Source organism: Streptomyces sp. NPDC039609 (genome assembly GCF_055596705.1).
Window position 1 is genome coordinate 526,955 of record NZ_JBVIUJ010000003.1, and the last position, 56,130, is coordinate 583,084.

53 protein-coding genes (2 of these 53 only partly in view) are annotated in these 56,130 nt (G+C 71.9%); 21 read left to right on the plus strand and 32 right to left on the minus strand.

All coding sequences use genetic code 11. From position 1 onward, the window contains the following. Window positions 1-79, plus strand: partial view of an FAD-dependent oxidoreductase gene (locus ACZ561_RS11405; RefSeq protein ID WP_470992508.1) — the 3' end only. 1,577 nt of this gene lie to the left of the window's left edge; only the last 79 of its 1,656 coding nucleotides appear in the window; its start codon lies beyond the left edge, outside the window; it ends in the stop codon at window positions 77-79. Window positions 80-95: 16 nt separating this feature from the next. Here the strand turns inward: ACZ561_RS11405 and ACZ561_RS11410 are convergent, their stop codons facing one another. The 3 genes from ACZ561_RS11410 to ACZ561_RS11420 form a co-directional block, all read right to left on the minus strand. After that, complete coding sequence (locus tag ACZ561_RS11410) at window positions 96-722, minus strand: DUF4232 domain-containing protein (RefSeq protein WP_470992510.1); 627 nt, start codon at window positions 720-722, stop codon at window positions 96-98. A 28-nt stretch (window positions 723-750) separates the two neighbouring features. Further along, window positions 751-1,371, minus strand: a complete 621-nt coding sequence (locus ACZ561_RS11415) for an L-threonylcarbamoyladenylate synthase (protein ID WP_376432251.1) — start codon at window positions 1,369-1,371, stop codon at window positions 751-753. A gap of 76 nt (window positions 1,372-1,447) precedes the next feature. Then, entirely contained in the window at window positions 1,448-2,026 is a 579-nt protein-coding gene (locus ACZ561_RS11420) for a Type-2Aa cytolytic delta-endotoxin (RefSeq protein ID WP_470992514.1), read from the minus strand. Between the two features lie 104 nt (window positions 2,027-2,130). Here ACZ561_RS11420 and ACZ561_RS11425 point away from each other — a divergent pair, with 104 nt between their 5' ends. Next, window positions 2,131-3,357, plus strand: coding sequence for a Tm-1-like ATP-binding domain-containing protein (locus ACZ561_RS11425; RefSeq protein WP_470992517.1), 1,227 nt, complete (start codon window positions 2,131-2,133; stop codon window positions 3,355-3,357). Window positions 3,358-3,363: 6 nt separating this feature from the next. Here ACZ561_RS11425 and ACZ561_RS11430 read toward each other — a convergent pair whose 3' ends face one another. Further along, a complete protein-coding gene (locus ACZ561_RS11430) occupies window positions 3,364-6,075 on the minus strand; it encodes an FAD/NAD(P)-binding protein (protein ID WP_470992520.1) in 2,712 nt (903 codons plus the stop codon). A 136-nt stretch (window positions 6,076-6,211) separates the two neighbouring features. On the opposite strand from ACZ561_RS11430, the gene ACZ561_RS11435 reads away from it, so the two are divergent. Continuing rightward, window positions 6,212-6,673, plus strand: a complete 462-nt coding sequence (locus ACZ561_RS11435; protein ID WP_329112882.1) for an RrF2 family transcriptional regulator — start codon at window positions 6,212-6,214, stop codon at window positions 6,671-6,673. Between the two features lie 50 nt (window positions 6,674-6,723). Here the strand turns inward: ACZ561_RS11435 and ACZ561_RS11440 are convergent, their stop codons facing one another. Both ACZ561_RS11440 and ACZ561_RS11445 read right to left on the minus strand, forming a co-directional pair. Continuing rightward, entirely contained in the window at window positions 6,724-7,020 is a 297-nt protein-coding gene (locus ACZ561_RS11440; RefSeq protein WP_376432241.1) for an antibiotic biosynthesis monooxygenase family protein, read from the minus strand. Between the two features lie 105 nt (window positions 7,021-7,125). Next, a complete protein-coding gene (locus tag ACZ561_RS11445; protein WP_470992525.1) occupies window positions 7,126-8,184 on the minus strand; it encodes a M28 family peptidase in 1,059 nt (352 codons plus the stop codon). A 127-nt stretch (window positions 8,185-8,311) separates the two neighbouring features. On the opposite strand from ACZ561_RS11445, the gene ACZ561_RS11450 reads away from it, so the two are divergent. After that, window positions 8,312-8,857, plus strand: a complete 546-nt coding sequence (locus ACZ561_RS11450) for an EF-hand domain-containing protein (RefSeq protein ID WP_376432237.1) — start codon at window positions 8,312-8,314, stop codon at window positions 8,855-8,857. Window positions 8,858-9,074: 217 nt separating this feature from the next. Here ACZ561_RS11450 and ACZ561_RS11455 read toward each other — a convergent pair whose 3' ends face one another. Continuing rightward, window positions 9,075-10,292, minus strand: coding sequence for an NAD(P)/FAD-dependent oxidoreductase (locus ACZ561_RS11455; RefSeq protein ID WP_470992528.1), 1,218 nt, complete (start codon window positions 10,290-10,292; stop codon window positions 9,075-9,077). Next, window positions 10,289-10,609 (minus strand): bifunctional 3-phenylpropionate/cinnamic acid dioxygenase ferredoxin subunit, encoded by a 321-nt coding sequence (locus ACZ561_RS11460; protein ID WP_470992531.1) that lies wholly within the window; start codon window positions 10,607-10,609, stop codon window positions 10,289-10,291. Before ACZ561_RS11460 ends, ACZ561_RS11455 begins: the two co-directional genes overlap by 4 nt. Before the next feature lie 169 nt (window positions 10,610-10,778). On the opposite strand from ACZ561_RS11460, the gene ACZ561_RS11465 reads away from it, so the two are divergent. From ACZ561_RS11465 to ACZ561_RS11500, 8 genes are all read left to right on the plus strand, one after another. Further along, a complete protein-coding gene (locus ACZ561_RS11465) occupies window positions 10,779-11,618 on the plus strand; it encodes an IclR family transcriptional regulator (RefSeq protein ID WP_470992534.1) in 840 nt (279 codons plus the stop codon). A gap of 203 nt (window positions 11,619-11,821) precedes the next feature. Then, window positions 11,822-12,907, plus strand: coding sequence for an S-(hydroxymethyl)mycothiol dehydrogenase (locus ACZ561_RS11470; RefSeq protein WP_470992537.1), 1,086 nt, complete (start codon window positions 11,822-11,824; stop codon window positions 12,905-12,907). Beyond that, window positions 12,904-15,384 carry a GcvT family protein gene (locus ACZ561_RS11475; protein ID WP_470992540.1) on the plus strand — a complete coding sequence of 827 codons (2,481 nt, stop codon included), beginning with the start codon at window positions 12,904-12,906 and terminating at the stop codon, window positions 15,382-15,384. Before ACZ561_RS11470 ends, ACZ561_RS11475 begins: the two co-directional genes overlap by 4 nt. Before the next feature lie 13 nt (window positions 15,385-15,397). After that, window positions 15,398-16,552, plus strand: coding sequence for an N-methyl-L-tryptophan oxidase (gene solA / locus ACZ561_RS11480; protein ID WP_470992543.1), 1,155 nt, complete (start codon window positions 15,398-15,400; stop codon window positions 16,550-16,552). A 10-nt stretch (window positions 16,553-16,562) separates the two neighbouring features. Beyond that, window positions 16,563-17,702 carry an aromatic ring-hydroxylating oxygenase subunit alpha gene (locus ACZ561_RS11485; protein WP_470992546.1) on the plus strand — a complete coding sequence of 380 codons (1,140 nt, stop codon included), beginning with the start codon at window positions 16,563-16,565 and terminating at the stop codon, window positions 17,700-17,702. Between the two features lie 95 nt (window positions 17,703-17,797). Next, complete coding sequence (locus tag ACZ561_RS11490) at window positions 17,798-19,270, plus strand: aldehyde dehydrogenase family protein (RefSeq protein WP_470992549.1); 1,473 nt, start codon at window positions 17,798-17,800, stop codon at window positions 19,268-19,270. A gap of 29 nt (window positions 19,271-19,299) precedes the next feature. After that, on the plus strand, window positions 19,300-20,856 hold the full coding sequence (locus ACZ561_RS11495; RefSeq protein ID WP_470992552.1) for an APC family permease: 1,557 nt from the start codon (window positions 19,300-19,302) through the stop codon (window positions 20,854-20,856). After that, the gene (locus ACZ561_RS11500) at window positions 20,853-22,415 is read left to right on the plus strand and encodes a GMC family oxidoreductase (protein ID WP_470992556.1); all 1,563 of its coding nucleotides are present in this window, start codon (window positions 20,853-20,855) and stop codon (window positions 22,413-22,415) included. Before ACZ561_RS11495 ends, ACZ561_RS11500 begins: the two co-directional genes overlap by 4 nt. Before the next feature lie 45 nt (window positions 22,416-22,460). Here the strand turns inward: ACZ561_RS11500 and ACZ561_RS11505 are convergent, their stop codons facing one another. Then, the gene (locus ACZ561_RS11505) at window positions 22,461-24,260 is read right to left on the minus strand and encodes a S8 family peptidase (protein WP_470992559.1); all 1,800 of its coding nucleotides are present in this window, start codon (window positions 24,258-24,260) and stop codon (window positions 22,461-22,463) included. A 951-nt stretch (window positions 24,261-25,211) separates the two neighbouring features. Then, entirely contained in the window at window positions 25,212-25,490 is a 279-nt protein-coding gene (locus ACZ561_RS11510; protein ID WP_470992562.1) for a hypothetical protein, read from the minus strand. A gap of 178 nt (window positions 25,491-25,668) precedes the next feature. Between ACZ561_RS11510 and ACZ561_RS11515 the strand changes: the two genes are divergently transcribed. Next, on the plus strand, window positions 25,669-25,860 hold the full coding sequence (locus tag ACZ561_RS11515) for a hypothetical protein (RefSeq protein WP_470992565.1): 192 nt from the start codon (window positions 25,669-25,671) through the stop codon (window positions 25,858-25,860). Between the two features lie 42 nt (window positions 25,861-25,902). Here the strand turns inward: ACZ561_RS11515 and ACZ561_RS11520 are convergent, their stop codons facing one another. Continuing rightward, window positions 25,903-27,126 (minus strand): FUSC family protein, encoded by a 1,224-nt coding sequence (locus tag ACZ561_RS11520; protein ID WP_376440785.1) that lies wholly within the window; start codon window positions 27,124-27,126, stop codon window positions 25,903-25,905. 178 nt (window positions 27,127-27,304) lie between these two features. Here ACZ561_RS11520 and ACZ561_RS11525 point away from each other — a divergent pair, with 178 nt between their 5' ends. After that, a complete protein-coding gene (locus ACZ561_RS11525; protein ID WP_470992568.1) occupies window positions 27,305-28,033 on the plus strand; it encodes a VOC family protein in 729 nt (242 codons plus the stop codon). 24 nt (window positions 28,034-28,057) lie between these two features. On the opposite strand, the gene ACZ561_RS11530 is transcribed toward ACZ561_RS11525, so the two are convergent. Then, window positions 28,058-28,675 (minus strand): DUF6197 family protein, encoded by a 618-nt coding sequence (locus ACZ561_RS11530; protein ID WP_470992572.1) that lies wholly within the window; start codon window positions 28,673-28,675, stop codon window positions 28,058-28,060. A gap of 160 nt (window positions 28,676-28,835) precedes the next feature. Between ACZ561_RS11530 and ACZ561_RS11535 the strand changes: the two genes are divergently transcribed. After that, entirely contained in the window at window positions 28,836-30,413 is a 1,578-nt protein-coding gene (locus ACZ561_RS11535) for a GMC oxidoreductase (protein WP_470992575.1), read from the plus strand. A 2-nt stretch (window positions 30,414-30,415) separates the two neighbouring features. On the opposite strand, the gene ACZ561_RS11540 is transcribed toward ACZ561_RS11535, so the two are convergent. Both ACZ561_RS11540 and ACZ561_RS11545 read right to left on the minus strand, forming a co-directional pair. Next, entirely contained in the window at window positions 30,416-30,895 is a 480-nt protein-coding gene (locus ACZ561_RS11540) for a carboxymuconolactone decarboxylase family protein (protein WP_470992578.1), read from the minus strand. Next, window positions 30,892-31,971 (minus strand): NAD(P)H-dependent amine dehydrogenase family protein, encoded by a 1,080-nt coding sequence (locus tag ACZ561_RS11545; protein WP_376440771.1) that lies wholly within the window; start codon window positions 31,969-31,971, stop codon window positions 30,892-30,894. Before ACZ561_RS11545 ends, ACZ561_RS11540 begins: the two co-directional genes overlap by 4 nt. 130 nt (window positions 31,972-32,101) lie before the next feature. Here ACZ561_RS11545 and ACZ561_RS11550 point away from each other — a divergent pair, with 130 nt between their 5' ends. The 3 genes from ACZ561_RS11550 (at window position 32,102) to ACZ561_RS11560 (ending at window position 34,657) form a co-directional block, all read left to right on the plus strand. Continuing rightward, window positions 32,102-32,461: a DUF779 domain-containing protein gene (locus ACZ561_RS11550; protein WP_470992581.1), complete on the plus strand. Its 360-nt coding sequence runs from the start codon at window positions 32,102-32,104 to the stop codon at window positions 32,459-32,461. A 103-nt stretch (window positions 32,462-32,564) separates the two neighbouring features. Next, window positions 32,565-33,752, plus strand: coding sequence for a phosphodiester glycosidase family protein (locus ACZ561_RS11555; RefSeq protein WP_470992584.1), 1,188 nt, complete (start codon window positions 32,565-32,567; stop codon window positions 33,750-33,752). Between the two features lie 104 nt (window positions 33,753-33,856). Continuing rightward, window positions 33,857-34,657 (plus strand): VOC family protein, encoded by an 801-nt coding sequence (locus tag ACZ561_RS11560; protein WP_376440763.1) that lies wholly within the window; start codon window positions 33,857-33,859, stop codon window positions 34,655-34,657. Between the two features lie 52 nt (window positions 34,658-34,709). On the opposite strand, the gene ACZ561_RS11565 is transcribed toward ACZ561_RS11560, so the two are convergent. The 14 genes from ACZ561_RS11565 to ACZ561_RS11630 all read right to left on the minus strand — a co-directional run bounded on the left by ACZ561_RS11565 (window position 34,710) and on the right by ACZ561_RS11630 (window position 50,562). Next, window positions 34,710-36,293: a hypothetical protein gene (locus tag ACZ561_RS11565; RefSeq protein WP_470992587.1), complete on the minus strand. Its 1,584-nt coding sequence runs from the start codon at window positions 36,291-36,293 to the stop codon at window positions 34,710-34,712. 131 nt (window positions 36,294-36,424) lie between these two features. Continuing rightward, a complete protein-coding gene (locus ACZ561_RS11570; protein ID WP_329112937.1) occupies window positions 36,425-36,619 on the minus strand; it encodes a hypothetical protein in 195 nt (64 codons plus the stop codon). A 142-nt stretch (window positions 36,620-36,761) separates the two neighbouring features. Next, on the minus strand, window positions 36,762-38,144 hold the full coding sequence (locus ACZ561_RS11575; RefSeq protein WP_470992590.1) for an extracellular solute-binding protein: 1,383 nt from the start codon (window positions 38,142-38,144) through the stop codon (window positions 36,762-36,764). Further along, entirely contained in the window at window positions 38,141-40,684 is a 2,544-nt protein-coding gene (locus tag ACZ561_RS11580; RefSeq protein WP_470992593.1) for a substrate-binding domain-containing protein, read from the minus strand. The genes ACZ561_RS11575 and ACZ561_RS11580 overlap by 4 nt, the downstream gene beginning before the upstream one ends. A gap of 4 nt (window positions 40,685-40,688) precedes the next feature. Then, window positions 40,689-41,030: a hypothetical protein gene (locus ACZ561_RS11585; RefSeq protein ID WP_470992596.1), complete on the minus strand. Its 342-nt coding sequence runs from the start codon at window positions 41,028-41,030 to the stop codon at window positions 40,689-40,691. Between the two features lie 79 nt (window positions 41,031-41,109). Beyond that, a complete protein-coding gene (locus ACZ561_RS11590; protein ID WP_470992599.1) occupies window positions 41,110-41,769 on the minus strand; it encodes an ABC transporter ATP-binding protein in 660 nt (219 codons plus the stop codon). 326 nt (window positions 41,770-42,095) lie between these two features. After that, a complete protein-coding gene (locus ACZ561_RS11595) occupies window positions 42,096-42,998 on the minus strand; it encodes an ABC transporter ATP-binding protein (protein WP_470992998.1) in 903 nt (300 codons plus the stop codon). A gap of 116 nt (window positions 42,999-43,114) precedes the next feature. Then, window positions 43,115-43,951: an ABC transporter permease gene (locus tag ACZ561_RS11600; RefSeq protein ID WP_470992602.1), complete on the minus strand. Its 837-nt coding sequence runs from the start codon at window positions 43,949-43,951 to the stop codon at window positions 43,115-43,117. Beyond that, the gene (locus ACZ561_RS11605) at window positions 43,944-44,909 is read right to left on the minus strand and encodes an ABC transporter permease (protein ID WP_470993001.1); all 966 of its coding nucleotides are present in this window, start codon (window positions 44,907-44,909) and stop codon (window positions 43,944-43,946) included. The genes ACZ561_RS11600 and ACZ561_RS11605 overlap by 8 nt, the downstream gene beginning before the upstream one ends. A gap of 23 nt (window positions 44,910-44,932) precedes the next feature. Further along, window positions 44,933-46,540: an ABC transporter substrate-binding protein gene (locus ACZ561_RS11610; RefSeq protein WP_470992605.1), complete on the minus strand. Its 1,608-nt coding sequence runs from the start codon at window positions 46,538-46,540 to the stop codon at window positions 44,933-44,935. 99 nt (window positions 46,541-46,639) lie between these two features. After that, window positions 46,640-47,716: an acyl-CoA dehydrogenase family protein gene (locus ACZ561_RS11615; RefSeq protein WP_470992608.1), complete on the minus strand. Its 1,077-nt coding sequence runs from the start codon at window positions 47,714-47,716 to the stop codon at window positions 46,640-46,642. Further along, on the minus strand, window positions 47,713-48,903 hold the full coding sequence (locus ACZ561_RS11620; protein WP_470992611.1) for an acyl-CoA dehydrogenase family protein: 1,191 nt from the start codon (window positions 48,901-48,903) through the stop codon (window positions 47,713-47,715). The genes ACZ561_RS11615 and ACZ561_RS11620 overlap by 4 nt, the downstream gene beginning before the upstream one ends. Continuing rightward, complete coding sequence (locus tag ACZ561_RS11625; protein ID WP_470992614.1) at window positions 48,900-49,868, minus strand: NADPH:quinone oxidoreductase family protein; 969 nt, start codon at window positions 49,866-49,868, stop codon at window positions 48,900-48,902. The genes ACZ561_RS11620 and ACZ561_RS11625 overlap by 4 nt, the downstream gene beginning before the upstream one ends. Window positions 49,869-49,977: 109 nt before the next feature. Further along, window positions 49,978-50,562: a helix-turn-helix domain-containing protein gene (locus ACZ561_RS11630; RefSeq protein WP_470992617.1), complete on the minus strand. Its 585-nt coding sequence runs from the start codon at window positions 50,560-50,562 to the stop codon at window positions 49,978-49,980. Window positions 50,563-50,579: 17 nt separating this feature from the next. Here ACZ561_RS11630 and ACZ561_RS11635 point away from each other — a divergent pair, with 17 nt between their 5' ends. The 3 genes from ACZ561_RS11635 (at window position 50,580) to ACZ561_RS11645 (ending at window position 53,460) form a co-directional block, all read left to right on the plus strand. Beyond that, window positions 50,580-51,584, plus strand: a complete 1,005-nt coding sequence (locus ACZ561_RS11635; RefSeq protein ID WP_470992620.1) for an NAD(P)/FAD-dependent oxidoreductase — start codon at window positions 50,580-50,582, stop codon at window positions 51,582-51,584. A 41-nt stretch (window positions 51,585-51,625) separates the two neighbouring features. Then, window positions 51,626-52,525: an SDR family oxidoreductase gene (locus ACZ561_RS11640; protein WP_470992623.1), complete on the plus strand. Its 900-nt coding sequence runs from the start codon at window positions 51,626-51,628 to the stop codon at window positions 52,523-52,525. A gap of 155 nt (window positions 52,526-52,680) precedes the next feature. Beyond that, window positions 52,681-53,460 carry a VOC family protein gene (locus ACZ561_RS11645; RefSeq protein WP_470992627.1) on the plus strand — a complete coding sequence of 260 codons (780 nt, stop codon included), beginning with the start codon at window positions 52,681-52,683 and terminating at the stop codon, window positions 53,458-53,460. 1 nt (window position 53,461) lies between these two features. On the opposite strand, the gene ACZ561_RS11650 is transcribed toward ACZ561_RS11645, so the two are convergent. The 4 genes from ACZ561_RS11650 to ACZ561_RS11665 all read right to left on the minus strand — a co-directional run. After that, window positions 53,462-54,295 carry an enoyl-CoA hydratase/isomerase family protein gene (locus ACZ561_RS11650; RefSeq protein WP_470992630.1) on the minus strand — a complete coding sequence of 278 codons (834 nt, stop codon included), beginning with the start codon at window positions 54,293-54,295 and terminating at the stop codon, window positions 53,462-53,464. Between the two features lie 81 nt (window positions 54,296-54,376). Beyond that, complete coding sequence (locus tag ACZ561_RS11655) at window positions 54,377-55,129, minus strand: PIG-L deacetylase family protein (RefSeq protein WP_470992632.1); 753 nt, start codon at window positions 55,127-55,129, stop codon at window positions 54,377-54,379. A 17-nt stretch (window positions 55,130-55,146) separates the two neighbouring features. Then, window positions 55,147-56,046, minus strand: coding sequence for an SIS domain-containing protein (locus ACZ561_RS11660; protein ID WP_470992635.1), 900 nt, complete (start codon window positions 56,044-56,046; stop codon window positions 55,147-55,149). Between the two features lie 70 nt (window positions 56,047-56,116). Further along, window positions 56,117-56,130 carry the 3' portion of a GntR family transcriptional regulator gene (locus tag ACZ561_RS11665; RefSeq protein ID WP_470992638.1) on the minus strand. It continues 1,138 nt past the right edge of the window, so the window shows 14 of its 1,152 coding nt (coding positions 1,139-1,152); its start codon lies beyond the right edge, outside the window; its stop codon occupies window positions 56,117-56,119.

Genomic DNA, 56,130 nt, shown 5'->3' on the forward strand with positions numbered 1-56,130 from the left:
GCGTCCCCGGGTCAAACTCGGCACCGTGCCCGAGCTGGTGGCGGCGGCGAAGCGAGGCCGTCTGCGGCTCGTCCGGTGACGGTACGCGACGAACCTCAGTCCACGACCTTCTCCCACGCCGTCGTGCCGAGCATGCCCGTCTCGCCGATGTCGAGGCCGCCCTCCGGCTCCACCGTCTGCCTGGCCACCCCGGCGACGGGGCCGATCTCCACGTACACGCCGCTCCCCCGTTGAGTCGCCGCGTCGACGGCCGAGTAGCGCCAGACGAAGACGCTGCGTGCGGACTCCCCTGGCTTCAGTGTCACCGGGTGCGCGCCCGGGTCGTCGAGCGTGGTGATCGGTCCCGCGCCCTTGAGGACCGTGACGTCCATGCGCTCGCGGTTCACGTCTCGCACCCGCACGTCCGGATAGCCGTTCAACCGCTGCTCGTCCGCTCCGCAGTTGGTGAGCGTGACCGGCATGGAACGCAGGCCCATGGCGGCGTTGACCATGCCGGTCCACACCTTGACGCCGGTGGCCGGGCAGCCCTCCGTGGGCGTGGGACGGGGCGATTCGGCCGGCGGGGCGAGGGGCACGCCGGGCTCCGACGGCTCGGGGGCCGCCTGGGTGGCGGTCCGCCCGGGGTCGGCCTCGCGGTCGAGCTCGGCAGCCAGGCCGCACCCGGTGGTCAGGACGGCCACCGCGGCCAGAATCAGCCCGTGCCGAACAGGTATGACGGTCATGCCGCGATCATCACATGCCGCCCCCGCGCTACTCGAACCGCGTGGTGTCGCCCGCCCCTCGGCGCACGATCTCCGGCTCGCCGCTCGAGAAGTCGATGACGGTCGTCGGATCCGTGCCGCAGTCACCGGAGTCGAGGACGGCGTCCACCGCGTGGTCGAGCCGCTCCTTGATCTCCCAGCCCTGGGTCATCGGTTCGTCCTCGCCGGGCATGAGCAGAGTGCTGGAGAGCAGCGGCTCGCCGAGTTCCTCCAGAAGCGCCTGGGTGACGACGTGGTCGGGGATCCGGACGCCGACGGTCTTCTTCTTGGGGTGCAGCAGCTGGCGCGGGACTTCCTTCGTCGCCGGCAGGATGAAGGTGTAACTGCCGGGCGTCGCCGCCTTGACGGCGCGGAACACGTCGTTGTCGACGTGCACGAACTGGCCGAGCTGCGCGAAGTTCTGGCACACCAGGGTGAAGTGGTGGCGGTCGTCGAGCTCGCGGATCGAGCGGATGCGGCCGATGCCGTCTCGGCTGCCGATCCGGCATCCCAGCGCGTAGCAGGAATCCGTCGGATACGCGACGAGCGCGCCTGCGCGGATGCTGTCGGCCACGCTGCTGATGGTGCGCCGCTGGGGGTTCTCGGGGTGCACGTCGAAGTACTTCGCCATGCGGGCAGTCTAGGTTCCCCGCGGGGTCGGCCCGGGACGGCGGGCCGGTGCGGGTCACCGCACGTTCGGGCGACCGTCAGGCCGCCAGGCGAAGCTCCTGGCGCAGGACGATCGCGTTGAGCCGGATCGTGTACGGCGCGATGTCCATGATCTCCAGGGCGGCGGCCTTCTCCTTCTCCAGTCCGACGGTCACGTCGATGCAGAACGCGATCGCGTACATGTGGTCACCGGTCTCCTCGTCCTGAAGGGCGAAGAACAGGTCCCGGTAGTAGCTGGTGCGGTCCGCCTCCTCCGCGTAGTACGAGAGTCCCGGCTCGCCCTCCTGTGCGGCGAGGCCGGTGAACGCGTGGGCCAGCTCCCGCTCCACGGTGTCCCAGAAGGAGGCGTCGGCGAACTCGCCGGGCAGTGCCTGGCGCACGGCCTCCTTGAGGGAGAGCACCATGACCATGACCGGGGCGTGCTCCTGAAGTCCCCAGCCACGGACCATCTTGACGACGGCGCTGTCGGGTATGGCGTCGGCGGCCTGGCGGATGTTGTCGAAGTCGAAGTTGACGGTCGCCGGGGCGATCGCGTCCTGGAACGTCCGGTCGATGGCCCGGGCCTGGTCGAGATGGCCCTCCCCCACCTCGATGACGGTCTTGAAACTGGCGCTCATGACTCCTCCTGATGCGTTGTGGTGATCAAGGGGGGTCAGTATGCCGTCTGGCGTCGGGCAGCCACACTCTTGTCGCTCTGTCGACTTCGCCGGACAGTACGGGGATGGCGATCGTTGTACTGGTGGGCACGCTGGACACCAAGGGTCTCGAGTACGGATGGCTGCGCGAACGGCTGCTGAGTCGCGGGGTCGAGGTCATCGTGGTCGACGCGGGCGTGATCGGAGCGGCGCGGACAACGTCGGACGTCCCGCGCACCGAGGTGGCCCGGGCGGCGGGTACGGATCTGGAGCGGTTACGGAGCGAGGGGGACCGCGGCGCGGCCGTCACGGCGATGGCGCGCGGTGCGGCGGAGGTCGTGCGGCGGCTGTACGAGCGGGGCAGGCTGCACGGGGTGCTCGCCCTCGGCGGCAGCGGGGGCACGTCGATCGCGACGCGGGCGATGCGGGAACTGCCGCTCGGGGTGCCGAAGGTGATGGTCTCCTCGATGGCCTCGGGCGATGTCGCGCCCTATGTCGGCTCCACGGACATCACGATGATGTACAGCGTGGTCGACATCGCCGGGGTCAACAGGGTGTCGGCCCCGATACTGGCGAACGCGGTCGACGCCGTCGCCGGGATGGCACGGGGGTTCGCGGCCGTGCGGCCGCCGGCGGTCGATGACGGCCGGCCGCTGATCGCGGCGAGCATGGCGGGGGTGACGACACCGGGCGTCGACGCGGCGCGCGAGCGGCTGACCGAGCTGGGCTACGAGGTGCTGGTCTTCCATGCCAGCGGAGCAGGCGGGCGGACGCTCGAATCGCTGGCGGAGCAGCGGCTCTTCGCGGGCGTCCTGGATCTGACGCTCTGCGAACTCGCGGACGACCTCTTCGGGGGCATCCTGACGGCGGGACCCGACCGGTTGCTCGCCGCAGGGCGTGCGGGCCTTCCGCAGGTGGTGAGCCCCGGAGCGCTGGACCTGGTGAAGTTCGGGCCGCTCGACACGGTCCCCGAGCGCGTCCTGGACCGCGACGTGCGAGTGCACAACCCGTCGATATCGGTCGTGCGGACGACGGCCGAGGAGTGCGCGGAGCTCGGTGCGCGCGTCGCGGCGAAGCTGCGGTCCGCGACAGGCCCGACGACCCTCTTCCTGCCGCTGCGCGGTCTCTCCACCCTCGGGGCGCCGGGCGGGCCGTACCACGACCCGGCGGTGGACGAGGCGCTGTTCACCGCCGTCCGGGACGGGCTGCGCGGCAGCGCGGTCGATGTCGTGGAGGTCGACACCCACCTCAACGACCCGTCGTTCGGACGCGCCGCCGCGAACCTGCTGCACCGTCTGATCGAGAGGGATTGAGGCCCCTCACCCGGGCAGGTCGGCCAGGCGTCGGCGGTCGAGCGGGGAGGCGCGGCGGTCGAGGCGCTGTTCCAGGAGATGGCGGGCCGCGTCGCTGTGGCCCGCCTCCATCAGCGCGTACAGCAGGGTCTCCTCGACGACCTCGCGCTGCGCGGCGCTGCCGCCCACCCGACGGAGGGTGGGCAGCAGACCGCGCAGCCCCTCCACGGCGGTGGTCCACTGCTCCTCCAGGACGGCCTCGAGGGCACGGCACAGGGGTGCGATGACCTCACGCTGCACGGCGTCCGCGCCGGCGGCGTGGGTCCGCAGCCGGCGGAGCGCGGGCAGATCGCCGGCGGCGGTCAGGGCGACGGCGCTGTGCAGGGCGGTGAACGCGGTCGCGGGCCGTTCGACCAGATCGCGGGCGACCGCGTCGAGGACCCCGCCGACGGGGACGGGGCCCGTCCAGTTCCGCGACATCCGGGCGCGCCACAGCAGCGAGCCGGAGTCGACGAGGGCCCGGACGCCGTTCACCTGGCGGGGTGCGAGCTGGGCGAACCAGCGGCGGCGTACGGCCACGGCGTCGTCCAGGGCGAGTTCGTGCAGCGCCACGTGCCAGGAGAAGTGGGCCCGGTGCACCGCGCCCCGGCCCTGGCCGCCGATCCAGCGGTCGAGCCAGTCGCGGCCGGCCCGGTGCTCGCCGGACTCGTAGTGGACATGGGCGAGGGCGTGCACGGCGTGCCCGGAGGCGGGCTCGGCCGCCAGGGCGACCCGGGCGAGGGCGCCCGCCTCGTCGATGCGCCCCTGTTCCTGGCGGAGGAAGGCGAGGAGCGAGGTGTGGAACCAGTGGCCGTCGTAGGCGGGCGCCGTGCGCTCCACGAGCCGCTGGGCCAGCGTGCCGTCGAGGTCGCCGACCCCGGAGAAGGCGATGGTGGGGACGGCGGTGGAGAGGGCGAAGGCGTCGCCGGGGAAGCGGTCGAGGTGGTCGACGAGCGCCCGGTCGCCGTCCTCACCACCGTTGCCGTCGTGGGAGCGGACCCGGCGGGTGACGACGTCGACGAAGGAGCGTTCGCGCTCGTCGCCGCGTTCGGCCGCGCTGCGCTGGGCGTCGGCGAGTTCCCGGTCCACATCGACGTCCGCGCCGCACTCGTGGCCGAGCAGGGCGAGCGCGGCGTGGGCGAGGGCGAAGCCGGGGTCGAGCTCGGTGGCCCGGGCGAACGCCTCGGCCGCCTTCGCCCGTACGGTGACGACCCGGGCGAGTCCACTGCGGAAGGAGGCCGCGGCGGCGGCGTGGGTCGACAGCGGCAGGCCGAACTGGTCGGTGGGCCGGCGGCGGGTGGTCTGCAAGGTGCGGGTGAGCGGGGCGAGCACGGCCTCGGCGATGTCCTTGGCCTGGGCCCTGATCTCGGGGATGGCGGTGGTCTCCCACAGCTCGCCGCGGCGCGGGCTGCCGAGGGTGAACAGGGGCCGCTCGCTGCGGCCATGGGTGTCGCGCAGCCTGCCGGCGTCGGTGGCGACGCCGATGCCGAGCGGTCCGGGCGCCGCGAGGCCGTCGGCGAGCAGCCCGCCCCACAGCGGGTCGCCCGAGGCGTCCATCCGGAGCCCGGGCCCGGTGCAGTCCACCACCCAGGCCACCGTCAGTTCCCGTCCGTCGGCGAGCGCGACGGCGAGCCGGCCGTCCTCCCGGGGCGAGGCCGAGACGATCCGTCCGGCGTGGATCCGCAGGCGGCGGGCGGCGCGGGCGCGGGCGATGCTCTCGGCGGTGGTCGGGGCCATCCGGTGCCGGTGAACGTTCCACCGGGTGGCGTCGCGGTCGAGGAACTCGGCCCGCTCCTCGTCGGTGAGGCCCTGCCAGAGCGCCACGATGCCGGGGCGCAGCCCGTCGAGGGCGGGCCGCCAGTCGCCGTGGTCGCGCATCGAGGCGGTCAGATGGCGCCGGAGTTCGGTGCGCAGGTGGTGCAGTGGCAGGGCCGCGAGTCCCGGCGGCGGCGGTACGGGCGGGAGCGGGGCGACGGCGTGGGGTTGGGGCAACAGGCCGCTGCGGGACAGGGCGTGGACGGTGCGGCCCTGCCGGTCGAGGACGAGCGCGAGGTCGACGGCGGTCAGCCCGGTGCCGACCAGCAGCACGTCGTCGTGCGCACCGACCTCGTCGAGCGCGCCGGGTGCCCAGGGGCGGGCGATGAACCGGTCGGAGTCGCGCAGTTCGTCCGTGGCCCAGCCGGCGGTGCCCGCGGCGGGCCCGGTGGCCAGGACGACGGTGTCGGCGGTCACGGTCCCGCCGTCGGCGAGCCGGAGCTCCAGGCGCCCGTCGGCGGTGTCGGCACAGCGCGTCGCCCTCGCCCGCAGGCGGCGTACGGAGACCGTGCCGTGGGCGGTGATGATGGCGCGGCCCAGGGTGTCGGCGAGGTACGAGCCGAAGCGGTAGCGGGACGCGAAGTCGGTGGCGGCGACGGCGGATTCGCCATGGCGGCAGAGCCAGCGCAGGAAGTGGCCGGGGTCGTCCGGGTAGCAGCTCATCCCGCCGACCGGGACGTTGAGCCGGTGTTCGGCGACCTCGGTGGCGTACGCCGTTCCGCGGCCCGCCTCCGCCGCCGGGTCGATCAGGACCAGGTCGAGGGGCGTGCGCCGACGCGCCGCGGCCTCGCACAGCTGGACGGCGACGAGCGCCCCGGCCGCGCCCGCGCCGACGACGGCCACGGTGGAGCGCGGACGAGTGGACCTCAAGGACACCACGGACACGACCGAACCTCCGAGCCAGGCGGGCGCTGCACAGTGAAGTGCACTATGTCGATGAACAATGTGCACTGACAAGCCCTGCCACGTCCTCGCGACCCGCGCCGGATCGCATTCGCGCCAACCGTGAGACATTGAGGCGGTGAGGATCTCAGCAAGAACGGACTACGCGGTCCGGGCCATGGCGGAGCTGGCCTGCTCCCCCGACCGGCCCCTGAAGGCAGAGGACATCGCGGGCCGTCAGGACATCCCCGTCCGCTTCCTCTTCGTCGTCCTCAGCGAGTTGCGTCAGGCCCGGCTGGTCCGGAGCGTGCGCGGCCCGGACGGCGGGTACACCCTCGCGAGACCCCCCGCGGAGATCACCCTCGCCGATGTCGTCCGCGCGATGGACGGGCCCCTCGTGAGCGTGCGCGACCTGAAGCTGACCGGTCTGGAGTACCAGGGCGCCGCCGCGCCCATGCCGGACGTGTGGCGGGCCGTGCGCACGAGTCTGCGCCAGGTCCTGGAGGGCACGACCCTCGCGGACCTGGCGTCGGGAACGCTGCCCGCGCTCGTGCGGGAGCGGGCCCGGGAGTACAACGACGACGTACGCACCTATCCGTAGTCGCGGTGTACGGACCTATCCGTAGTCGCGGCGTACGGACCCGTTGGTCGTCACCGTGCGGGCAGAGTCAGTTCGCCGCCCCGGTAGAAGCCTTCGGTCTCCTGGACGACGTACGGCGCCATGACCTCGCGCCGCTCCCGCTCGGCGTCGGAGGAGCGCCAGGCGTCGCAGGCCTCCTGCGAGTCCCAGAAGGAGACTCCGGTGATCTCCTGCCCGTCCTCGGACCAGTAGGCCAGGGCTCGGCGCAGTCCGTCGGGGGAGAAGCCGGGGCGCCAGGCCCGCTCGAACTCCTCCAGGGTGCCCGGCTTGATGCGGCGCGTGGTCACCCAGACAAAGTGCCGCTCCATCGCAGCCTCCTCGGAAACGGGGATCGGCTTGATCGCGCTCCTCACCACGGTAGGTCGACGGTGCCGTTTCCGCCTCCGAGGGGGATCCGGGAGGGACCTGGGCCCCTAGGGCCTCCAGCACACGGCGGTGACGGCGGTGGCGACGGCCACGGCCGTCAGACGGTCGTAGTCGAGGGTGTCGGGGGTGTCCGTCGGCCGGTGGTAGCGAGGGTTCCGGAAGTTCGCCGTGCCGGTGAGCATGACGGCCGGAATCCGCGCATTCCAGAACGCGGCGTGGTCGCTGCGGCCGAGGTGGTTCGCCGGGGGCAGTACGAGACCCGCGAGGGTTCCCAGCGGGCCGTCCGGACGCGGGTCGCGCAGGGTGACGACGGGCAGCGGTGGCTCGCCGGCCCGTGCCGCCCGGCGCCAGAGGGCGGCGGCCGCGTCCGACGAGCGGCGATGGACCACGAGGGTGAAGTCGCCCCGCCGCCCGGCCGCGCGCACGGAGGCGGCCACGCGGGGGAAGACCGCGCCGAACCCCGGCGGCAGCGCCTGGGTTCCCGTCCCTGTCGCGAAGCAGCCGACCGACTCCAGACAGATCATGCCGCCGACACGACGCCCACGGCGCAGTGCCCGCGCCATGACCCGGGCGCCGATGAACCCCAGCTCCTCCATGTCGAAACAGGCGAGGGTGACCGCAGGTGGCCGCGGCAGCCCGCCGAGCAGCCGGGCGATCTCGAGGAGCGCGGCGACTCCGGAGGCGTTGTCGTCGGCACCGGGGCTTCCCTCGACGGTGTCGAGGTGCGCTCCGACGAGGACGGTGGGACGGTCTCCGTTCACCGTCGGCCCCGGCAGCGTGGCCAGCAGGTTCGCGCCGGTGAGCCGTCGGTGCAGCCGGAACCGGAGCGGTGCCGTCGCACTGCCGGGGCGATCGGTGCAGCCGGGACGCCACCGGACGTCGAAAGGCTGCCGTTCGGTCCGCCAGCCGGCCCGGTCCAGCTCCTCCGCCACACGCGTCTCGGCCCGGACCATGGCCTCGGGCGCGTGGATCCGCCCGCGCGGGCGATCGGCGAGGAACTCCACATCGCGCCGCAGGCGTCGCGGGTCGGCCCGCCGGGTCAGTTCCGCGACGAGCTCCGGCACGTCGGGGAGCGCGTCGTCGCCCACCTCATGGCCGGGTTCCATGACCCGATGGTGACGCACGCCACGCCCTCGCGCGCCCCGCGGACGGGTGTTGCGCCGTGCCCCGGTCCGTACGGGCGACGACACTGGGACGGCGAAACCCACGTCACTACCGGAAGGAAGCGGAAGAATGGCGACGTTCGATCCGATCACCCGTAGGCTTCTGCGACTCTTCGCGGTGCTGGACACCGACGGGAACGGGTTCGTCACCTGGTCCGACCACCGGCGGATCGTGGAGGCGTACGCCGACGCCTACGGCCTTGCGGAGGACGATCCCCGGATCCAGGCACTGGGCCGGGCGTACTGGTCCCAGTGGCTCGGGCTGCTCACCCAGGCGGTGCCCGGGCAGGACCGGCTGAACCAGGAGGAGTTCGTCGCCGCGCACCGCGCGGTGGGCTACGACACGGACCGCCCCGAGCTGCTCGAGAATCTCGCGGAGGCGATCTTCCGCATCATGGACACGACGGGCGACAAGCGGGTCAGCAAGGAGGAGTTCGCCGCCTATCTCGCCGTCTGGGGTGTGTCGGGCGACGAGGGCCCGGCGGTCTTCGAGCGGCTCGATCTGGACCGCGACGCATATGTCTCCCAGCGGGAGATCAACCGGTCGCTGCGCGCGTTCCACCTCAACAACGACGACCTGAACACACCGGGCGCCATCTTCCTCGGCATCCACTGAACGGGGCTGCCGGCAGGAGGTGGGTGATGCGGGGCGGGCCGTGGTGTGGTCGGATCGGCGTCATGGACCTCACAGAGGAGAACGACGGTTCGCCGGGGCAGGATCCCGGAGAGCGCCGCCGTGCCGCCCGTCGGGTCGTCGCGAGCCGGACGACCGACCGGGCCGAGCTCGCGGAGTTCCTCGACATACTGGACCTCAGGCCCGAGGTCGATCACCTCTACCCCGGCTCGACGACCGGGGCCAAGGACTCCGCCCGCACGGGACGGAAGGGCAGGGGCAGGTCGGGCGACTGAGCGGAGCTCAGCTCCCGCCGGGCCCGCATGAAGGGGCGGGGGCGGTCGACGGCCAGGACGGCGGTCGTGCGGCCCTCCCGCTCGTAGAGGCAGAGGAAGCCGCCCTCGGCAGTGGACCCTTCGACGACCCGTACGTCGTCCCCTTCGCGGCGGCGCCCCGCGAACTGGATGCGCGCGCCGTACTGGTCCGACCAGAAGGAGGGCAGCGGGCGCGCGCTGTCCACGGTCCGTCCGGCCAGCAGATTGCGTACGGCGACGGCGGGTTGCTCGGTCGCGCTGGTCCAGTGCTCGGCGCGCAGCCCGCCGACGCGGGCGACGTCACCCACGGCCACGACCTGCGGGAGGGCGGTGACGCAGCCGTCGTCGCAGAGGACGCCGTCGCTCAGCGTAAGGGCGGAGCCGGCGAGCCACCCGGTGTTGGGTACGGCTCCGATGCCGACGACGACCAGGTCGGCGGGGAGTGTCCGGCCGCCGGCCAGCTCGACTTCGGTGACGGACTCCTGGCCGTTCAGCCGGGCCACGCCGGTGCCGGTGATCAGTTCGGTGCCGCCGCGCCGGTGCAGCGCGGCGCACACCGCGGCCATCTCGGGGCCGAGTTGCGGCAGCAGCGGGAGCGGGGCGGCCTCCACCACGGTGACCTCGTGGCCGAGCGAGGCACAGGAGGAGGCGGTCTCGGCGCCGATGAAGCCGCCACCGATGACGACGACCCGCAGGCAGCCGCCGCCCAGGGCGGCCCGCAGGGCGCGCGCGTCGTCGAGGGTGCGCAGGGTGTGGACACCGGCGAGTCCGTCGGTCCCGGGCAGCCGGCGGGCGGAGGCTCCGGTGGCGATCACGAGCCCGTCGGTGACGAGGGTGCGGCCGTTCTCCAGAAGGAGAGTGCGGCCGCGGGCGTCGAGGCCCCGGGCGCGGGTGCCGAGCAGCCACTCCGCGTCGAGTTCGGCCTCCTCCTCCGGATCGGAGAGGGCCAGTTGCTCCTCGTCGACCCGCCCGGTGAGGAAGTCCTTGGAGAGCGGCGGCCGGTCGTAGGGCGGGTGGGGTTCCTCGCCCACGATCACGAGCCGCCCGTCGAATCCCTGGGCGCGCAGCTCGCGGGCGGCGTACAGGCCGGCGAGCGAGGCGCCGACGACGGTGACGGTCCTCATGCCGCGGTGCCCTCCTGTACGGCGGGCCGGACATGGATGACGCCGTCCTCGACGACGACCTCGTGCGTGCGGACGGGCCGCCGCGCGGGCAGACACGTCGGCCGGCCGGTACGAAGGTCGAATGAGGCGGCGTGGAGCGGGCATTCGACCAGACAGCCCTCGAGCCATCCCTCGGAGAGAGAGGCGTCCTGATGGCTGCATGTGTCGTCGATGGCGTACAGCATGCCGTCGGCGTTGAACACCGCGATCGGCGGAGTGGTATCGATCCGTACGGATTCGCCCACGGGGAGGTCTTCAAGGCGGCAGACGGGAATCACGGGCCCCCCTCGGTCCAGGAGTGATCTGAAGGACGCTTCGGTAACATCAGGTTGCGTATGGCGCATGAGGGAGCGCTATGCGCAACAGAATCCGGTCGGGGTGCCCGCCGCGTCAAGGGCTTCCCGAAGATGCGTGCCCAAGGGGCCGCAAGATGGCGAGAGTTGAGCTATGACCCGCGACCGCACAGCAGCCGAACCGGCCGAGGAGACAGACGGACCGACCGGGACGACCCCGGAGCGGGCACCCAGAGGCGGGGCGGGGGCGATCCAGTCGGTGGACCGCGCCGTCAGCGTCCTCGAGATCCTGGCCCGGCACGGCGAGGTCGGGGTCACCGAGATCGCCGACGAGCTGGACGTGCACAAGTCCACCGCGTTCCGTCTCCTCGGGGTGCTGGAGAACCGGGGCCTGGTCTCCCAGGCGCAGGACCGGGGCAAGTACTTCCTCGGCGCCGGCATCCTTCGCCTGGCCGGAGCCGCCGCCGTACGGCTGGACATCTCCCAGGAGGCCGCGCCGGTGTGCCGTGAACTCGCCGACGAACTGGGCGAGACGGTCAACATCGCGGTCCTCGACGACGACGCGGCCGTCAACATCATGCAGGCCCGCGGACCCGCCTCCGTGACCGCGCAGAACTGGCTGGGCCGGCGCACTCCCCTGCACGCCACGTCCAGCGGCAAGGTGCTCCTGGCCCATCTGCCGGTGACCCTGCGCGAGGGCCTGCTCGCCCGGGCGCTGCCGCGGTTCACGGAGCACACGGTGACGAGCGCGGGGATGCTGCGCGCCGAACTGGACTCGGCGTACGCACAGGGCTTCGCCATCGCCGCCGAGGAGCTGGAGCTGGGACTCCACGCGGTCGCCGCGCCGGTACGGGCGCACGACGGCCGGGTGATCGGCGCGATCAGCGTCTCGGGTCCGGCCTACCGGCTGGAGCGCGAGCGCCTCACCGAGCTCGCCGCACGGACCGTCGTCGCGGCCGACGAGCTGTCCCGGCGCATGGGTTACGGCTTCTGACAGGAACCGACCGAGCGGTGCCCCTCACGACGCGGGGCCGGGGAGACCCGGCCCCGCGTCGCCGTGTGTCGGGAGCGGTGCGGTCCACCGACGGGTTTTGCCCGACGTTAACTCCGGCCTCTTGACGCCCCGTTGTCGGCGTTCTCACTATGTTCCCCATCGCGCAACCCATCGTGCAATGCGCAACAACCGAGGAGCCCATCGTGTCGCATGAGGTTCGTGCCGTCGTTGCCGTCGAGAAGGGCGCACCCGTCGAGGTGCGGACGATCCTCGTCCCCGACCCCGGTCCCGGCGAGGTTCTCGTCGCCGTGCAGGCCTGCGGGGTCTGCCACACCGATCTGCACTACCGGGAAGGGGCGATCAACGACGACTTCCCGTTCCTGCTCGGCCACGAGGCGGCCGGCACCGTCGAATCCGTGGGCGAGGGAGTCACCGACCTGGCGCCGGGCGACTACGTCGTCCTCGCCTGGCGCGCCCCCTGCGGCACCTGCCGCTCCTGTCGCCGCGGACGTCCCTGGTACTGCTTCGACTCCCGCAACGCGACCCGTCCCATGACCCTGTCGGACGGCACGCCGCTCTCCCCCGCGTTGGGCATCGGTGCCTTCGCCGAGAAGACACTGGTGGCGGCCGGACAGGCGGTGAAGGTCGACCCCGCCGCCCGACCCGAGGCGGCCGGCCTCATCGGCTGCGGTGTGATGGCCGGTTACGGCGCGGCCGTGAACACCGGACGGGTCGGCAACGGCGACACGGTGGCCGTGATCGGCTGCGGCGGAGTCGGCAACGCGGCCATCGCGGGCGCCTGTCTGAACGGGGCCCGCAAGGTCATCGCCGTCGACATCGACGACAGGAAACTGGATCAGGCGGAGAAGTTTGGCGCCACGCATACGGTCAACTCCCTTGGCACGGACCCCGTCGAGGCCGTGCGCGCGCTGACCGACGGCTTCGGGGTGGACATCGCCATCGACGCCGTCGGCCGCCCCGAGACGTACAAGCAGGCCTTCTACATGCGGGACCACGCCGGGGTGCTCGTCCAGGTCGGCGTCCCCGACCCTGAGATGAGGATCGACCTCCCCCTGATCGACCTCTTCTCGCGCGGCGGCGCGCTGAAGTCGTCCTGGTACGGCGACTGTCTGCCGAGCCGCGACTTCCCGATCCTGATCGACCAGTACCTCTACGGTCTCCTGGACCTCACCTCGTTCGTCACCGAGACGATCGGGCTCGACGAGGTCGAGAACGCCTTCGCCAAGATGCATCGCGGCGAAGTCCTGCGCTCGGTGGTGATCCTGTGACCGACGCCGTGCCCACGCCTCCCCGCGTCGTGGTCATCGGCGCCGGCATCGTGGGCTGCTCGCTCGCCGAGGAGCTGACCGCCCGCGGCTGGACCGATGTCACGGTCCTCGACCAGGGCCCCCTGCCCGCCCCCGGCGGCTCCACCTCCCATGCCCCGGGCCTCGTCTTCCGTACCAGCCCGTCCAGGACACTCAGCGCCTTCGCCTCGTACACCGTGGAGAAGTTCAGCTCGCTGGAGGTCGACGGGCTGCCCTGCTTCCACGCGGTCGGTGGGCTCGAACTGGCCACCACCGAGGAGCGCTGGGCCGAACTGCACCGGAGGGCCGGGTACGCCGCCTCCTGGGGGATCCGCGGCGAACTGGTCTCGGCCCGGCGCTGCAAGGAGCTGTGGCCGCTGCTCGACGAGAGCAAGGTCGTCGGCGGGTTCCACACCCCGGACGACGGCCTGGCCCGCGCGGTGCTCGCCTGCCGCGCTCAGCGTGAGCGCGCCGAGTCACGCGGTGCGCGCTTCCTGGAGCGGCACACGGTCACCGGCATCGAGCGGGAGGACGGCCGTGTCACCGGGGTCGTCACCGACCGGGGCGTCTTCCCGGCCGACCACGTCGTGTCGGCGGCCGGTTTCTGGGGCCCCGTCGTCGGGCGGATGGCAGGCGTGGACGTCCCGCTGCTGCCGCTCGCCCATCAGTACGCGAAGACCGCGCCCCTTCCGGAGCTCGCCGGCGTCAACGATCCTCTCGACGAGGCCTCCCTGCCGATCCTGCGCTTCCAGGACCGTGATCTGTACTTCCGCGAGCACGTCGACCGGATCGGCATCGGCAGTTACGCCCATCGGCCGCTGCCCGTCGACCCGTTCGCCGTGCCGGCCTACGACGAGGCTCCGGTCATGCCCTCCTCGTTCCCCTTCACGTCCGAGGACTTCGCGCCGAGCTGGGACGACTGCCGAGAGCTCCTGCCCGCGCTCGCCGGCAGCGAGATCGAGGAGGGCTTCAACGGCGTCTTCTCCTTCACCCCGGACGGAATGCCGCTTCTCGGCGAGGCCCGTTCCCTGCGCGGCTTCTGGCTCGCCGAGGCCGTCTGGGTCACGCACTCGGCGGGGGTCGCCAAGGCCGTCGCGGAGTGGATGGTCGACGGGCGCCCCTCCCTCGACGTCCACGAGTGCGACCACACCCGCTTCGAGGACGTCCAGCGCTCCCCCGCGTACGTCCACGGCCGCGGCGCCCGCCAGTTCGTCGAGGTCTACGACGTGCTGCACCCGCTGCAGCCCATGGAGGAGCCCCGCCCGCTGCGGGTGAGCCCCTTCCACGCCCGCCAGCGGGAGCTCGGCGCGTCCTTCCTGGAGGGCGGCGGCTGGGAGCGTCCGCACTGGTACGAGGCGAACGCCCCGCTCGCCGAGTCCCTCGCCGTGCCGGAGCGGGACGCCTGGTCGGCCCGACACTGGTCGCCGATCGCCGCCGCGGAGGCCCGGGCGACCCGCGAGAAGGTCGCGCTGTACGACATGACACCGCTGCGCAGGCTGGAGGTCACGGGACCCGGCGCGCTCGCCTTTCTCCAGCGTATGAGCACGAACAACCTGAACAAGAAGCCGGGCGCCGTGACCTACACGCTGCTGCTCGACGAGGGCGGCGGCATCCGCTCGGACCTGACCGTCGCGCGGCTGGCCGCCGACCGCTTCCAGATCGGCGCCAACAGCCGGGCGGACGAGGACTGGCTGCTCCGGCACTCCCCGGGTGGGGGCGCCTCCCGCTCGAGCGAAGCCGAGAGTGGGGGAGTGCACATCAGGGACATCACCTCCGGCACCTGCTGCATCGGCGTGTGGGGCCCGCTCGCCCGCGCCCTCGTGCAGCCGCTGACCCGGGACGACTTCTCGCACCGCGGCTTCGGCTACTTCCGTGCCAAGGAGACCTACCTCGGCCATGTGCCGGTGACGGCGATGCGGCTCAGCTATGTCGGTGAACTGGGCTGGGAGTTGTACACCGGCGCCGATCTGGGGCTGCGGCTCTGGGACACCCTGTGGGAGGCGGGGCAGGAGCACGGGGTGATCGCCGCCGGACGGTCCGCCTTCAACAGCCTTCGGCTGGAGAAGGGGTACCGCTCCTGGGGCCACGACATGACCACCGAGCACACCCCGTACGAGGCCGGAGTCGGTTTCGCCGTCCGGATGGACAAGGGCGACTTCGTCGGACGGGCCGCGCTGGAACGGGCCGGCGAGCCCCGCCGCCGGCTGACGCCGCTGCTCCTCGACGACCCGGCCGCCGTGGTCCTCGGCAAGGAGCCGGTGTACGTGGACGGCCGGGCCGCCGGGTACGTCACGAGCGCGTCCTACGGCTACACGCTCGGCCGCTGCGTCGCGTACGCCTGGCTGCCGCCGCTCGCCTCCGGAAGCGCGGTGCACATCGAGTACATCGGCGAGAAGGTCCCCGCCACCGTCGCCGACGAGCCGCTGTTCGACCCCGACATGAGCCGTATCCGCCGCTAGGAAGGTTCCAGGGATGTCACCCACCCATGACGTGATCGTCGTCGGCCTCGGCGGGATGGGCAGTGCCGCCGCCCACCATCTGTCCGCACGCGGTGCCCGTGTGCTGGGCCTGGAGAAGTTCGGTCCGGTGCACAGCCGCGGCTCCAGCCACGGTGGTTCGCGCATCACCCGGCAGTCCTACTTCGAGGACCCCGCCTACGTACCGCTGCTGCTGCGCGCGTACGAGCTGTACGAGGCGCTGGAGCGCGACACGGGCCGGGACATCGCGACGCTGTGCGGCGGCGTGATGGTCGGCAGGCCCGAGTCCCGCACGGTGTCCGGCTCGCTGCTCTCGGCCCGGCAGTGGGACCTGCCGCACGAGATGCTCGACGCGAAGGAGATCCGCCGCCGCTTCCCCACCCTGACCCCCACCGAGGACGAGGTGGCGCTGTACGAGGCACGGGCGGGGCTCCTGCGCCCGGAGAACACCGTGGCGGCCCATCTCCAGCTCGCGACGCAGGCCGGCGCGGACCTGCACTTCGAGGAGCCGGTGGTGCGCTGGGAGCCGTACCGCGACGGGGTACGCGTCCACACCGCCGAGGACACCTACACCGCCGGGCAGTTGGTGATCTGCCCGGGTGCCTGGGCGCCCCGGCTCCTCGCCGACCTGGGCGTGCCGTTCACGATCGAGCGGCAAGTCATGCACTGGTTCCAGCCCGACGGCGGCACCCGCCCCTTCCTGCCGGAGAACCACCCGATCTACATCTGGGAGAGCGCGGACGACGTCCAGTTCTACGGCTTCCCCGCGATCGACGGCCCGGAGCTCGGTGCCAAGGTCGCCTTCTTCCGCAGGGGCACCGTGTGCACCCCGGAGACCATCGACCGGACCGTGCACGACGACGAGGTCGCGGCCATGGCCGGCCGGCTGTCCCGGCACATCCCCTCACTGCCCGGCCACTTCCTCAAGGCCGCCACCTGCATGTACTCCAACACCCCCGACGAGCACTTCGTCATCGCTCGCCATCCGCGGCACCCCGAGTCGGTCACCGTCGCCTGCGGGTTCTCCGGCCACGGCTTCAAGTTCGTGCCCGTCGTCGGCGAGATCCTCGCCGACCTGGCGCTGACGGGCACCACCGAGCACCCCATCGAGCTGTTCGATCCGCGGCGCCTGTCCGCCGCACCCGCCTGAGGAGCCCGCCATGACGACCGTGCCGCTGCCCCCGAGTCTGATCGCCACGCTTCCCGGCCACTTCTACACCGACCCGGAGATCTTCCGGCAGGAGCAGGAGCGGCTCTTCGAATCGATGTGGTTCTGCGCCGTACGCGGCGCCGACCTCGCCAGGCCCGGTGCGTTCCGCACGGTGCGCATCGGCCGCGAGAGCGTGATCGTCACCCGTAACCGGAGTGGCGAGCTGCGCGCCTTCCTCAACGTCTGCCGGCACCGCGGCGCGCAGCTGTGTACCGAGGAGGCCGGTGAGGTGCGACGCGCGCTCCAATGCCCGTACCACGCCTGGACGTACGACCTCGACGGCAAGCTGATCGCGGCGCCGAACCTGGTGAAGATGCCCGACGTCGACCGCACGGCCTACGGTCTGGTGACGGTGCACCTGCGCGAATGGCTGGGGTACGCGTGGGTGTGCCTGGCCGACGAACCGCCGTCGTTCGAGGAGACCGTGGTCGGCGCGGCCGTGGAACGGCTCGGCGACGCCGCCTCCATCGAGCGGTACGGCACCGAGAACCTCGCGCTCGGCAAACGCATCACCTATGGCGTGAAGGCCAATTGGAAGCTGATCGTCGAGAACTTCATGGAGTGCTACCACTGCGCCACCATCCATCCCGAACTCACCGATGTGCTACCGGAGTTCGCGGACGGCTACGCGGCCCAGTACTACGTGGGGCACGGCGCCGCGTTCGCCGAGGAGGTCAAGGGGTTCACCGTTGACGGCAGCGAGGGCTTCGCCCGTCTGCCGGATGTGGCCGAGGAGCAGGACCGGCGCTACTACGCGATCACTGTCAAACCGACCGTGTTCATCAACCTCGTCCCCGATCATGTGATCCTGCACCGGATGTTCCCGCTCGCCGAGGACCGCACCGTCGTCGAGTGCGACTGGCTGTACGCGCCCGAGGTCGTGGACTCCGGCGCCGACGTCTCCCGGTCGGTGGAGCTCTTCCACCGGGTGAACGTGCAGGACTTCGACGCCTGCGAGCGCACCCAGCCGGCGATGGCCTCCCGCGCCTACCGGTCCGGCGGAGTGCTGGTGCCCACCGAGCATCACATCGAGATCTTCCACGCATGGCTGCTCGAAAAGCTGCGGTCCCATCCCTCCGACCAGGCGTGATCACGGTCACATTCGGCATGGATCGCGGCCGTGTGGTGAGACACCAAGCTGCCAGGGCGCCTTCGATACGGCGCTGACCAGGAGGAACGAGAGACATGCCCGAACTCTTCATCGGCGGTGCGTGGCGGTCCGCGCTCGACGAGCGGACCCGTGAAATCCGCTGCCCGGCCGACGGCAGCCTGGTGGCGGTGGTCGACGAGGCCGGCGGCAAGGACACCGTCGAGGCCATCGCGGCCGCACGCCGCGCCTTCGACGAGGGCCCCTGGCCGTCGACCCCGGCCGCGGACCGCGGCGACCTGCTGCTGCGGGTCGCCGACCTGCTGGTACGCGACAAGGACGCGCTGGCCCGCGCGGAGTCCCTCGACACCGGCAAGCGGCTGGTGGAGAGCGCGTACGACATGGACGACATCGCGAACTGCTTCCGCTACTTCGGCCGGCTCGCGGCAGCCGAGACGGGCCGGGTGATCGACACCGGCAGCGCCGGCGCCGACAGCCGGGTCGTGTACGAGCCGGTGGGGGTCTGCGGGCTGATCACGCCGTGGAACTATCCGCTGCTGCAGACGGCCTGGAAGGTCGCCCCGGCGCTCGCCGCCGGCAACACCTTCGTGCTGAAGCCGAGCGAGCTGACCCCGCACACCGCGATCCATCTGATGCGGCTGCTCGCGGAGGCCGGGCTGCCGGACGGCGTGGCGAACCTGGTGCTCGGAGCTGGCCCCGAGGCGGGGGCGCCGCTCGCCGACCATCCCGACGTCGACCTCCTGTCCTTCACCGGCGGGCTGCAGACCGGCCGCCGACTCATGGCGGCGGCCGCCGGGACGGTGAAGAAGGTCGCGCTCGAACTGGGCGGCAAGAACCCGAACATCGTCTTCGCGGACGCCGATTTCGAGGCCGCCGTGGACATGGCGCTCACAGCGGTGTTCCTGCACTCGGGGCAGGTCTGCTCGGCGGGTGCGCGGCTCCTGGTCGAGGACTCGCTGCACGACCGGTTCGTCGACGAGGTCGTGCGCCGGGCCGGGGAGATCCGGCTCGGCGGGCCCTTCGACGAGCGGGCCCGGACCGGACCGCTCATCTCGGCCGCCCATCGCGCCAAGGTCGAGGCATATGTGGAGCGCGGTCTGGCGGAGGGCGCGGTGCTGCGCTGCGGTGGCGCCCGGCCCGAAGGGCCCGCGTACGACCAGGGCTTCTACTACCTGCCGACGGTCCTCGACGAGTGCCACGCCGGGATGTCGGTGGTGCGGGAGGAGTCCTTCGGGCCCGTCCTGACGGTGGAACGTTTCCGCGACGGCGACGAGGACCAGGCGGTCCGGCTCGCGAACGACACGATCTACGGACTCGCGGGCGCGGTCTGGACGAGCGACGAGGCGCGGGCCCGCCGGATGGCGGCGCGGCTGCGCCTGGGCACGGTGTGGATCAACGACTACCACCCCTATCTGCCGCAGGCCGAGTGGGGAGGGTTCAAGCAGTCCGGCACGGGCCGAGAGCTCGGGCCGAGCGGGCTCGCCGAGTACCGCGAGACGAAGCACATCTGGCGCAACACCTCACCGGAGCCGCAGGGCTGGTTCGCCTGACGCGACCTCTACCGTTCAGGAGTCACACCATGGCAATCGCTCCACCGTCCCAGGCGGCCGACGACGCCGAGCTCGCCGAGTTCGGGTACCGCCCTGAACTGAAGCGGACGCTCGGCAACTTCCACACGTTCGCGGCCGGCATCTCGTACATATCGATCCTCACCGGCACCTTCCAGCTCTTCTACTTCGGCTACGCCAGCGGCGGCCCCGCCTACTGGTGGTCGTGGCCGATGGTCTTCGTCGGGCAGTTCATGGTCGCGCTCTGCTTCGCGGAGCTGGCGGCCCGCTATCCGGTCGCGGGGTCCATCTACAACTGGGCGAAGAGAGTGGGCAATCCGCACATCGGCTGGCTGGCCGGCTGGATGATGCTCATCGCCTCGGTCGTGTCCATCGCGGCCGTGGCCCTCGCCTACCAGCTGACGCTCCCCCAGATCTCCTCGTTCTTCCAGTTCGTCGGGGACGGCTCGGGGACGTACGACGTGGCGACCAACGCGGTGCTCCTCGCCGCCGGTCTGATCCTCTTCACCACGGTCGTCAACGCCTTCGGCGTGAAGCTGATGGCTCGGATCAACACCGCGGGCGTCTTCCTCGAACTCATCGCCACCGTCGTCCTGATCGTGCTCCTCGCGATCAACGTCGTCCGGGGCCCGGAGGTCGTCACGGAGACGGCCGGCACCGGCGACGGGCAGAGCTTCGGGTACCTCGGGGCGTTCCTGATCGCCTCGCTCGCCTCGGCCTATGTGATGTACGGCTTCGACACCGCGGCCTCACTGGGCGAAGAGTCCCTGGACCCCTCCCGCAATGCGCCGCGCGCGATCATCCGGGCCATCGTCGCCTCGTTCGTCCTGGGCGGGCTGATCCTGATCCTGGCGCTGATGAGCGTGTCGAGCCTGCGGGGCGAGAAGCTGTCCACGGACGGGCTGCAGTACGTCGTCCTCGACGTCCTCGGACCGACGGCCGGCAAGGCCATGCTGTGGTGCGTGCTGATCGCCGTCACCGTATGCGCGCTCGCGGTGCACACCGCGGCCGTACGGCTCGCCTTCGCCATGGCCCGGGACAACAACCTCCCCGCGTCCGGGCGGCTCGCGAAGGTCAGCCCGCGCTTCGGCACCCCGATCCTGCCGACGGTCGTCATCGGCGTCCTGGCGCTGGCGATCCTGCTGGTGAACATCCGCCAGCCGCAGATCTTCACCGTGGTCACCAGCATCGGCATCGTGATGATCTACGTCGCCTATCTGCTGGTCACCGGGCCCATGCTGGTCGCCCGGCTGCGCGGCCGATGGCAGCCCGCCGAGGGGAAGTTCTCGCTCGGCCGCTGGGGACTGCCCGTCAACATCCTGGCCGTGCTGTGGGGCGGGGCGATGACGCTCAACCTCATCTGGCCGCGAGCGGCCGTCTACAACGCCGCCGCCCCCTACCACTGGTATCTGCGCTGGGGCGCCGTCCTGTTCGTCGGCGCGATCGCGCTGGGCGGCTTCGCCTACTACTGGTTCGTCCAGCGGCACCGTACGGGCGTTCTGGCGGAACACGCCGCCGTCACGTCCCCCGGAGCCGCTGCGTTGAAGAAGGAAGTCACCCCCTCATGACCGATACGTTCGACAGCGCAGAGTTCGACTACGTCGTCGTCGGCGGTGGAACCGCGGGCAACGTCGTCGCCGCACGGCTCAGCGAGGACCCGTCCGTGACGGTCTGTGTGCTGGAGGCGGGGCCGAGCGACGTCGGAAACGACGACGTCCTCAAGCTGGAGCGGTGGATGGGGCTGCTGGAGTCCGGCTACGACTGGGACTACCCGGTCGAACCCCAGGACAGCGGCAACAGCTTCATGCGGCACGCCCGCGCCAAGGTGCTCGGCGGCTGTTCCTCGCACAACTCCTGCATCGCCTTCTGGGCACCGGCGGAGGATCTGGACGACTGGGCGGGCGCCGGCTGCACCGGCTGGAGCGCGGCGGACCTCTTCCCGCTGTACCGCCGTCTGGAGAACAACGACGCCCCGGGTGACCACCACGGCCGGACCGGACCCGTCAAGCTCCGCACCCTCAAGGGCGGGGACCCGTGCGGCGAGGCGCTGCTCAAGGCGTGTGCCCAGGCCGGCATCCCCACGACCCCCTTCAACAGCGGCTCGACGGTGGTGCGGGGCGCGAACTGGTTCCAGATCAACTCGGACGAGAACAACATCCGGCAGTCCTCCTCGGTCGCGTACCTCCATCCCATCCTGGGCAAGCGCCCCAACCTGGAGGTACGCACCGGGGTACGGGCGAAGAAGCTGGTCCTCGACGGGCGGCGCTGTGTCGGCGCCGAGTACCTGGACCCGGACCTGATCCACACCCGGACGGTCCGCGCCCGCCGCGAAGTGATCGTCTCGTGCGGTTCCATCGACACTCCGAAGCTGCTGATGCTGTCCGGCATCGGCCCGGCGGAGCATCTGCGGGAGACGGGCGTCGAGGTGCTCGTGGACTCCGCGGGAGTCGGCGAGAACCTTCAGGACCACCCCGAGGGCGTCATCATGTGGGAGGCGGCGCAGCCGATGACCACCACGTCCAGCCAGTGGTGGGAGGCGGGCATCTTCTACGACACCGAGCCGGGTCTGGACCGGCCGGACCTGATGTTCCACTACGGCTCGGTGCCCTTCGACATGAACACCAGCCGGCACGGCTATCCGACCTCCGAGAACGCCTTCTGTCTGACGCCCAACGTCACCCGTGCCAAGTCCCGGGGCACGGTGCGGCTGCGCACCCGTGACTACCGTGACAAGCCGAGGGTCGACCCCCGGTACTTCACGCACGAGCACGACGCCCGGGTGATGACGTACGGCCTCAAGCTCGCGCGCCGCATCGCGCAGCAGCCCGCGCTCTCGGGCTGGGCGGGCGCCGAACTCGCGCCGGGGCCCGACGTCCGTACCGACGACGAGCTGCTCGACTACATCCGCAAGACGCACAACACCGTCTACCACCCGGCGTGCACGGTGAAGATGGGTGCGGACGACGACCCGACGGCGCCGCTCGACGCCCGGCTGCGGGTCAAGGGGGTGGCGGGGCTGCGGGTCGCCGACGGGTCGGTGATGCCGGACCTCGTCACCGTCAATCCGTGCATCACGACCATGATGATCGGTGAGAAGTGCGCCGATCTGCTCCGCGAGGACGCGTGACGGGGCGCCCGACCCGGCCGGTGCCGGGTCGGGCGCCCTCTCGGCCTAGAAGGTGAGGTTCCAGGCGTCGATCTTGCCGGTGTCCTGGGCGGCGTTGTCGTTCACACGGAGCTTCCAGACGCCGTTCGCGACCTCGGAGGAGGCGTTGACGGTGAAGGTCTGGACGATGTTGTCCGTGCCGCTGCCGGTCCGGTTGTGCACGGTGTACACGGTGCCGTCGGGGGCGACGAGGTCGACCTTCAGGTCACCGATGTAGGTGTGCTTGACGTCCACCCCGACCTTCAGGGTGGCCGGCGCGTTGCCCGTGACGCCGCTGACCGTGATCGAGCTCTCCACGGTGGCGTTGTCGGAGATCGTGACGTCGCCGAGGTTCTCGAAGTACGCGCCGGGCGGCGGGGTGGAGCCGCCGACGGCCTTCAGCGCGTCGACCGCGCCCTCACCGAAGAAGCCGTTCTTGGTCGTGGTGCCCTTGCAGCGGGTGTCCGAGGGGCAGGCCCGGTCCGTGGCCTGCACGCCCAGCTGGTCCCGGATCTGCGCCGGGGTGAACGCCGGGTTCACGCTCGCGATCAGCGCGGCGACGCCCGCCACGTGCGGGGAGGCCATCGACGTGCCGTTCATGTTGCCGTACTTGCCGCCCGGGAGCGTCGAGTAGACACCGGAGGCGCCGTCGCCGCCCGGGGCCGCGATGTCGATCACGCCGTTGCCGAAGTTCGAGTACGAGGCCTTCGCGCCGCCGTTGCCCTGCGACGCGACCGTCACGACACCCGGGAGCTCGGTCGGGATGTCGATGCAGGCGTTGGTGATGGTGCGGGTGACCGGCGTGGAGTCGTTGGGGCTCTCGCTGTCGGTGGTCTTGTTCGCCAGGTCGTAGTTGGAGTTGCCTGCCGCGGCGACCTGGAGCGAGCCCTTGCCCTCGGCGTACGCCTGGGCGCGCTTGACGCCCTCGATGATGGCGGCCTGGTCCACGTTGTCCGGGCAGTTGAACTGCCACGGGTCCGTGTAGTAGCTGTTGTTGGTGACCTTGAAGCCGTGGTCGCCGGCCCACATGAAGCCGCAGACGGTGTTCTCGGCGAAGAAGAGGCTGCTGGTCGGCTCGGCGATACGGACCGAGGAGATCTTCACGCCCGGCGCGACGCCGATGACGCCCTTGCTGTTCTTGGCGGCGGCGACGGTGCCGGCGACGTGCGTGCCGTGCGTGCCGACGTCCCGCCAGGCGCCGGCGCGGGTGTCCGCCTTGCCGTAGGCGCAGGAGACCGAGTCGGCCGCGTTGAAGTTGGGCGCGATGTCCTGGTGCTGGTCGTCGACGCCGGTGTCGAGGATGCCGACCTTCACGGAGGCGGAACCGGTGGTGACGGCCCAGGCCTGGTCTGCCTTGATCTGGGTCATGTCCCAGCGGTTGGACTCCGTGAGCGTCGTCGGCGACTGCGCCGGGTTCGCGGGGAGCGCCGGGTTGTAGGCGTCGGCGGGGACGTCGGAGGTACGGGTGGCGCCGACCTGCTGGACGCCGGCGACCGTACGCATCGTCGAGGCGAAGCCCGTGGACGTCGAGTGGGCGACGATGACGCCGATGGCGTCGTACGAGGCGAAGACCGAACCGCCGTTGCTCGCCACGGCGTTGCGCACGGCCGTGGTGTCACCGGGAGCGGTGATGACCAGGTAGGCGCGGGTACCGGCGGCCCAGGCGGCGGGGGCGGCGACGTTCGCCGTCCTCGACACCGAGGCGCCGGAGGGCTCAGGGGTGGTCGATTCCACTGCCTGGGCGGGGGCGGCGAGGGCGACGGCCGCGCCGAGAGCGGCGGCGGCCGCGACCGAGAGTCTCAGCCGGCTGGATATGTGGGAAAACAATGCGTCCTCCGATGACCGGGTGGCGCTGGTGGCGCCGACCTGGCCGTGTGATGTGTGGGGTGGACGCAAGATCCCAGACGTTGCCGTGCGGAAGGAAGGATTCTGTCCGACAAGCCCGTTGGCGTTACAGAGTGTTGACCTGACGGGGCGCCGGTCGGGGAGGGTTTCCGCCTCGATGCGGCGCTTCGTTCCGGCTGGTACGTACCGGGCACCGAGCCGGGCCATCTCGACGCGGGATCCCCGGCCGACGGCTGTCGAGGGCGCCGTGCGAGTGCTGCCGGGCGGGGACGACGTCGTACGGAGGGCCGACCACCGGCCGGTTCCCGAGGGCGCCGCTGCCGGGCGGGGACGACGTCGTACGGAGGGCCGACCACCGGCCGGTTCCCGAGGGCGCCGCTGCCGGGCGGGGACGACGTCGTACGGGAGGGTCGACCACCGGCCGGTTCCCGAGGGCGCGGAATGAGAACGGTCCTCACGCCCACCGGGCGGGCACGCCGGCTCCGTCGGCGGATCACCGCGCTGTTCGCCCTCACCAGCGCCCTGGGGCTCCTCGCGCCGGCCACCCTCGCCGTCCCTAGCGACGACGCGCGGCGGCGAGAGCAGCTCGACCGGTCGGATGAACCCCGACAGCGCGCAGGCGATCGGCCTGCTCACGCACGACGCGGCCCACGACCTGCGGACGCAGGTCGCCTCACCGCGGATGCTCGCCGACACCGCCCCTGCGCGGCGAGACGGACACCACCGCCGTCCTGCGCCGCACTATGCGGCCGGCGGACGGCGTGGGCGGCCCGGACGCCGGTCCCGGGCTGCCTCCGGACGCCGTCGAGTCCCTGTTCGACCGCTTCCGCAGCGGGGTCGACCGGGCTCGGCCTCTCGATCGCCTCGTGGGTCGCCCACGCGCACGGGGAGCGCGCGACGGGGGCGCCCGCTTCGTGCTGCGCCCGCCGACCGTCAGTAGAGGCGCGGGGACATGACCTGAGGCTCGACGCCTGGCACTTCCAGGACGCAGCGGGGGATGCCGGGACCGGGCGCCGCACGGACCGTCGCCGGGGTCGGCGGTTCGGTCGGCAGCTCGATGTGCACAGCCACCGGGTGGCCGTGCCCGGACGTGGCGTGCCCCGTCTCCTTGCCGTCGACGAGGACCTCCACCACCGCGGTGTGGCCGGTCTGGATGGTGACGGTGACCGAGTGCCCCGCGTGGTCGATGTGGAAATGGTGGCGTCGTCTCATGGGGTCGCCTCCGACCGGTCGCCGTCCACGCCCCCAGAACCAGGGTAGCCATCCGGTACCGGGCCAGCCTGGTCGCGGTCGCGGCGGCGTCACCCGAACAGCCCCCCTCCAGGCGTGCAACCACCCCTCCGTCCGGTGCACTGGAGAAGGAACACGTCCGCCGAGCATGGAGACGACCATGTACGAAATGCACGTCGGCATAGCGCCCCGAGACGGGATCTTCGTCTGGCACGTGGCCGCGACGGGCACCGCGACCGCCCTGTGCGGGCAGTCCCTCCACGAGGAGCCCCTCGAAGAGCGCGAGAGGACCGACCGTCACTGCACCCCCTGCATGAGCTCGTTCCAGGAGTTGATGAACGACCGGCATTGAGGGGCGGGACCTCCAGGAGGACACCGCCTCGACCTCGTTCCGCTAGACCTCGAGGCGGTCCCGCAGGGCCGACAGCGGCGTGCGCTTCGCGGCGCGTTCGCGCGAGTGGCGGTCGAGCTCCTCCATGAGACGGCGGCCGCGGTGGCCGGGATCCAGTTCGTCGAGGATCCGGTCGATCTCCGCGAGCAGCGCGCCGTGGAGCTGCCACTGCCGGGGGTCCCTCAGGACGCCCCGGAGCAGCAGGTCGGCGACGTGGTCACGGACCGCGCGGGTCGCGACGAGCTCCCCGGCGAGCCGCTCCTCCGCGGCATCGGCGTTCGCGCTGACGCGTGCGGTGACGAGGACGGCGTAGCTCACGAGGGCGTCCGCGACTCGCGCCAGGAGGTCTTCGAGCGCGATCGCCACGTCTCTCGGGAAGAGCTCCTCCTCCCTGCGTTCCTTGGCGAGGTCGGCGAGCGTGCGGGCCAGGACGCGCAGGACGACGGCGCAGATCTCCAGGGTGTCGAGCCCGGTGCGCAGGACGACGCGGTGCAGAAGTCCCTCCTTCACGCGCGGATTGAGGCGCAGGCTGTCCTCGGCCTGTCGCAGCGCCGCGTCGACGTCGGCCACGTCGTTGTCGAGCCGGCGCGCCTCGTGCAGCCGCGCCTCGTGCCTGCGCGCGGCGGCATACGCGACGGGGGCCTGGGTCGCGACCTCCTCACCCATGCGCAGCAGCAGCTGCCGCATCCGCCGTGCCAGGTCCTCGATGGACTCCCCCGCCGATCCGACCCAGACCGGTGGCACGAGCAGGATGTTGAAGAGCAGGCCCACCACGGCCCCGATGAGGGTTTCCAGGACCCGGTCCCAGGCGGTGTTGGTGACCTGGGTGACGCCGAGGACGAGCATGGCGCTGATCGCGACCTCGGGCACGAACTCGTCGACGCGCACGAACCGGCCCACCACCAGCGAGGCCAGGATGATCAGCCCGAGACTCCACCAGGTCAGCCCGACCAGGGCGCTGAACGCGATCGCGATGATCACTCCGACGACCACGGCGTTGACGCGGCGGATCCCGGTCTTGAGCGTGGAGTAGAGCGTCACCTGGACGACGAGCAGGGCGGTGAGCGGCGCGGTCAGCGGTGCTGCCTCGCTGCTCAGCTGGAGGGCGACGACATAGGAGATCGTCGCCGCGGCGGTGGACCGGAGGGTCTGGACGACGACCGGGTCCCTGCGCCGCGCGAGCAGGTCGGCCAGCGGTTCTCGTAGCGCGGCGCGCACGTCCGTCACCTTTCAAGGTTTTCGCACCCTCGGCCGCTTCGCACTCTGTACCGGGACGGCCCGCCGGAATGGCGATCTCGCCGGGGGTACGGTGGGATGAGAACGATCACGCGTCCACGACGGATGGATGAAGGTTGTGTCGACCTCGAGCCATGCGGTGTCCGGCGCCCCCTGTTGGGTCAGTCTCATGGCCCGGGACCTCCGAGCCGCCGAGTCCTTCTACGGTGCCGTCTTCGGCTGGCACTTCCGCCCCACCCGGTTGGGTGAGGAGTTCTCCGTCGCCCTGAGCGAGGGGGCGCCGGTCGCCGGAATCGGCGCCTTGGCGCCACGTCTGGCCGTGGCGGTCGCCTGGACGCCGTACTTCGCCGTCGACGACGCGGATGTGACCGCGGCCCGTATCCGGGAGCGCAGCGCCACCGTGGCCGTCGGGCCTCTGCGGTTCGGTACGGGGCGGGCGGCGCTCGCCTCCGACCGCGAGGGCGCCGTCTTCGGCATCTGGGAGGGCGAGGTGATCCCCGACTGGAGTGTCGGCAAGGGAGGCGCCCCGGCCTGGCTGGAGCTGCGGACGAGGAACGCCTTCGACGCGGCCATCTTCTACGCCGAGGTGCTGGACTGGGCCGGCGAGCGGCCCGGCTGCTGCCAGGTCTCCTACGAGGACGACCATGTCGTGCTGAGTCACGCGGGCATCACCGTCGCCCGGCTGTTCGGCGGCGCGGTGGAGGCGGCCCCCGATCCGCAGGTCAGGCCGCGCTGGCATGTGCACTTCCGGGTGCCCGACGTCGACATCGCCGCCGAGACGGCCCTCAAGGCCGGCGGTACGACGGCTTCGGCCGTACTCCCTTCGGGCAACGGCCGGCGCGTCACGCTGCGCGATCCGGACGGCGGGCTCTTCACGGTGTCCGACAGCGTGGAGTGACGGCGGGGCGTCCCGTCCGGAAGGTCACTCGCCCGCGTGCGCCGCCCGGCGGATCGTCGCGTCGAGGAGGGCCAGGGCCTGGTCCGCGGTACGTCCCGGTGCGCGGTTCCAGGGGCCGATGAGGCCGGTCCAGCCCTGGGCGCGCAGTTCGGTGACGATCCAGGCGGCGGAGCGGTTCATGGTGTCGGCGCTGCCGTAGCCGAGGCGGTGCGCGGTGAGCAGGGCGCCGCAGAGGCAGCGGGCGCCCCGGGCGTCCCGGAGCCGGTACGGGCGGTTCTGCCAGCCCCATTCGACCAGGACGTGGCGGGCGTGGGCGAGGTGGGTGGAGGGACGCAGGTCGGCCTGTCCGACGCGGCGCCAGGTGTGCAGCCGGTCGGGCAGGACCGCGCCGAGGCGTCCGGGGAGCCGCCGTTCGGTGGGCGGGGGCGTGGTGAGGCCGGCGAGGGCGGTGGCGACGAGCTGGTCGACGGGGACGGTGAGCAGCCGACGCCAGTCCTCGGGGGCGGGCGGGGCTTCCACCGGGGCGGGCGGGGCTTCGGCGGGGGTGCCCCAGTGCCGGACGATCTCCTGCCAGGCGGCGGTGTCGTAGAGCCGCGCGGCGGCGTGGTCGACGGTCTCGGGGGCGAGGGTCGGCAGGGACATGGGCGCTCCGGACTCAGCGGTTCTCCAACTCATCAGAATGTCGGCTTTGCCCCGATCATTCTTGAGCGATCCACCCAAAAGTTACCAATCGGTATGCCGTGACTTCCCATCCGGGCGGCAGTAGAACTCGTTCCCATTCCACCCGACAGTGAGGAACAACATGGCTGTCTCACGCCGTGGATTCATCACGGGAACAGGTTCTATTCTCGGCGCCTTGGCGCTCCCCTCACACGCCTACGGATCGACCACGCAGGGCCGCATCCCCGCTCTGGTGATCGGCACCGGATACGGCGGCTCCGTCGCCGCGCTGCGCCTCGCCCAGGCGGGCGTCGACGTGCGCATGGTCGAGATGGGCATGGCCTGGGACACCCCCGGCCCCGACGGCAAGATCTTCGCCAACACGACCACCCCCGACTACCGCTCGTTCTGGCTCCGCACCCGGACCAAGCAGCCGCTGAGCCAGTTCCTCGGCTTCCCGCTCGACAAGGACGTCCCCAAGCACACCGGCATCCTGGACGCCGAGGAGTTCGGCGGCATCACGGTCTACCAGGGCCGGGGCGTCGGCGGCGGTTCGCTGGTGAACGGCGGCATGGCGGTCACGCCGCGCCGCGAGAACTTCGGGGCGATCCTGCCCTCCGTGAACGCCGACGAGATGTACGACGTCTACTACCCCCGCGCCAACGCCGGCCTCGGGGTGACCGACGTCGACCCCGCCTGGTGGGAGAGCGCCGCCTGCTACCAGTACGCGCGGGTCGGCCGTAAGCACGCCCAGCGCTCCGGATTCCCGTTCGTCTTCGTGCCCAACGTCTACGACTGGGAGTACATGAAGCAGGAGCAGGCCGGCGCCGTGCCCAGATCGGCCCTGGCCGGCGAGGTGCTCTACGGCAACAACCACGGCAAGAAGACCCTGCAGAAGACCTATCTCGCGCAGGCTCGGGCGACCGGTCGGGTCACCGTCACACCCCTGCACAGGGTGGCGTCGGTGACTCCGGCGTCGGGCGGCGGCTACACGGTCGTGATGGACGTGCTCGACAGCGGCGGGAACGTCACGGCCACCACCTCCGCCGTCGCCGACCGGGTGTTCTTCGCGGCCGGCAGCGTCGGCACCAGCAAGCTGCTGACCAAGCTGCGGGCCACGGGCGCGCTGCCCCTCCTCAACGGCGAGATCGGCCAGGGCTGGGGCGACAACGGCAACGTCATGTGCGGCCGCGCGAACCACATGTGGGACCCGACCGGAAAGCTCCAGTCGTCCATGCCCACGGCCGGCATCGACAACTGGGCCGCGGGCGGGGCCTTCGCCGAGGTGGCGCCGCTACCGACAGGGATCGAGACGTACGCCTCGTTCTATCTGTCGATCACCAAGAACCCGCACCGCGCGGCGTTCTCGTGGAACGCAGCGGCGGGCCGCGTCGACCTCAACTGGCAGACCGCCTGGAAGCAGCCGTCCATCGACGCCGCGAAGACCATCTTCGACAAGATCAACGCGAAGGAGGGCACGATCTACCGCACCGACCTCTTCGGCGCGTACAAGATCTGGGGCGACCATCTCACGTACCACCCGCTCGGCGGCGCGGTGCTGAACCGCGCCACCGACAACTACGGTCGCCTCCACGGCCATCCGGGCCTCTATGTGATCGACGGCGCGCTGATCCCCGGCAACACCAGCGTCAACCCGTTCGTCACCATCACCGCGCTCGCCGAACGCAACATCGAGAAGATCATCGCCACCGATCTCTGAGGTCACTGGGTGGGCAGCACACACACCGCATCGAGGCCAAGCACCCGGTTGAGCCGCCCGAACGACAACCAGGAGCCGATGCTCATCGTCAGCTCCACGATCTCGGGCTGGCTGTAGTGAGCGGTCATACGAGTCCAGAAGTCCTCGTCGAGACCGTGATGATCCAGGGCGTACCGCTCGGCGTACTCCGCGGCCAGCCGCGTACGGTCGTCGAAGGCATCGGTGGTGCGCCACTGGGTCACCGCGTCCGCGAACGACTCCTCGACCTTCTCGCCGTCGCGGTCGGTCCGCCAGTCGAGGCAGAACAGACAGCCGTTGATCTGCGCGATGCGCAGCCGCGCGGCCTCGAACTCGCGCAGCCCCAGGGTCGTATGGGCGTAGACCGAGAGCGAGAAGTTCGCGGCGGCCGTCCCGATCTCGGGGACGACCTCGCCCCACACGTATTCGATCGGGTGCCTGCCGTCGGGTACGTCGATTCTCATGGCCGTTTCCTTCCCAGTCGGCCCACTGCGGGCCGCAGCGGGACGTCGAGCGCGTCGTAGAGGCCGGGCTTCGCGTCCACGAGCCAGTCGACGGCGTTCACCAGCCGGCCGACGGCCGTCGCGTTCCCGCCCGCGGAACGGTTCTCGCCCTCGTCGCTCGCCTCCACCGTGACCTCGATGCGGGGGCGTCCCTCGATGACCACCCGGTGCGCTCCCGTGCCGTCGGGCGGCGTCGGCCAGTCGGGGGCGCAGGAGGGGTGGATGCGGGTGATGTGCTCGACGACGATGCGGGGTTCGCCGCCGACGATGCCCTGCACCTCGAAGCGCACGGCGCCCTGTGTGCCGGCCTCGAAGACGCCCATCGTCCGGGTGGTGACCGTGGTGTCGAGGGCGCGCCGCTCCAAGGTCTCGCGGATCTCGTCGAGTTCGACGCCGAGGGCGCGGGCCATGAGCCGGAGCTGACCGCCCCACACCATGGTCGGGATCGACGGGGCGAGCATCAGGGGCTCGTACTCCATCGGGTGCCCCATGCCGATGAGGTGGCGGACCGAGTCCTCCTGCTCGTACGTGGAGTAGTCGAAGATCTCCTGGCAGCGGATCACGTCCACGGTGGTGCCGAGGCCGCTGATCAGCAGGGGGAGCACATCGTTGCCCCAGCCGGGGTCGACGCCGGAGACGAAGAGCGAGCCGCCACCCTCCGCGACGGCGGCGAGCACCGGGTCCCGGAACTCCGGCGGGGCGCTGCGCGGATCGTAGAGCGGGTAGAGCGCGGGGGTCACCACCACCGCGCCCGCGCGGACGGCCCTGACGACGTCGGCGAGCGCCTCGTCGGGCCGGATGTCGCCGGACGCGGCGTACACCACCGCTCGGGGCCGGGCCGCGAGCACGGCGTCGATGTCGTCGGTCGCCGGGACGCCCAGGGCGCGGTCGAGACCGGCGAGTTCGCCCGCGTCCCGGCCGACCTTGGCCGGATCGTGGACGAGGACGGCGGCGAGTGCGAGCGCCGGGTGGGCGTCGACGGCCCTGAGGGCCGCGCGGCCGACGTTTCCGGTGCCCCAGACAACGGTCGGAATCATGCGGGGAAGAGTAACCTGACGGATCGTCAGTTCCTAGAGGCGCGGACGATTTCGGCGGACGCAACCCTCTCGCAACCTCCGCCGGTGTTCGCTGGACCACCGAAGGACCCACGAGGAAGGGGCGCGGGAGATGGATCGACCCGGGGCACGTGTGGAGTTGACGCCCGCCGCGGCCGACCTGGTGCGGCGGCTGCGGGAGTCGCACGGCCCGCTGATGTTCCACCAGTCGGGCGGCTGCTGCGACGGCAGTGCGCCGATGTGCTATCCGGACGGGGAGTTCCGCACCGGCGCCTCGGACGTGCTGCTCGCCTCCCTGGAGGTCGCCGGCGTCACGGAGCCGGTCCCGTTCTGGATGTCCACGGCGCAGTTCGAGCTGTGGAGTCACACGCGGCTGATCGTGGACGTCGTACCGGGGCGGGGCAGCGGATTCTCCCTGGAGGCCCCGGAAGGCGTCCGTTTCCTCATCCGTTCCCGACTGGTCGGCTCCTAGTCGCTCGACCGGAGCGGGGGTCTGGTCAACTCAGTTGAATCCTGGGAGATTTGACGGGACGCCGGGGGGAATCGTGCGAGGTCCGGGTACACGTGCGTGCGCGTTGGCGACCGTCCTGCTGGCCTGGTGCGCCCTGCTGGCCGGGGCCACGCCGGGGACGGCCGAGGCCGTCTGGACGGAGGTCGCCCGGGGTGTCGCGTACCGCTCCTTCGACGTGGCCGCGCTCGGCGGGCCGACCCGGGTCCATCTGCTCTCCGTCGATCTGCGCGAGTCGGGGGTCGACGTCGATCTGCTGACGCCAGGGGCCGTCGGGGCGCGCGCCCCGTTGTCCGTGCTCGCCGGAACGCGCGGCGCGGTCGCCGCGGTCAACGGGGACTTCTTCAACATCACCGAGACCCAGCACCCGGGCGTCGAGGCGACCGGTGCGCCGGTCGGTCCCGCGATCGCCGGCGGGCGGGTACTGAAGGCGGCGGTGCCGACCGGACAGCGCTTCGGCCCCGCCCTGCCGCCGGGCACCGACACGCGCGAGGTGCTGGGCGTGGGCGTCGACGGCCGGGCCCGGCTCGGCCGGCTCACCCTGGACGGCGCGGTCTCCACACCCCGGGGCGGGCTGGCGCTCGGCGGCCTGAACCAGTACGCGCTGCCCGTCGACTCGGTCGGTGTGTTCACCTCCCACTGGGGCGCCGCCTCACGGCTGCGCGCCACCTGCGGTACGGACGCGGACCGCGCGGCGCCGTGCAGTGCGGAGACGTACGAGGTGACGGTGCGCGACGGAAGGGTCGTCGCGATGGCCGACACGCCCGGCCGGGGAACGATCGCCGTCGGCACCCAGGTACTCGTCGGCCGGGAGGCGGGCGCGCGGAGACTGCGCTCGCTGACCGTCGGCGACCGGGTCGGCGTGCGCCATCGGCTCGTCGCGGACGGCTCCCGGGTCCCGTACCGCTTCGCCGTCGGCGGCTATCCGGTGCTGCGCTCGGGAGAGCCGCTGCCCGGCCTCGACGCGACCACCTCCGCCGTCCGCTCGGCGGCCGGTGTCATGGATCGTGGGCGCCGGCTGCTGCTGATGGCACTGGACGGGGCGCCCGAGCACCGCACCGGGCTCACGATCGCCGAGGTCGCCTCGGTCATGGCGGGCGTGGGTGCCGTGGACGCGTTCAGCCTCGACGGGGGTGGCTCCTCGACGCTGGTCACCCGCGACCCGGACGCCTCGGCCGTCACCGTGCGCAACCACCCGGCCGGAGGGGCCGAGCGTCCCGTACCGAACGGCATCGGGATCTTCGCGCGGGACTGAGCACGTCGGACACGCAGCGTCACCGAGCGAGGCGCGCCCGTACTGGCTAGCGTGGGTCACGGCACCCCATCGAGAACCTCATCGATCGGAAGAGAGTCACCGTCATGGCCGCACGACCTGAAGGCACACCCTGCTGGACCGACGCGATGTTCACCGACGTCGAGGGCGCCAAGACGTTCTACGGCGAGGTGCTGGGCTGGACCTTCGGCGAATCGTCCTCGGAATTCGGCAACTACACCCAGGCGTACAAGAACGGCAAGGCCGTCGCGGCGGTCGTCCCGCCCATGCCGGGCCAGGACGGCTCCCCGCAGTCGGCCTGGTGTCTGTACTACGCCTCGCCGGATGTCGCCGCCACGGCCGAGAAGATCAGGAGCAGCGGCGGCACCGTCGTCATGGAGCCGATGGCCGTCGGTGACTTCGGCTCCATGTGCCTGGCCCAGGACCCGGCCGGCGTCATGTTCGGCGTCTGGCAGCCCGGCTCCCACACGGGTTTCGAGCTGGAGGGCGAGCCCGGCTCCTACGTGTGGGCCGAGGTCTTCACCCGGGAGCCCGCGAAGTCGGACGACTTCCTCACGTCGGTGTTCGGCTACAACGCCAAGAAGATGGTCGACGACACCATGGACTACAAGGTCTTCGACCTGGGCGGCGACATGCCGGTCCTGGGGCGGATGAAGATGACGGCGGAGGACTTCCCGGCCGAGGTCCCGTCCTACATCCAGGTCTACTTCGCCGTCGACAACTGCGACCAAGCGGTCGACAGGGCCGTGAAGCTCGGCGGCCAGAAGGTCTTCGGGCCGATGGACAGCCCCTTCGGCCGGTTCGCGGCGATCATGGACCCGCAGGGCGCGGCGTTCGCGGTGATCGACGTGAAGACCACCGAGGGCGAGATGCCCGCGATGGTCTGAGACGGGTACGACAGGTGCCCGGGACCCCGGCGGTCCCGGGCACCGTCGTGTCTCAGGCTCCGTCGCGCACGGCGACGATCCCGTTGAAGACGCCGATGTACGCCGTCCCGTCGGGCCCGATGGTGATCGGTGCCCAGTTGTTGTCGTAGGCCGGACCGGTGCCGGTGAACCGCTTCCAGGTGCGCTGCCCGGTACGGAAGTCGACCGCCGTCAGATACCAGGCGTCGATGCCGAAGGCGTTCGGCTCCTTCTCGTAGAAGTACAGCAGGCCGTTGGCGGTGGACAGTTTGGGCACGGTGGAGGGCGAGCGGACGTCGCTCTCCCAGACGGTGTCGCAGCCGCTGCCGTCGGGGCGGACGTCGATCCTGGTCGCCCCGCCGACGACGCTGCGGCCGAAGGTCAGCGTCGTGGGGTTCTCGTAGCCGTAGTTGTTCTCGACGACCAGGCTGTTGCCCCAGCTGATCAGGGAGTTGTCGGTGGTCGAGGCGCCGGAACGGAACACCGGGACCTTGCAGACCAGGCGATCCGCGTCGGGGACGTCGGTGCCGCGCCGGTAGACGAGGACGTTCATCCGGTCGTCGGCGTTGTCGGTGATCGCGACGTAGGAGTCAGCGACACCGAAGAGGTCGGGAGTGGTGCCGGAACCCTGGTTCACCGAGCCGGGCTTGGTGCCGGTCCCCCGGTCGTACGTCTGGCGCCACTGGATCCGCGGGGTGCCGTCGGCGTCGGCGCGGAAGCTGTAGAGCGCGTGGTCGGAGACGATGGAGACGCCGTCCTCGGCGACCGAGAACGAGTTCTGGATCTCCTCGCCGACCAGCCGGACCGAGCGGAGCGTGCCGGTGGCGGGTTCGACCGTGCCGACCCGGCCGAGCCGGGTCACCCACCAGACACGGCCGTTCCAGTCGGGCATGACGGAGGTGACGGGGTCGCAGACGCCGCTCGGGAAGAGATTGGTCCAGCTGACGCAGTCGTGCGGGACGAGCGAGGTGAGGTCCCAGTCGTCCTCGACCGTGAACTGCCAGCTTCCGTCCGGCTTCTGACTGTGTGCGATACGGAGGATGTGCTGGCGGGAGTCGGCCAGGACGACCCGGTCCCGGTTGTCGAGGTAGAAGTAGGCGCCGCCCGAGGTGTCCTTGAAGATCTTCTCGAAGTCGAGGCGGGTGATGGCCTCGACGGTCGAGGAGCGCTGCGGCAGCCGGTACTCGGCGAGCGTGTCCAGGGTGCGGGGGTCGAGCAGCTTGAGCAGGAAGCCGGAGAAGGTGCCGCAGACGGTGAGGACGCGGCCGGCCGAGTCGAAGGTGACGGTGGCGCACTCGCCGCCGAGGGCCGCGATCTTCTCGCTGGACACCTTCGGGTCGCGTCCGAGCGGCCCGGAGAAGGGGTGGGTGCCGCTGCCCGCGCCGTCCGCGTGCATCCCGCTGCGCCCGTTGGGGGCGAGGTACGGGTGCTGGGCGGGCGGCGCGCCCGGTACGGGCAGGGCGGTGGCGGGAGCGCCGTCGTAGTGGTCGACGAGCCGGTGGCCGGGGGCCAGCGGTATGTCGTCGGCGAAGGCGGCGGGGGTGGCGAGCGCGAGGGCGGTCGCGCTCACCGCGGCGATCAGGGCGAGCACACGGGCTCGTCTTCGGGGGGTGGTCAATGCGGCTCCTCGGGTGCGTACGTCGGTCGCGCCGGCGGCCGACGTTAGGCCCGAGTTCGTGAGATGTACATGCAAATGCCTGTGGTTTCACGGGCACTTCATGATCGCGAAACGTTGCGTCGAACGGTGCGTCAGGGCTTGAGGCTGCTGACCACGTTGGCGGTGGCGGCGACCCCGTTCTGGATGGTCGGCGCCATGCTCGTGCCGGCGAGGAAGAAGCCGAGCAGGGCGCAGACCAGCGCGTGGGAGAGCTTGAGACCGCCGTTGCGGAGGAAGATCACCGCCAGAACGAGCAGCAGCAGTACGACAGAAACGGACACGGCCATCGCCCACACCCTCCTTGCGCCGCGCCGGAATCGCGGCGTTCGGCGGCCAGTGTGGCGCAGCGGGGGCGCCGTCCGGCCGTATGGCATGCCTGCCGAACGGGTGACATTCCCACCGCGGCGGTTCATCTGCGGTGGGACGGGCTCACGAGGACGGCTCGGGCAGGGCGTGTCGCAGTGCCGTGTCCAGCTCCCCCGCGAGGTGCTTGGGGTCGGCGGGACTGTCGCCGAACAGCTTGCTCAGATGCGTGGTGAAGGTCTGGGTGAAGGCCCCGTAGTGCGGGGTGCGGGGGCGGGTGACGGCCTCGCCCTTCAAGGCGGTGAGCAGGGTGGTCCGCGCGTACAGCGGGCGCCCGTCCTCACGCGGCATGCGGTCCGCGCTCTCCGCCGACGGCGAGGGCCCGGAGGCCGCCGGGAGCCGGCAGGACACCGCGTCCTCCGTGTACGCGGACTCCCGGGTGGCGGCGAAGCCCGCGTCGAGCAGGCAGCGTTCGCTCTGCGGGTCGGTGAGGAATGTGATCAGATCCCGCGCCGCATCAGCGCGCGCGCCGGTGGCGGACGAGGTGACGGCGAGGTTCTGGCCTCCGAGGACCGCCTTGCCGGGGAGCGGGGCGACTCCGAGCCTGTCGGGGGTGAACGACTGGTGCAATGTGCGGTAGGCGTAGGGCCAGTGGCGCAGGAAGGTCGTCCTGCCGTCGATGAAGGCGGTGAGGGACGCGGCTTCGTCGGAGCCGGTGGCGGCGGGGAGGAGGTAGGAGCTCTCGGTACGGTCGCGCAGCTCCTCGAGACCGTCCTCGAGGCCTCCGACGGTGGCGGTGTAGCGGCCGTTCTCGTCGGTGAGGCCGTCTTCGAGGACCGAGGCGAACGCCTCGATGCCGTTGACCGTCAGGCCTTCGTACGGGGCGAGTTGGCTGGTCCACCCCGCCTCGACGCCGGGCAGGTTGGCCTGTTCGACGGTCCTGATGAGGTCGCGCACGTCGTCCCAGGTGGTGTTCTCGTCGAGGCGGGTGTTCTTCTCCTGCACCCCGGCCTGCTCCAGATGGTCGCGGCGGTAGTAGAGCAGTCCGACGTCGGTGTTGAAGGGGACGGAGTAGGTCTTGTCCTTCCAACGGGCCGTACGGGCCACGGAGTCGATGACGTCGTCACCCACGAGGGCCGCGTCCAGCTCCTGGACGAGCTTCGTCTCGGCGAACTCGGGAACCCAGGTGACGTCCAGGTTGACCACGTCGTACCGGGCGCTGCCGGACTGGAGGGCGCCGAGCAGCTGACTGCGCTGCTGGTCGGCGGAGCCCGGCAGTTCGACCAGGCGCGCCTGGTGGGTGTTGCCCGGCCTGGCGTTCCACTCCTTGATCAGCTTCTCGCGGATGCCCCCCTTGCCGGTGACGTCCCGGCCGCTGGCGACCAGGAGCGGCGCACCGGAGTCCGTCGCGTTCTCGGGCGTATCGCCGCCCTCGCCCGTGCACGCGCCCAGCGCGAGAAGACCGGCGAGGAGGAAGGTGGTGGTGCGGCGGGATGTTCGTGCGGTCATGTCCCCTCCCCTGTACCGGTTCTGGCGACCTCGTCGCGCATCCCGGCGATGAGGTCCCCCGAGCCGTCCAGGCACCGCCCACCACTCGCGGCGGCGATCCGCTCGTCGGGCCGGCCCTTGGCGCAGCCGCCGACGTCCAGGGACGCCATGACGACCGGGACCCCGGCCTGCCCGAGGGTCGTGACCAGTCCCTCCAGCCGATCGCCGGTGAGACGGGTGTTGTCCTCGTCGTCCGTGACGAAGACGATCAGCCGGGGCCGGCTGTCGTCCCCCTCGTCCTCCGCCTGCATGGCGGTCACCGCGGCGCTCAACGCCCCGTACGGATCGGCCTCGTTGTCCGCGATCCGGGCCCCGCCGACGGTCCTCCTCGCCTCGTCGCGGTTCTTGTGCGTGCCGAGGTCCAGCAGAGGCGTGTACGGGCTGGCGGCTCCGGGCTTCGACGACACCGTCCACACGCCGTACTCGTCCTGGCCGCCCAGCCCGCCGAGGGACTGCTGGATGATCCCCGGGCCGCCGCCGGGGCCGTCCCACGAGCTCCTCATCGAACCGGAGTTGTCGAGCAGGAACAGCACCCTGCCGGGGCCGTTGGCCTTGCGGTACCCCTCCAGGGCGGCGTTCATCGTCTTGGCGTCGCCCGCGTCCGGAAGCCGCCCGGGGTCGGCGAGCGCGCCGGTGGCGGGGGGCGAGGCGGCCGGGGAGGCCGGGGTCTGCGCGTCTCCCGGCCCCGCGCGGTAGCCGTCGGCCGTGAACTCGGCCACTCCCTCCGGGCCGGTCAGCCAGAGGCGGAAGCGGTCGGCGGCATCGTCACGGGCCGCCTTGTCCTGGTCGCCGCCGTCCCAGTGGACCCGCACGAAGGGCAGGGTGAGCCGGGGCACGTCGGCCGGGTACTCTGCCACGCGGGGAGTCCGGGTCTGGCGCCCGCAGCCCACCCCCGTCCTCAGCAGGTGCTCCGGCACGAGCGCGGCGGTCTTCGTGTCGACCGCGGCCACCTTGGGCAGCTCGCACAGCAGCGCACGGCCGTCGGGCAGCGGTCGTCCGGGCGCCAGGTCGCGTTCCACCCCGGCCGCGGCGCCGGGACGGTTCCCGTACAGGCCCACGGTGGCGAGCAGTCCGGAGTCGGTGTGTTCCGGGTCGCTCCGCGCCACGACGGCGTCGGCGGCGCGCTGGGTCAGCGCCTCGACGAACTGGGCGAGCGGGCGGCCGACCCGGTCCTTCTCCGATCCCTCGGCCAGCTGGGCGGGGACGGCCAGCACCATCGGGGAGTGGGCGAACGGCTTGTGCGCCGTGAGCTCCACCGACGATCCGCCGCCGACGTAGGAGCGGGCACGGTCGACGGCTGCCGCCGAGCCGGGAATCCAGATGTCCGGCTGGGGGCCGACGTCCCGCTGGGGGTTGGTCTCGGCGTCGGGGTCCTGCCAGAAGCGGGAGGAGTCCCGGAAGGCGGCGACGGCGTCGGCGGCCTTGGCGCCGTAGACGGTGATGCCGCTGCGTCGACAGCCGTCGTCCCGGTTGGCGGGCGACTTCAGATATTCGTTGACCGCCCTGCGTACGGTCGGCTCGGAGTCCGGGTCGGTGAGCAGCCTCAGTTCCAGGGGAGACGTGCACGGGCTCGTCGGCATGGCGCGGTAGACGGCGAACCCCGCCACGACGGCCAGGGACAGGGCCAGGGCCGCCCAGGCCAGGACGGGAACACGACGCCATCGCCCGCTCGGTTGCGATGGGATGGGCGGAGGGGGCGGCGGAGGCGGAGGGGGCGGCGGCTCGACGTCGGCGGCGGTGAGGACGACGTCGGCGCCGTCGGCGGGGCAGCTCTGCGGCACCCACGGGGTCGGCTTCTTGCGCAGTGTGGTGTGGTTCGTGGACATGTACGTCCTGAGCGCGTCGGAGAGCGCGCTGAAGCTCACCTCGCCGCCGGCACCGTCGACGCCTTCCTCGAGCACGCGGACCAACTGGGCGGTGAAGGGTGTGGGCGTGCCGCCGTCCCCCGCGTCGATCCTGTCGTTCGCCTGTACGCAGGCGAGCAGCGAGATCCGCCCACGATGGTCCGCGGGCAGCTTGTTCCAGGCCGCCGACGCGTTGCCGGCGTAGCAGCAGTCGAGGACGACCACCACCTGCTCGGCCCGGGCCTGGCACAGGGCCGGGAGCACCTCGCTCCAGCGGACCGCCTGCAGGAACGCCGGTGGATCTCCCGGCACGATCGTCGTGCGGGGCATGGCGAGCCACAGTTCGTCCGGCTCGTTGTAGCTGGACACCAGACCGTGTCCGGCGAAGTACAGCAGCAGGAGCCCGTCCGCCCGGTCCCGGGCGCGCATGAGGTCGCGGAAGAACAGGTCGGAACCGGCCGGGCTGCTGGTGGTGATGTCCTCCTCGCGGAACACCCCACCCGTTCGCAGCGCCCTCTCCAGCTCCGTGCTGTTGTGCCGGACGGCCGCGATGTCGCCCAGCACGCCGGACGGATCCGGCGGCAGATCGGAGGTGTACTCGGGCACCGTGACGAGCAGAGCGTGGTTCACCCTTCCGCGCGGGTCGAAACGCGCCACCGGGCTACCTCGGATCGCCGTCCGAGGTGACGTCGAAGTCGGGGGGATCGTCCTCGCCGACCGATCGACGGTTCTCCTGCCACTCCCGCACCGCGGACTTCGCCTGCTCCAGGAGTTCGACGAGGACGACGCCGGTCACCCCTTGGAGGACGACAAGGACGATCTCGGTCCCGAGGCCCATCGGGGTGCCGTGCTCGTCCGGCGTGGCCCGCTGCTCGACCCGTAACTCCCCCTTCTCGAGCTTCTCCTTCACGATCCGCTCGCGCGTGAGCCAGGTCAGCAGGGCGTCGACATCACTGCGTGATGTCTCCTGAACCGGCCTGATGTGGATCTCGCGCTTCGTCACACCCTCCCCTGGCGTCATAACTCACCATCATGGCACGGCAGTTGCCCTCAGTACGATCCACTTGCAAGAGAATTCGAGGTCAGGCCGCCACGCAGTCGGACCACTCGACCGTACGGTCGCACCAGCGGTCGAGCAGGACGCGGTCGTGTCCGACGGCGAGCAGCCCGGCGCCTGATTCCGCGCGGTAGGACTCCACCACGGCGACGAGGGCCGCCGTGGTCGAGGCGTCGAGCATGGCCGTCATCTCGTCGCAGACCAGCCAGCGCGGGCGGAGCACCAGCGCCCGTGCCAGGCATGCGCGTTGGAGCTGTCCGTCACTGACCTCGTGCGGGCGGCGCGCCAGCAGGTCGTCGGTGAGGCCGACGGTGGGGGCGAGTGCGGCGAGCCGTTCGGGGATCTCCGCGCGGCGGCCGCCGGCCCGCAGGGGTTCGGCGATCAGATCGCGCAGCCGCAGCCGCGGGTCGGCGGACATCCGGGGCTGCTGGAACACCACTCCGACGGAGGTCCGCAGGGCGCGCGGGGCACGGTGGCGCCAGCCCCGCGCCTCCTGTCCGTCGATCGTGACGCGGCCGGCCTCCGGCCGGTGGAGCAGGGCGGCGACCCGGGCGAGCGTGGACTTGCCGCACCCGCTGGGTCCGAGCAGTCCGACCGACTCGCCCGGTTCGAGCGTCAGCGAGGCGCCGCGGAAGACCGGCGCGCGGCGGTCGTAGCCGGCAGTGATGGCGTCGAGTTCAAGCACGGGGCACCCCTGGTGCGACGGGAGCGAGGAGATGGCCACGGGCCGCCTCCGGTCGACGGGTGGACGCACACCACGGCTCCGCGCCACAGCGCGCCTCACAGCCAGGGCCGACGGGGCTCGGCCGTGACACGCCTACGCGCCGGGGCGGGCACGACAGCTCCGCGCCACCGCGCACCTCACCGCCGGAGCCGGCGGGGCTCGACCCCGGGGCACCGACATGCCCGGGCGAGCACCACGGCTCCGCGCCACGGCGCGCCTCACCGCCGGAGCCGACGGGGCTCGACCCCGGGGCGCCGACCTGCGCGGGCGGGTGCTCGGCCGGGTCGCTACGCATCGGGACCCTGCCCCACGGGGTGGTGGCAGGCCACTCCGGCGAGCGGCGAGGGCAGCGTGCCGCAGACTTCCGTCGCCCGCGCGCACCGCGGGGCGAACGCGCAGCCGGGCGGCAGTGCGGTCAGCTCGGGCGGCATACCGGGGACGGGGGTGAACGCACGGTCGGGAAGGGCGTTCAGCAGGCCCCGGGCGTACGGGTGGCGCGGGCCCGGCGCGCCGAAGAAACGGTGGGCTGCCGTCGTCTCGACGATCCGGCCGGCGTACATGACCGCCACCCGGTCGGCGATGCGTTCCGCCGCGGCCAGGTCGTGGGTGATCAGCAGCAGCGCCCGGCCCTCGTCGGCGTGACGGCGCAGTTCGTCGACGGTCCGCTCGACCAGGTCACGGTCGAGGCCGGTGGTCGGCTCGTCCGCGAGCAGCAGCGGGGCGTCGCCGATGAGCGCGAGGGCGGTCGCGGCGCGCTGGGCGAGGCCGCCTGAGAGTTCGTGCGGATGGCGGTCGAGGTGGCCGGCGGGGAAGGCGGCCCGTTCGGCGGCGGCCTCGGCGGCGGCACGACGCTCCCGGCGCGGAGCGCCGGTCAGTTCGCGGACGGTCTCCTCGAGCTGGGCGCGCACGGTCCGCACGGGCGTGAGATGGGCGGCCGGGCTCTGCGGTACGAGGCCGACGCGCCGTCCTCGTACCGTACGGGCCAGGGTCCGCTCGTCGGCGGCCAGCAGATCGACGCCGTCGAGCAGCGCCGTGCCGGACGCCACGGCGTTGCCGGGCAGGAGTCCGAGGAGCGCGGAGGCGAGGACGGACTTGCCGCAGCCGCTCTCGCCGACGAGAGCCAGGCACTCCCCCGCCGCAAGGTCGAAGTCCGCGTCGGTGACGGCGGCGACATGCCGTCCGCCGCGCATCCGGAAGCGGACGGAGAGCCCGCGCACACTGAGGACGGCCTCGTCGGCGCTCGCCCTACCTGCGGCGGGGGGACCCCCAGCGGTGACGGCCTCCAGGGCTCGTACGAGGCGCGGGTTCACAGCATCAGCTCCGATCGGCGGCGCGGGTTGAGCCGGTCGCGCCACACTCCCGCGAGGCCGGCGATCGCGAGTGTCGGCACGATGAGCAGCAGGCCGGGGAAGAGCGTCGGCCACCAGTCCCCGGCGAGCAGCGAGGAGCGCGCGGACTGCACGAGGTTGCCGAGGCTGGCCTGGTGGCTGGGGAGTCCGAGGCCGAGGAAGGAGAGCGCGGACTCGTGCCACATGGCGTGCGGCACCATCAGGACGGCGGCGAGCCCGGCCTGCGGCAGGACGGCGGGCAGCAGATGGCGCGCGGTCACGCGCCACCGCGAGGCGCCGCCGGAGATCGCCGCGTCGATGTAGGGGCGCGAGCGGAGCGAGAGCACCTCGGAGCGGACGATCCGGGCGGTCGAGAGCCAGTGCGTGAGGGCGACGGACACGATGACCGGCCACACGCCCGGCCGGAACATCGCCACGATGAAGATGCCGAGCAGCAGGTGCGGTACGGAGGAGAAGGCGTCGACGAGCCGCATCACGACCCGGTCGGTCCAGCCGCCGAGGGAGGCGGCCGCCGCGCCGACGGCGGTGCCGATGACGGTGGCGACGAGCGCGGCGACCAGGCCGACGAGGAGCGAGATCCGCAGCCCGTAGACGCAGCGCAGCAGAAGGTCGCGGCCGACGTCGTCGGTCCCGAAGGGGTGCTCCCAGGACGGCGGGAGGAGCTTCAGGGACAGGTCGACGGCCTGTTCGTCGAGTTGGACGAGCGGCGGTACGAGGAGCACGGCGAGCGCGACCGCGCCGACGATCACCGCGGAGGTCCACAGCCGTACGCGGCGGGCCGGACGGTCAGCCATCGAAGCCCACCCTCGGGTCGGCGAGCCCGTACAGCAGGTCGGAGAGGAGGTTGCCGAGGAGCACGGCGGCGGTGGCGAGCACGGTGAGCGCGGCGAGCAGCGGGAAGTCCACGGAGGTGGCGGCCTGGACGGTCGCGGCGGCGATGCCGGGCCAGCTGAAGACGGTCTCCACGAGGAGGGCTCCGGTGATGAGTTCGGGGACGCGGGAGCCGACCAGGGTGAGCATGGGCAGCATGCCGGAGCGCAGGGCGTGGCCGAGCAGGACGGTCCGCTCGCGCAGGCCACGCGCGCGTGCGCCGCGTACGGGGTCCTCCTCCAGGGCGTCGCCGACGCCCTGCCTGACGTACAGGTAGAACCAGGGCAGTTGGGAGACGCCGAGGACGAGGGCGGGCAGCACGAGGTGGCTGATCACCTGGTCGGCGGTGACGGTGTCGCTGGCGGTGTCGGTCAGACCGCCGGCCGGCAGGGCGCCGAGCCTCAGGGCGAAGAACCAGATGGCGAGCAGCCCGAGCCAGAAGGCGGGGGCGGCTTCCAGTGTGTACGCGGCGGAGCTGACGGTCCGGTCGAGGAGGCCGCCGCGGCGGCGGCCGGCGAGGACGCCGAGCGCCGTGCCGAGCAGGATGGCGACGAGGAAGGCGGTGGCGGCGAGGAGCGCGGACCAGCCGATGCGCTCGGCGATGACGTCGGAGACGGGCTGGCGCATGACGCTGGAGTCGCCGAGGTCGCCGCGCAGGGCGGCGGTGAGCCAGTCCCACCAGCGGGTGACGAGGGGCTTGTCGACGCCGAGGTTGGCGCGGAGCTGGTCGAGGTTCTCCTGCGAGGCGGTGAGCCCGGCGGTGCCCGCGTACGCCTTGACGGGGTCGAAGGGGGAGGCGGCGGCGACGGCGAAGACCGCGAAGGTGACGGCGAGGAGGACGGGGACGGCGGACAGGGCCCGCCGTCCCGTCATCCGGGCCATGGCCCCCCAGGGGAGGCGCCGGCTCACTTCCTGGCGTCCTTGGGGATCCACGCCTCGACGTTCCACCAGGGGCCGGAGGCCAGGCCGTGGTCGTGCGGCTCGATCTGGGTGGAGAGTCCGTTCCAGCTGTCGTTCACCACATAGAGGTGGTCGATGTGGGTGAGGAACGTGTAGCCGGGGTTCTTCACGAGCTCGCGCTGGACGGTGGCGTAGGCGGCGTGCCGCTTGACGGCGTCGTTCGTCCGACGGCCGTCCTCCAGCGCCTTGTCGACGGCCTTGTTGTCGTACCAGGCCATGTTGTTGAAGCCGTCGCCGCCGAGGGTGGACTTCAGGAGCAGGTACTGGTCGAAGTCGGGGTCGCCGGGCGAGCCGCCGCCGGCGAGGACCGCGTCGGTCTTCATCCGGGGCTCGATGACCTCCCAGGTGCCGCCCTGGGTCTTGATCTCGATGCCGGCCTTCTTGGCGTCCGAGGCGTAGGCGAGGGCGTGGTCCTGGCGGAGCTTGTCGCCGGAGAGGTACCAGAGCGGGAACGTGGCCCGTACGCCGTTCTTCACACGGATGCCGTCGGGGCCGGGCTTCCATCCGGCCTCGTCGAGGATCTTCTGGGCGCCCGCGAGGTCGTGGCGGCGTTCGGTGCCCTTGGCGAACCACTCGCTGTCGGTGGGGACGGGTCCGTAGGCGGGCTTTCCGGCGCCCTCGAGGATCTTGTCGACCATGGTCTGCCGGTCGACGGCGACGTCGAGGGCGCGGCGGACGGCGGTGTCCCCGGTGACCTTGTCGTGGGTCGGGAGCGTGACGGTCCGGTAGTCGTAGGTCTTCGCGGCGTAGGTCTTCTTCGCCTTGTCGTTCTCGAAGCCCGCGGCAAGGTTGGGCGGCAGGATGGCGGCGTCCAGGTCGCCGACGCGGAGCCGGGTGGCGCGGACGTCGTCGTCCTTGATGATCGCCATGGTGAACTTCTTCACCCGGGGCGCGCCGTTCCAGTAGGTCGGGTTGGCCTTGAAGCTGAGCTTCTCGCCCTTGGACCAGTCGCTCAGGACGTACGGTCCGGTGCCGATCGGCTTCGTGGTGAAGGCGCCGGTGTTGACGTCCTGCTTCGCGGCGACGTGCTCGGGGGCGATGGCGTGGACAGTGCGCTCGGCGAAGGGCGCGTAGGGGTACTTGAGCCGGAAGACGACGGTGTCGTCACCGACCGCCTCGACGCTCTTGAGGGCGTCGAGTTCGGTGCGGGAGGGGTTGTTCGTCTTCGGGTCGAGGATCGTCCGGTACGTGAAGACGACGTCCTTCGCGGTGAAGGGGACGCCGTCGCTGAAGGACACGTCGTCGCGGAGGGTGTACGTGTAGGTGAGGCCGCCGTCGCTGATGCGGGGCAGCTTCAGGGCGAGGGCGGGCTTCAGCGTCATGTCGCCGTCGAAGGCCAGGAGGCCGTCGAAGATCTTGGAGTTGCCGTCCTTGCCGTAGCCGAGGAGGGGGCTGAGGGTCTCGGGCTCGTAGGCGATGCCGACGACCGCGGAATCCTTCGGGCCGCCGGAGCCCGCGGCTGTCCCGCCCGGGTTCGAACAGGCCGCCGCGGTGAAGGCCAGGGCTCCGGCCAGCGTCGCGGCGGCCGCGCCGCGTATGGATCGGGCGGTCATCGTGTCCACACCCCTCTTGAAGATCAACTGCTGTTGCGAACGACTCGCAATTAAACAGTATGTAAAGGGGTGCGGACACGAGGGCCCCTTACTTCCGCCCTAGGCGGGGGCCGGGAGGCCGACCAGCGCGGCGACGGCGTCCTGGTGCCGCCCCGCCGAACCCAGCGCGATCTGGTCGGACTTGGCCCGCTTCAGCGCGAGGTGGGCGGGGTGCTCCCAGGTCATGCCGATGCCGCCATGCAGTTGGACACACTCCTCGGCCGCGTGGACGGCGACCTTCGAGCAGTACGCCTGGGCCACGGCCACCGTCAGCGGGGCGTCGGGGCTGCCGGTGGCCAGCGCGTCGGCGGCGGCGCGGGCCGCCGCCCGGGCGTTCACGACCTCCAGCCAGAGCTGCGCCATCCGGTGCTTCAGCGCCTGGAAGGAGCCGACTGGCCGGTTGAACTGGTAGCGCTCGCGGGTGTGGCGGACGGTCTCCTCCAGACACCACTCGGCCAGCCCGAGCTGCTCGGAGGCGAGCAGCCCGGCACCCGCGAGCAGTCCGCGGCGGATCGCCGCGCGGGCCGTGTCCGCGTCCGCGAGCCGGGTGCCGCTCGTCCCGTCCGTGGAGACCGCCGCGAGCGGCCGGGTCAGGTCGAGAGGGGTCTGCGCCTCGACCGTGGCATCCGCGGCCGGAACCGCGTACAGCCCGTCGGCACGGAGCACCAGCAGGACGTCCGCCGCGGCCGCGTCCGCGACACCCGTCACCCGCCCGGTCGTGGGCGGCACCGCGTCGGGGTCCGCCGAGAGCGGGACGGCGAGCACCGCCACCGTGCGGCCGCCCGCGAGACCGGCGAGGAGCTCGGCGACGGGCCCGCTCTCCGGGTCCAGCGCGAGCAGGGTCTCGGTCGCCACCACGGCACTCGTGAGGTACGGCGCCGGGGTCACCGCGCGCCCGAGCTCCTCCAGGACGACGGCCGCCTCGCGGTGGCTCGCGCCCTGCCCACCGAGTTTCTCGGGGACGAGGAGTCCTGCGGCGCCCATGTCGCCGGCGAGCGACTTCCAGAGGCCGGGGACGTACGGATCACCGCTCTCGATCCGGCCGAGCACCATGCTCGGGTCCGCCCGGTCGGCGAGCAGGGAGCGGACCGCCGCCCGCAGGTCGTCCTCGGTCTCGGAGTAGAGCAGATCAGTCATCGCGCGAGGTCCTTCCAGGCGACGTCCTTGTCGTTGCGGGGCTCGGCGGGCAGGCCGAGGACGCGTTCGGCGACGATGTTGAGCAGGACCTCGGTCGTGCCGCCCTCGATCGAGTTGCCCTTGGAGCGCAGATAGCGGTAGCCGGCGTCCCGGCCGGTGAAGTCGACGAGATCGGGGCGGCGCATGGTCCAGTCCCCGTACAACAGCCCTTCCTCGCCGAGGAGTTCGACCTCCAGGCCGCTGATGGCCTGGTTGAGGCGGGCGAAGCCCAGCTTCATGGCGCTGCCCTCGGGGCCCGGCTGTCCGGCGACGAGCTGCTGACGCAGCCGCTCGCCGGTGAGACGGGCCACCTCGGAGTCGACCCAGAGGTCGAGCAGCCGCCGGTGCAGATCGTGGGTGCGCAGCTCGGGCCGCTCGCGCCAGGTCGTGGAGACCGGCCCGATCATCCCGCCCTCGCGGGGGATGCGGGCGCCGCCGATGGAGACCCGCTCGTTCATGAGCGTGGTCTGGGCGACGCGCCAACCGTCGCCGATCTCGCCGAGCCGGTGGGCATCCGGGATGCGGACGTCGGTCAGGAAGACCTCGTTGAACTCGGCCTCTCCGGTGATCTGGCGCAGGGGACGGACCTCGACACCGGGGTCGGTCATGTCGCAGATGAAGTAGGTGATGCCCCGGTGCTTGGGCAGGTCCGGGTCGGTGCGGGCGATGAGGATGGCCCAGCGGGCGACGTGCGCGCTGGACGTCCACACCTTCTGGCCGTTCACGACCCATGTGTCGCCGTCGCGTACGGCTCGGGTGCCGAGCGCGGCGAGGTCGGAGCCGGCCCCGGGCTCGCTGAAGAGCTGGCACCACACCTCCTCGCCGACCCAGAGCGGCTTGAGGAAGCGCCGCTTGACGTCCTCGGAGCCGTAGGCGAGAACGGTCGGCGCGGCCATACCGAGGCCGATGCCGATCCGGCGGGGGTCGTTGTCGGGGGCACCGGCGGCTGCCAGTTCGGCGTCGACGACGGCCTGCAGGGAGCGCGGGGCGTCCAGGCCGCCCAGGCCCACGGGGTAGTGCACCCAGGCGAGTCCGGCGTCGAAGCGGGCCCGCAGGAAGTCCGTGCGGTCGGTGGTGGCGGGCGGGTGCTCGGCAAGCAGCTGCCCGGTCCGCGCGCGGAGCGCCTCGGCGTCGATCGCGGCGGTCATCGGGTGACCCCTTCCGGGAGGACGACGAGTCGGCCGGTGGTGACACCCTCGGAGACCCGCTGCACCGCGTCCGCCGCGCCGGCGAACGGCACCCGCTCGCTGACCAGCGGCTTGATCAGGCCCTTGGCCGCGTACTCGGTGAGGGTCTCGTGGCAGCGCAGGATCGCGGCCGGGTCCTTCAGGTTGTAGAGGCCCCAGTGGAGTCCGACGATCGAGTAGTTCTTGACGAGGGCGTGGTTGAGGGCGGGCGAGGGGATGGACCCGCTCGCGAAGCCGACGATCACGATCCGGCCCTCGAAGGCGACCACCTTGGCGGACTGCGCGTATGCCGCGCCGCCGACGGGGTCGTAGATCACGTCGGCGCCCCGGCCGCCGGTGGCCTCCTTGACGGCGGCGATGACGTCCTCGGAGTGCCGGTCGACGACGACGTCGCAGCCGAGCGCGCGGGCGACCTCGGCCTTCTCCGCTCCGCCCACGACGCCGATGACGGTGGCGCCGGCCGCCTTGCCGAGCTGGACGGCGGCGCTGCCGACGCCGCCCGCCGCGGCGTGGACGAGGAGGGTCTCGCCCTCCTTGAGCGCGGCACGTCGGAACAGGCCGAACCACCCGGTCTGGTAACCGATGTGGAGCGCGGCCGCCTCGGCGTCGTCGAGCGCCTCGGGCGCGGGGAGCAGGGCCGCCGCGTCCGCCACCGCGTACTCGGCGAGGCCTCCGTACGGGAGGGCGGGGGTCGCGATGACCCGGCGGCCGTCCTCGGTCTCGCCGCAGATCTCCACGCCGGGGGTGAAGGGCAGCGGGGGCCGCACCTGGTACTGGCCCCGGCAGAGGAGGGCGTCGGGGAAGTTGACGTTGGCGGCGCGCACCTTGAGGAGCACCTGCCCCTCGCCGGGTGTCGGGGTGTCCACCTCGTCGAGCTGCATCACCTCGCCCGGCTCGCCGTTCTCGTGCACTCGCCATGCCTGCATCGCGGTCCTCCACCAGCCGTCGTCCGTACTGCGCGGTCGGTCGCATACTAAGCGGTCGCTTGTGCCTGGTGGAACCATGCGCCGGGTACTTCTTCCGCCCGGGCCTCCGTCAGGACGCCTTGGGCCTGGCCCTCACATGCATCCGTTCACCCTGCGGCCCGAACAGGCTCAGAAACTCCACCGGGCCGTCGGCCGTCGGCCCGAACCAGTGCGGCACGCGGGTGTCGAACTCGGCCGCCTCCCCCGCGCCGATGACCACATCGTGCTCCCCGAGGACGAGCCGCAGCTTCCCGGAGAGGACGTAGAGCCACTCGTACCCCTCGTGGACCCGCTGCTCCACCGGGCCCTCGGCCTTCTCCTGCACGATCTTGTACGCCTGGAGGCCACCGGGCTGGCGGGTGAGCGGATACATGGTCCGGCCGTGTCGCACGATCGGCTTCGCGCGCACCCGGGGATCGCCGACGGGCGGGGCGCCGACCAGCTCGTCGAGCGGCACCTGATGGGCCCGGGCGATGGGCAGCAGCAGCTCGAGACTCGGCTTGCGCTGTCCGGACTCCAGGCGGGAGAGCGTGCTCACGGAGATCCCGGTGGAGGCGGACAGGTCTCCCAGCGTGGCGCCGCGCTCGCGCCGGATGCGGCGCAGCCGCGGGCCGACCTCGTTCAGTACGTCGTCGATGCGCTCGTCGTCGGTCATGGTTTCCATTTGCGGAAATGGCAAGAGCGTTTGTCAAGCGCGCCGGCTGGGGCGAGGGTCGACGCATGGACATGAACGAGCGGTACGACGTGGTGGTGGTGGGCGGCGGCGCGGCGGGGCTGAGTGCGGCCCTGATCCTCGGCCGGTCACGGCGGAGGACCCTGGTGATCGACGCCGGCGAGCCGCGCAACGCTCCGGCCGCCCATATGCAGGGCTTCCTCTCCAGGGACGGCATGAGCCCGGCGGAATTCCTGCGGGTGGGACGCCGGGAGATCGCCGCGTACGGGGTGGAGTGGGCGGCCGGACGCGTGACTGCGGCGGTGTCGGACGGTGCCGACGGCTTCGTGGTGACCGTGGACGACGGCCGTCGGATATCGGCGCGCCGGCTCGTCGTCACCACGGGCCTCGTGGATGAGCTCCCGAAGATCGACGGCGTCGCCGAGCGATGGGGTCGCGATGTGCTGCACTGCCCGTACTGCCACGGCTGGGAGGTCCGCGACCGTGCCTTCGGGGTGGTCGCGCATCCGGTGATGGGCGTCCATCAGGCCCTGGTCGTCGCGCAGTGGTCCGACGACGTGACCCTCTTCCTGCACACCGCCGAGGAGCCCTCCGAGCAGGACCGGGCCCGGGTGGCGGCGGCCGGAATCGAGGTGGTGACGGGCGAGGTGGCCGGTCTGGTCGTCGAGGACGACCGGTTCGCGGGCGTACGCATGGCGGACGGACGCGTCGTCGCGCGTGACGTGCTCTTCGTCGGGCCGCGCATGACGCCCCGGGACGGCCTGCTCACCGCGCTGGGCGCCACCACGCGCGAGACGCCGCTCGGCCCGTTCGTCGCGGTGGACGAGACAGGGCGGACCGATGTCCCCGGTGTCTGGGCGGCGGGGAACGCCATCGGCGCGCAGGAGCAGGTCATCAACGCGGCGAGTGGGGGCTACCGGGCCGGCGTGGCGATCAACATGGAGCTGATCATGGAAGACCTGGACCGCAAGGTCGCGGCAGGGGCCGCGACGACCGGGGGCTGACGGGTCTTCAGTTCTTGCCCGTCTCGCGCTATCGATGCGGCATGACCGACGAAGCGCCGGACCTGCCGGGACTCCCCGCCCCTCCCCCGCTCGGCGCCACCGCGCTGCCACCGGGGACGTACGAGGGGCGGGTGGTCCTGGTGACCGGGGGCGGGTCGGGCCTGGGGAGGGCGATCGCGGCGGAGTTCGCCCGGCTCGGGGCGGAGCTGCTGATCGTCGGGCGTACGGCCGCCCGGCTGGAGGCGGCGCGGGACGGTCTGGCCGGGATCGGCGGGAGGCGGGTGGCGACCGCCGTCTGCGACATCCGCGACGCCGATGCCGTCGCCGGGGTCTTCTCCTCCTGCGAGGCGGCGCTCGGCTCCCGTCCGGATGTCCTGGTCAACAACGCGGCGGCCAACTTCCCGGTGCCGGCCGAGGAGTTGACGCCGAACGGCTGGCGTGCGGTCGTCGACATCACGCTGACGGGCACCTGGTTCATGACCCGGGAGTTCGCCCGCCGCCACCTCGCGGCGGGGACTCCGGGATCCGTCGTGAATGTGGGGGCCTCGTACGCCTGGACCGGCGGTCCAGGCTTCGCCCACTCGGCGGCGGCGAAGGCCGGGGTCAAGAACCTGGTGGAGACGTTGGCTGTGGAGTGGGGACCGTACGGGATCCAGGTCAACGGCCTGGTGCCGGGGCTGATGCCGCACGAGGACATGACGTCCGACATCCGGGGCGCCCTCGACCGGGCGCCGCACCAGGACACCCGGCAGCCCGCCCTCCGCGTGGGGTACCCACGCGAGCTGGGCTGGGCGGCGACCTTCCTGGCCTCCCCGTACGCCCGGTTCGTCTCCGGGCACACACTGGTCGTCGACGGCGCGAACTGGCAGCGCCGGGCCCTGGTCAACGATCCCGTGGTGCCCGTGCGCGAGCAGTTGGGGCGGGGGCGGTTCGGGGAGTGACGCGCGCCGGCCCACGCGGATCACGCCGGCCCACGCGAATCACGCTGGTCCACGCGGATGAACACGGGCGCCTGCGGCTGCGGGGGCGGGGGCGAGCGTGGAGGATCGGCGAGGGTGGCCGGACGACCTCCAGACGTGGAAAGGCAGGGCACGACATGCTCGGTACGGACTTCACCAAGGGCTCCCCCAGCTGGATCGACCTGGGCAGTCCCGACACGGCGGTCGCCGCCGGGTTCTACACCGCCGTCTTCGGCTGGGAGTTCGCCTCGGCCGGTCCGGACGCCGGCGGCTACGGCTTCTTCCAGCAGGACGGCCGTACGGTCGCCGCGCTCGGGCCGCTGACCGAGGAGGGCGCGCGCTCCTCCTGGACCGTGTACTTCCAGACCTCGGACGCCGACGCCACGGCCAAGACCGCGGAGAGTGCCGGAGGCAGGGTGCGCGCGGAGCCCTTCGACGTCATGGACGCCGGACGGATGGCGCAGCTGACCGATCCGGGCGGCGCCGATTTCGCGGTGTGGCAGCCGGGCTCGGTGAAGGGTCTGGAGAAGACCTCCGAAGACAACACCCTGTGCTGGGCGGAGCTGCACGTCCCCGATCCGCGGGCCGCCGTGGAGTTCTACGGCAGGCTGTTCGGCTGGCGCTCGCAGGACATGGACGCGCCGGGGATGACCTACCGGGTGCTGTCCACGGCCGAGGGCGACCAGCAGGACGCCTCGTTCGGCGGGATCGCCGAGCTCCAGGAGGGCGGGGACCACGCGCGCTGGATCCCGTACTTCGCGGTGGCGGACGTGGACGACACCGCGGTGCGGACGCAGGGCAACGGCGGCTCGGTCCTCATGCCGGCGGCGGACATCCCCGACGTGGGCCGGATCGCCTGGCTCGCGGACCCGTTCGGAGCCCCCTTCGCCGTCCTCAAGCCGGCCCCGCAGGGGTGAGTCAGCGGCCCTCGAAGCGTGGGGGCCGGCGGGCGGCCTTCGCCGCGTAGCCCTCGCGGGCGTCGTCCGAGGAGAGGGTGAGCGCCGCGGCGAGGGCGGTGCGGTCCAGGGTCGCGGTCATGGCGTGATCGGCGTAGGCGTCGATGTTCCGCTTGACGGCGCGGACGGCGAGGGGCGCGTTCGCCGCGATGGCGGCCGCGGTCTCGCGGGCGGTGCGGTCCAGCTCGTCGCGTGGTGTGACGAGCTGGACGAGCCCGAGCCGTTCGGCGGTGGTGACGTCGATACGGCGGCCGGTGAGCGCGAGGTACTTGGCCCAGCCGGCGCCCGCCTCGCGGGCGATCCTCAGGTCACCGCCCGCGTCGACGGCGACGCCGAGGGTCGCCTCGGGCAGGGCGAAGACGGCGTCGGCGGCGGCGATCCGGACGTCCGCCATGAGCGCGAGCTCGAACCCGAAGCCGAGGCAGTACCCCTGGACGGCGGCCACGACAGGCTGGGGCAGCCGGGCGAAGACGGCGAAGCGCTCATGGACCCAGCGGATGCCCTCGTCGTACCGCTGGATCCGCTCGGCGACCGTGGCTCCGGTGATACCCCCACCGGGCGCGGAGACATCGATCCCGGCGCAGAACGCCCGCCCCTCGGCCCGCAGCAGTACGACCCGCACCCTCTCGTCGAACCGGATCCGGTCGGCCATCAGCCCGAGCTGCCGACTGGCCTCCCAGCTCCACCCGTTGAGCTTCTCGGGTCGACAGAGGGTCAGCACACCGACGCCGTTCTCGACGATGAGCGTGAGCCGCTCCTCGCCGTCCGGGATCTCCGTATCGAGCGTGTCGATCACCTTGCCCCCAACCTCCTGACAGATCGTCAGGTTAGGTGCTCGGCACCACGAGAGGAAGGCCGCACCCCGTTCGGACGGGCCTCAGCGGGGGAAGAGCTCGAAGGCGACGGTCGGCCGGTCGCCGTAGCGCGGCGCGAAACGCCGGTTGTTGCCGTCGAGGAACGTGCGGATGTAGGACTCCGGATCCTCGTCCGTCAGGGCCTCGATGTAGGCACGGTGGGCCAGGAGGGACTGGACGGCGCGCTCCTCGCCGGGCGTGGCGTCGACGGCGTGGGTCGGGGTGTTGGAGCCGGCGACCGCCACCCAGCGGACGCCGTTCCACGGCTCCATGCCCTGCTCGGTCAGCTCGGGGAAGATCCAGCGGTTGCCCGCGTCGCCGGCCGCGTCCAACGTCGCGCGGCCCACGGCCACGTGGTCCGGGGTGTTCCAGAAGCCGCCCACGCCCGTGCCCCAGGTGTCACGGTGGTTCAGGGTGACGACCAGCTCGGGACGGTGCCTGCGGATCGCCGCCGCGATGTCGCGGCGCAGGCCGAGTCCGTACTCGATCACGCCGTCCCGGTGGTCCATGAACTCCACCGTCGGCACCCCGACGACGGCCGCGCTCGCCCGCTGCTCCTGCTCGCGCAGTGGCCCGCAGGCGGCGGGGTCGAGCGAGTCGATGCCGGCCTCGCCGCGGGTGGCGAGGACGTAGACGACCTCCTTGCCCTCGTCCGTCCAGCCGGCGACGGCCGCGGCGCAGCCGTACTCGAGGTCGTCCGGGTGGGCGACCACGGCGAGCGCGCGCTGCCAGTCACCGGGCATGTCTTCGAGTTGCGTGGTGCTCGTGTCGATCATGGCCGCAGGATACGGCCTCAGACCCGGATCGCTCCGGAAAGGATCACCGAGCGCGACGCATGGCGGGGACGGTCCGGGTTGAGCCCGCGTCGCACCGCGAGCGTGACGGCGAGTCGCTGGGCACGCACCAGGGCGGCCACCGGATCGATGGCGTCGGCGGCGAACAGCGCCCCGGTGGCCTCCACTTCGTCCCGCAGGCCGGCCGGCGCCGGGCCCAGACAGCACACGAGGCTGGACCGGTCGCTGATGATGATCGGCCCGTGGCGGTACTCCATGGCCGCGTACGACTCCGTCCAGGCGCGCGCCACGCCCCGAAGCTTGTGCGCGGCCTCGTCGGCGAGTCCGACGGTCCAGCCCGTACCGAGGAAGGTGAACTGGCGGCGCTGCTCCCAGGCCGTCGGCAGAGGTTCGTACAGAGCCAGTTCGGCGTCGACGATCGACGGGGCGAGGTCCACCCCGAGCCCGGCGCGCAGCAGTTGGAGGGCTGTGGTGGCGAACCGGGTCTGGGCCACGGAGCGTTCGTCGGCGTAGTCGAGGCCGATCACCCGGTCCGCGTGGCGCGCCGCGCGGCTGTCCGGGACGCCGGTCAGGACGAGGGTCGGGATGCGCCCGGCGGCCCTGGCGAGGAGCGTCGCCACCTCCGTCGTCGTACCGGAACGGGTGAGCGCGACGATCCGGTCGTAGCCCCGCCCGAGCGGGGTCTCGTCGGAGGCGGGAAAGGCGTCGGTCTCGCCCTGGCCGAGGGATTCGCGCAGGGCCGCGTAGGCGCGGGCGATGAAGTACGAGGTGCCGCAGCCGACGACCGCGATCCGCTCACCGCGCCGGGGCAGCAGATCGGCGTGGTCGGCGGCCGTGTCCGCCGCGCGCCGCCAGCAGTCGGGCTGGCTGGCGATCTCGGCATTGACGTGGGTGGTCATGTCCGGTCCTCTCCTCATGGGTGGTCCGGACCGAGTTCTATCCGCCCCGCCACGGGCGATCAATGAGCAATCAGGACTCACTTC

Bases quoted from the DNA above. Each gene is read 5' to 3' on its own strand.
- ACZ561_RS11410 (WP_470992510.1), bottom strand. From the start codon at position 722: ATGACCGTCATACCTGTTCGGCACGGGCTGATTCTGGCCGCGGTGGCC.
- ACZ561_RS11415 (WP_376432251.1), bottom strand. From the start codon at position 1,371: ATGGCGAAGTACTTCGACGTGCACCCCGAGAACCCCCAGCGGCGCACC.
- ACZ561_RS11420 (WP_470992514.1), bottom strand. From the start codon at position 2,026: ATGAGCGCCAGTTTCAAGACCGTCATCGAGGTGGGGGAGGGCCATCTC.
- ACZ561_RS11425 (WP_470992517.1), top strand. From the start codon at position 2,131: ATGGCGATCGTTGTACTGGTGGGCACGCTGGACACCAAGGGTCTCGAG.
- ACZ561_RS11440 (WP_376432241.1), bottom strand. From the start codon at position 7,020: ATGGAGCGGCACTTTGTCTGGGTGACCACGCGCCGCATCAAGCCGGGC.
- ACZ561_RS11445 (WP_470992525.1), bottom strand. From the start codon at position 8,184: ATGGAACCCGGCCATGAGGTGGGCGACGACGCGCTCCCCGACGTGCCG.
- ACZ561_RS11450 (WP_376432237.1), top strand. From the start codon at position 8,312: ATGGCGACGTTCGATCCGATCACCCGTAGGCTTCTGCGACTCTTCGCG.
- ACZ561_RS11455 (WP_470992528.1), bottom strand. From the start codon at position 10,292: ATGAGGACCGTCACCGTCGTCGGCGCCTCGCTCGCCGGCCTGTACGCC.
- ACZ561_RS11465 (WP_470992534.1), top strand. From the start codon at position 10,779: ATGACCCGCGACCGCACAGCAGCCGAACCGGCCGAGGAGACAGACGGA.
- solA (WP_470992543.1), top strand. From the start codon at position 15,398: ATGTCACCCACCCATGACGTGATCGTCGTCGGCCTCGGCGGGATGGGC.
- ACZ561_RS11485 (WP_470992546.1), top strand. From the start codon at position 16,563: ATGACGACCGTGCCGCTGCCCCCGAGTCTGATCGCCACGCTTCCCGGC.
- ACZ561_RS11490 (WP_470992549.1), top strand. From the start codon at position 17,798: ATGCCCGAACTCTTCATCGGCGGTGCGTGGCGGTCCGCGCTCGACGAG.
- ACZ561_RS11495 (WP_470992552.1), top strand. From the start codon at position 19,300: ATGGCAATCGCTCCACCGTCCCAGGCGGCCGACGACGCCGAGCTCGCC.
- ACZ561_RS11500 (WP_470992556.1), top strand. From the start codon at position 20,853: ATGACCGATACGTTCGACAGCGCAGAGTTCGACTACGTCGTCGTCGGC.
- ACZ561_RS11510 (WP_470992562.1), bottom strand. From the start codon at position 25,490: ATGAGACGACGCCACCATTTCCACATCGACCACGCGGGGCACTCGGTC.
- ACZ561_RS11515 (WP_470992565.1), top strand. From the start codon at position 25,669: ATGTACGAAATGCACGTCGGCATAGCGCCCCGAGACGGGATCTTCGTC.
- ACZ561_RS11525 (WP_470992568.1), top strand. From the start codon at position 27,305: ATGGCCCGGGACCTCCGAGCCGCCGAGTCCTTCTACGGTGCCGTCTTC.
- ACZ561_RS11530 (WP_470992572.1), bottom strand. From the start codon at position 28,675: ATGTCCCTGCCGACCCTCGCCCCCGAGACCGTCGACCACGCCGCCGCG.
- ACZ561_RS11535 (WP_470992575.1), top strand. From the start codon at position 28,836: ATGGCTGTCTCACGCCGTGGATTCATCACGGGAACAGGTTCTATTCTC.
- ACZ561_RS11540 (WP_470992578.1), bottom strand. From the start codon at position 30,895: ATGAGAATCGACGTACCCGACGGCAGGCACCCGATCGAATACGTGTGG.
- ACZ561_RS11545 (WP_376440771.1), bottom strand. From the start codon at position 31,971: ATGATTCCGACCGTTGTCTGGGGCACCGGAAACGTCGGCCGCGCGGCC.
- ACZ561_RS11550 (WP_470992581.1), top strand. From the start codon at position 32,102: ATGGATCGACCCGGGGCACGTGTGGAGTTGACGCCCGCCGCGGCCGAC.
- ACZ561_RS11560 (WP_376440763.1), top strand. From the start codon at position 33,857: ATGGCCGCACGACCTGAAGGCACACCCTGCTGGACCGACGCGATGTTC.
- ACZ561_RS11570 (WP_329112937.1), bottom strand. From the start codon at position 36,619: ATGGCCGTGTCCGTTTCTGTCGTACTGCTGCTGCTCGTTCTGGCGGTG.
- ACZ561_RS11575 (WP_470992590.1), bottom strand. From the start codon at position 38,144: ATGACCGCACGAACATCCCGCCGCACCACCACCTTCCTCCTCGCCGGT.
- ACZ561_RS11595 (WP_470992998.1), bottom strand. From the start codon at position 42,998: ATGCGCGGCGGACGGCATGTCGCCGCCGTCACCGACGCGGACTTCGAC.
- ACZ561_RS11600 (WP_470992602.1), bottom strand. From the start codon at position 43,951: ATGGCTGACCGTCCGGCCCGCCGCGTACGGCTGTGGACCTCCGCGGTG.
- ACZ561_RS11605 (WP_470993001.1), bottom strand. From the start codon at position 44,909: ATGGCCCGGATGACGGGACGGCGGGCCCTGTCCGCCGTCCCCGTCCTC.
- ACZ561_RS11610 (WP_470992605.1), bottom strand. From the start codon at position 46,540: ATGACCGCCCGATCCATACGCGGCGCGGCCGCCGCGACGCTGGCCGGA.
- ACZ561_RS11615 (WP_470992608.1), bottom strand. From the start codon at position 47,716: ATGACTGATCTGCTCTACTCCGAGACCGAGGACGACCTGCGGGCGGCG.
- ACZ561_RS11620 (WP_470992611.1), bottom strand. From the start codon at position 48,903: ATGACCGCCGCGATCGACGCCGAGGCGCTCCGCGCGCGGACCGGGCAG.
- ACZ561_RS11625 (WP_470992614.1), bottom strand. From the start codon at position 49,868: ATGCAGGCATGGCGAGTGCACGAGAACGGCGAGCCGGGCGAGGTGATG.
- ACZ561_RS11630 (WP_470992617.1), bottom strand. From the start codon at position 50,562: ATGACCGACGACGAGCGCATCGACGACGTACTGAACGAGGTCGGCCCG.
- ACZ561_RS11635 (WP_470992620.1), top strand. From the start codon at position 50,580: ATGGCAAGAGCGTTTGTCAAGCGCGCCGGCTGGGGCGAGGGTCGACGC.
- ACZ561_RS11640 (WP_470992623.1), top strand. From the start codon at position 51,626: ATGACCGACGAAGCGCCGGACCTGCCGGGACTCCCCGCCCCTCCCCCG.
- ACZ561_RS11645 (WP_470992627.1), top strand. From the start codon at position 52,681: ATGCTCGGTACGGACTTCACCAAGGGCTCCCCCAGCTGGATCGACCTG.
- ACZ561_RS11655 (WP_470992632.1), bottom strand. From the start codon at position 55,129: ATGATCGACACGAGCACCACGCAACTCGAAGACATGCCCGGTGACTGG.
- ACZ561_RS11660 (WP_470992635.1), bottom strand. From the start codon at position 56,046: ATGACCACCCACGTCAATGCCGAGATCGCCAGCCAGCCCGACTGCTGG.